This is a genomic window from Kurthia sp. Dielmo (assembly GCF_000307285.2).
Taxonomy (GTDB): domain Bacteria; phylum Bacillota; class Bacilli; order Bacillales_A; family Planococcaceae; genus Kurthia; species Kurthia populi.
Genome location: NZ_HE578957.1, coordinates 184,307 through 226,962 on the forward strand (window position 1 = coordinate 184,307; position 42,656 = coordinate 226,962).

The following is a 42,656-nucleotide window of genomic DNA, read 5'->3' on the forward strand; positions in this document are numbered from 1 at the left end:
TAAATGTATCATCTTCTTGTGAACGGTAGCGCATCATTAATGATAATGCTGTAACCGGAACGGCTGTCCCTAGCTCTAGAGCTGTCTCAACTGTCCATTTACCTTCACCTGAAGAATGCATAACTCCTTTAATTGTTTCTAGTTTAGGGTCTTTTGAGAATGCATTTTCTGTTAATTCCATTAACCATGAACGGATAACAGAACCGTTATTGAAGACATGCGCTACTTTTTCGTAATCATAATCATAATTTGATTTTTCAAGTACTTCAAAGCCTTCTGCGATTGCTGCCATCATCCCATATTCAATCCCATTATGAATCATTTTTAAAAAGTGGCCAGAACCCGCTTCACCTGTGTATAGGTAACCGCCTTCTACGCAAATGTCAGCGATGAAAGGTTCGATTGTAGCAAATGCCTCTGCATTGCCACCAATCATCATACAAGCACCATTACGCGCGCCTGATGTACCACCTGATGTACCAACATCCATGAAGTGAATGCCTTGTTGTTTTAAATCATCCGCAAATGCAATTGCTTCTTTGTAGTGTGAGTTCCCACCATCAATTAAAATATCGCCTTCTGATAATAAACCTTTTAATGTTTCGATTGTTTGTACCGTAATATCACCTGCTGGTACCATTAACCAAACGATGCGTGGTGTTTCTAATGCGTCAACCATATCTTCTAAAGATGCTTTATATGTGCCACCTACTGCTGTAAATTTTTCGCCTGATTCTTGATTCACATCAAAAGCTGTTACCGTGTGTTTGTGATCCATTAAGTTTTCTGCTAAATTGAAGCCCATTTTTCCAAGGCCAACTAAACCAATATTCATAAGGCATTCTCCTTTTTTTCTCGTTATTTTCTTTTATTATACCGAATTTTTTTTCATTTTAAAACTATTAATAAGAAATATTTTTTCTAAAGTTGATTATGCTATAATAAATTTACTTTCATATAAAGGAGTTTTCGTATGACGCAAAACACATTACGCAAAATTCAATCCATGTATCCTCGCTTAAGCGATAAAGAGAAAAAGATTGCTGACTTCGTGTTAGAAAACCCAGATCATATTATCCAAAATACAATCAATGGCGTTGCAGAGCAGCTTCATGTGGCAGATGCGACAGTTTTCCGCTTCTGTAAACGCCTTGGCTTTAAAGGCTATCAAGCAATGAAAATTGCCTTAGCCCAAGAAGCCATCGCCCCTTTAAAGCAAATTCATGAAGAAATTCAAGAGGGCGATTCGGAAGAAACAATTACATCAAAAATTTTCAAATCGAATATTCAAACGCTTGAAAATACCGAAAATATTTTAGAAGCACAATCACTAGAGTCAGCAGTAGACCTGTTACATACCGCTTCTGAAGTTTATTTCTTCGGTACAGGTGGCTCGATGATCATTGCGATGGATGCTTACCATAAATTTGTACGTACAGGTGTAAAATGTTATTCATTTATTGATTCGCATTTCCAACTGATGGCGGCTAGTCAAATGAAACCTACCGATGTAGCGGTTATTGTTTCCCACTCTGGGAAAAATCGTGACACACTGAATATTGCACGCGTCGTACATGAATCGGGCGCTAAAATCGTGGCGATTACAGGCTTCCCAAAATCAAACTTGGCACAAATTGCCGAAGTATCCCTTTTCACAAGCTCCGAGGAGACGGAATACCGCTCTGAAGCACTTTCTAGCCGTATTGCACAGCTCAGCTTAATCGATGCGCTGTACGTCAATATTATGGTGCTGCGTAAGGATACGTCGACAGATGCAATGAAAAAGGTACGTCACGCTATTTTAAATACCCGTATTTAAAAAAAGAATGTAAGCGTTTTACTGGAGAGGTTGAAAAAAAGGTCGGAACAATACTTAATTGTTCCGGCCTTTTTTATTAAATAAATGCGTTAACGATAAGTGCAAGAATAAACGCTGAGAATGATAATATAGTTTCAAGCGCTGTCCACGTTTTAAATGTTTCTTTAATTGTTAGACCTAAGTATTCTTTTACCATCCAGAAGCCGGCATCATTAACATGTGAGAACATTAATGAACCTGCACCTGTTACGATAACAAGTAATTCTTTGTTGACACCCGTCATATGCTCAATAATTGGCGCTACGATTCCTGCTGCTGTTGTTAAAGCAACTGTTGCTGAACCTGTCGCAATACGGATAAGCCCTGCAATAACGAAAGCTAATACAAGTGGTGATAACTCAAAGTTTTGTGCAAGGTTACCGATTGTCGCACCAACACCAGAGTCGATTAAAATTTGTTTAAAACCGCCACCAGCACCAATGATAAGTGCGATAGAGCCGACTGGCATAATACAGTCTTCTGTAAATTCTTTCATTTGTTTCTTCGTAATACCTAAACGATGTCCTAAGAAATAATACGCAGCAAATACTGAAATTAATAAGGCGATTAACGGACTACCAATAAAAGCAAATACATGTTCTGTGCCTTTACCCGCGCCAATTAATTTTGTTAAATAACCAGCCATTGTACCAAATACCATTAAAATAACGGGTAATAAGATGATGAAGAATGACATACCAGTTGATGGCATTTGTGAGTCATCTTTATCTTCTATAATGATTGTTTTTGGTTCGCCTTCTGGTTTCACACGTTTGCTAATGAATTTGGCGAATAATGGACCGCCTAAAATACCTGCTGGAATGGCGATAATTAATGAGTACAATAATACTTTGCCCATATCAGCACCATAAATACCAATAGCAGCGACAGCCCCTGGGTGTGGAGGAACTAAACCATGAACGATTGATAAACCAGCGATTGCAGGTAAACCAATTAGTAACAAGTTTTTCTTAGAAGCTTTCGCAATGGAAATAATTAGTGGAAGAAGGATTAAAATTCCGACTTCAAAGAATACGGGAATTCCGATAATAAAACCTGATAAAAACATTGCCCATGGCAAACGTTTTTCTCCGAATACTTTAATAAAGAAATTTGCGATTCGCAGTCCGGCACCTGATTCGGCAAGCATCTTACCTAAAATCGTACCTAACGCGATAATACCAATCAAGTGACCTAATGTACCGCCAACACCTGTTTCGTAAGCGGTAACAATTTTATCAAAGGACATGCCTGAGAAAATCGCCAAGAATAAACTAGCAACAACTAAACTAATGAACGCGTGCCATTTGAAGACTGAAACGCCGACAATGACGATGACGATGGCTAATAATGTAATGAGTAATAAATAAGCGTCCAATTACTTCATCTCCTTTGGAATTGTAATTTTTAAAAATGTAAGCATTTTCATTAACGTTATTATACGAAAAAAATTTTCTTTTTTCAATATAAATAATCAAAAAAAATTCATTGCACTATTGTGCTTCAAGAAAAAAATCTGTTTCTTGTGTACGATTTTTATATTCCCCTATTTATTTCTACTATTCATGAACTATTTTTTCATATTGTCAAATAACAAAATTTTACTCATTTCTAAAAAAACGGTATGATAAGAGTAATCGAATAAGGAGTGATAACTATGACATCATTAGCACAACATTCAGAATCATTCGAACAGGTAGGTAATCATGTAGGAATTTTAGTATTGCACGGCTTTGCGTGTACAACACAATCTGTACAACCGTGGGCAGAGGCTTTTGCCAAACGCGGTTACACGGTAAAAATGCCTATTTTAGCGGGGCATGGTACAACACCCGAGGATTTATACAATACGACGATTGAACAGCTTGTCCATAGCGCAACGGCCGCTTTAGAATGGCTACAAGAACGCACAGAGCACCAAGTTATTTGCGGGTTCGATTTTGGTGGTACAATCGCGCAGCATCTTGCACAACAATATCATGTAGATGGCTTACTGCTATTAAATGCAGCCTATCAATTACCTGCCAAAATGCTTGATAACGTTGAGGCGGTCATTCAATCAAGCGACACATACGGTCCTATCGGGACAGCTGACATCAAAAATCCACGCGCAACCGTTTATCGCTATGATAAATACCCTGTTGCATTAGCTCGTGAAATGATTATATTTACAAAAGATGTAGCCGCGCAATCAAATCGTATTCAAGCACCGCTCCTTGTTATGCATTCAACAGATGACCATGTGCTTCCACCTCAAACGGTTGATCACTTAATCGCAACCGCTTCTTCAAAAGAAAAACATTTAATTATGTTACAAGATAGCTATCACTATGCGTTAGTTGACTACGATGCACCACGTATCGTCGAGCAATCTCTCTATTTCGTTAAAGGGATTGATCCAGATCGTTACGCGCAGCCAATTGAAGAAAAACAAAAAAGAAAACGTCGTCGTTAATTTTCCACGTAAAAAAGCCGGAAACAATTGTTTCCGGCTTTTTTTGTGTATTTATTGTTGTTTGATTAATGCGATATGCGTGATTTCTCCATCAGCATCGCAATCAATTACAAATTGACCATTTGAATAACGCTCTGCATGACGATATTTCGATACCGCTAACGTTTCCGGCTGACCTTTTTCCGTTTCAATTACGACTAAATCATCTTTTTCTACACGACGCACATCAACAATACGATGTGGTTTTGATTTTAAGTCTCGTAAAATCGTTAAACCGCGTTTTGCACGACCTGTTAATTCAAAATCAGCAATACGCATACGTTTAACTGCCCCGCGATGTGTCACGATAAATACATCGCCCTGATCATCTGCATCGACAATAACAACCGATGCAATATAATCTTCATCTTTTAAGTTTGCTGCTTTAATACCTGCTGTTCGCGTGCTTGTTGGTGCTACATCTTCCATTGGGAAGCGAAGTTCGTAGCCGTCATGGGTTACTAAAATAACATCTTTCGCGCTATCATCAACAATTTGTGCAAAAATTAACTCATCGCCTTTTTTCACATTCATTGCTTTATACGTTTTATTAAAACGTGTAATTAAATATTCTTCTAGTGCTGTTCGTTTAATTTGACCATTTCTTGTAACTGTCACAACGGAGCGTTTTGCCTTGAAATCCGTTACACCTTCAACCGAAATCAGCTGCTCGTCTGCATCAAGCGGTACAATACTTGAAATGTGTTGTCCAAGATCTTTCCAACGAATGTCTGGAAGATCGTGAACGAGTTGTAAAATATAACGACCTTTATTCGTAAAGAGCATGACATGCTGCTGCGTATTAATGAAAGCTTGATAACATACGTGATCCGATTCTTTCATCGCTAATTCTTTTCCGTTAGATGATTTATATGAGCGTGGACTCGTACGTTTAATATAGCCATCTTCTGTTACAGATACGACTACTTCTTCATTTGGAATTAAAACATCCATATCGACTTTAATTTCTTGCACTTCTGCTTCGATAACGGAATGACGTGTTGTTTTAAAATCTTTTTTAATCGCTGTCAATTCTTTGCGTAATACGGCAATTAATTTTTTATTATCACCTAAAATTTCTTCAAGTTCGCTAACTCGTTTTGTTAATTGTAGATGCTCTTCTTCAAGCTCTGTAATATCAGTATTGGTTAAACGATACAGTTGTAATGACACGATTGCTTCCGCTTGTGTCTCAGAAAACGCAAATTGTTCTATTAAATTATGTTTGGCATCTTTTTTATCTTTTGATGCGCGGATTGCTTTAATGACTTTATCCAAAATAGATAAAGCTTTCATTAGCCCTTCTACAATATGTAGACGTGCTTTGGCTTTTTTTAAGTCAAATTGCGCGCGACGTGTAATAACATCTTTTTGGTGATTTACATACGCTTCTAACATTAATGGCAATGTCATCATTGTTGGTCGACGGTTATGAATCGCAATCATATTAAAGTTATAGGTTACTTGTAAATCCGTATTTTTAAATAAGAATGGTAAAATCGGTGCTGCTGGTGCATCTTTTTTCATTTCAATAACGATACGAAGACCTTGGCGATCTGATTCATCACGCACTTCCGAAATATTATCTAGACGTTTATCTAAACGTAAGTCATCCATTTTTTTCACAAGATGCGCTTTGTTCACGTCAAATGGAATTTCTGTAATGACAATTTGCTCTTTTGACCCTTTTAATTGTTCAATGTCTGTTTTCGCACGTACGATAATTTTACCGCGTCCTGTTTCATATGCCTTTTTAATGCCCTCTGCACCTTGAATAATACCACCTGTTGGGAAATCTGGACCCGGTAATACCTTCATTAATTCATCAACTGTCACAGTTGGTTTTTTCAAATATAATAATGCAGCGTCAATGACTTCATGAAGTGCATGTGGTGGAATATCCGTTGCATAACCCGCAGAAATCCCGGTTGCACCATTCACTAATAAATTTGGGAAGCGCGCAGGTAATACAGTGGGCTCTAAATCCTGGTCATCAAAGTTTGGAATGAAATCAACCGTTTCTTTTTGTAAATCACGTAATAACTCAATTGAAATTTTCGATAAACGCGCCTCTGTATAACGCATCGCGGCAGGTGGGTCACCATCAAGTGAACCGTTATTACCGTGCATTTCAATTAGTGGCATGCTTGATTTCCAGTCTTGACTCATACGAACCATTGCCTCGTACACACTTGTATCACCATGTGGGTGGTAGTTACCAATTACGTTACCGACTGTTTTCGCCGATTTACGGAATGGTTTATCCGCTAAATTCCCTTCATTGAACATCGCATATAAAATACGACGTTGTACGGGTTTTAATCCATCGCGTGCATCTGGTAGTGCACGGTCCTGAATAATATATTTACTATAACGACCAAAACGGTCTCCAATGACATCTTCTAAAGGAAGATTTTGATAGCTCTCAGCCATTACTAAACCTCTCCCTCTGCAATAAACTCATTTTCTAAAATATTACTGTCTTCTTCCATACTGAAGTCAACATTGGATTCAATCCATTTACGACGGGGCTCTACTTTATCACCCATCAATGTCGAAACACCGCGTTCAGCGCGCTCTAAATCATTAATTGTTACACGAATTAATGTACGTGTTTCAGGATTCATTGTTGTATCCCATAATTGGTCAGCGTTCATCTCACCTAACCCTTTATAGCGTTGTAGAATGTAGCCTTTCCCAACTTTTGCAATGGCACCATCTAAATCCTCATCTGTCCAAGCATATTCAATAACTTCTTTACGGCCACTACCTTTAGATATTTTATACAAAGGTGGCAGTGCAATATACACTTTTCCTGCTTCAATAAGCGGGCGCATATAACGGAAGAAGAATGTTAATAATAGCACCTGAATATGCGCACCATCTGTATCAGCATCGGTCATAATGATTACTTTATCGTAAGCAGAATCCTCTACTTTAAAGTCCGTACCAATCCCTGCTCCAATTGCATGAATAATCGTCGCAATCTCTTCATTTTTTAAAATGTCTTGCATTTTTGCTTTTTCAGTATTCACAACTTTCCCACGTAATGGCAAAATCGCTTGGAATGTACGGTCACGCCCCTGTTTCGCAGAACCACCCGCAGAATCCCCTTCGACTAAATACAATTCATTTTTCGATGCATTTTTTGATTGTGCAGGCGTTAATTTACCTGATAGGATATTTGCTTGTTTTTTGTTTTTCTTGCCGTTACGCGCATCCTCACGTGCCTTACGCGCCGCTTCACGCACTTGTTGTGCACGAATTGCTTTACGAACAAGTGATGCAGATAGATCTGCGTTTTCTTCTAAAATGTACATGAGTTTTTGTTGAATCACACCATCAACTGCACCGCGTGCTTCACTTGTACCTAATTTACCTTTTGTTTGGCCTTCAAATTGTAAAAGATTTTCAGGAATTCGCACCGAAATAATCGCTGCTAAGCCTTCTCGAATATCTGAACCATCTAAGTTTTTATCTTTTTCTTTTAACAAACCAATTTTGCGAGCATAGTCATTAAAGACGCGTGTCATCGCTGTTTTTGCACCGGTCTCATGTGTACCGCCATCGCGTGTACGAACGTTGTTGACAAATGACAGAATCGTTTCTGAATAGCCATCGTTAAATTGGAATGCAAACTCGACCTCAATTTCATCTTGAGTTCCTTCAATATAGTGAACGGGGTGTAATACGTCTTTATCTTCATTTAAATAAGATACGAAAGCTTCGATCCCATTATCATAGTGATATACTTCATGTTTTTCTGTTGCTTCTTCAATTAGTTCAATTTTTAAACCTTTTAGTAAAAAGGCAGACTCACGCAAACGCTCTGCTAAAATGTCGAAATTGAATTTTGTAACAGAGAAAATTTCTGGGTCTGGTTTGAAATGCACCATTGTCCCAGAATCTTTTGTTGAACCGATATGTTCTAATGTTGTAGCTGGCTTCCCGCCATTTTCAAAGCGCATATAATATTTTTCACCGTTACGATGAATTTCTAATTCCAATAAACTTGATAAGGCATTTACAACAGATGAACCTACACCATGTAAACCACCACTTGTTTTATAGCCACCTTGACCAAATTTACCGCCGGCATGTAGCACCGTAAAAATAACTTCTGGTGTTGGTTTGCCAGTTTTGTGCATCCCTGTAGGTAAGCCACGTCCATGGTCAATGACCGTAATCGATTGATCTTCATGAATTTTTACGATGATATGATTACCATATCCTGCTAATGCTTCATCGACTGCGTTATCGACAATTTCGTAAACAAGGTGATGTAGACCACGTCCATCCGTAGAACCAATATACATCCCTGGTCGTTTTCGAACCGCTTCTAATCCTTCTAATACTTGAATCGCATCTTCATTATAAGATGTCATTGTTTGTTTTGTTGTCAAAAAAATTCCCCCTAGAGCAAACACCCGTTCGTATTTCCTTAGTTTAACACTCATTATATCACTGTCAACTGCTCACGTCACGAATTGACTCACGCATTATTGTACTACAAACGTTGAATTGAAAGCAAAATAAGAATAGAATATGAAAGACAAATGTTCAATTGTAACCTGTTTATCATATATGCTAAAATAATTAGCATATATTATTAGCACCTACTACTAAAATTTAAAAGGAGCTCTTTGCATGAACTTATTTCTTGTCCTTATCTTAGCTTATTTATTGGGTTCTATTCCAACGGGCTTATGGATTGGCCGTGCATTTTTTAAAACAGACATCCGCGAACACGGCAGCGGTAACTTAGGCGCCACGAATACATTTCGTGTACTCGGAAAACCAGCTGGCTCTATTACGATGGTCATCGATATTTTAAAAGGAACAGCAGCTACGCTATTACCTACATTAAGTGTTTTTGCTGGTAGTGGTGTACCACCGCTAGTTGCCGGCCTTGTAGCTGTTGTTGGACATGTATTCCCGATTTTCGCAAAATTCCGCGGAGGTAAAGCGGTTGCTACATCAGCTGGCGTTCTTTTAGGCTATCACTGGCCCGTTTTCCTTTTAATTGTCCTTGCTTTCTTGGTATGCTTAAAAGTGTTCAAAATGGTTAGCCTTGCTTCGATGTTTGGTGGCGTTGTTGCCTTTGTTTATGCCGTTGTACATTTTTTCATGACAGACGATTGGCTATTATTATTAATCATTACGTTATTAGCTGGTTTTGTTATTTATCGTCATCGTTCAAATATTCAACGCATTAAAGCTGGCACCGAACCAAAAGTCACTTGGCTATAACAAGGGAGTGTTTTACATCATGAAAATTGTTATTTCAAACGCTGCATTAAATTGGTTCAAAGAAGAAATGGATGCAGAGCCTTCAAGCTCAATTAAGTTTTTTGCCCGTTACGGCGGATCGAATCCATTTCATGAAGGCTATTCAATCGGTGTCACATTTGATGACCCGATTGAAGAAGCTGTCACAAATGATGTAGATGGTATTCATTTCTTTATCGAAAACGATGATTTATGGTTTTTTAATGACCACGATTTACATGTTGATGTAAACACTGAATTAGAAGAGTTAACGTATGACTATGTAAACCCATAGCATCTTCTCTACGTAAAAAGAGACTTTGATATACGTGTAAAAATAACCACTTCTATAAGTATAAGAAAAACCGGAACCGCGCTACCGCGTGATTCCGGTTTTTTGTTGTGAACGCTAAAAAAGAACATGACGTGTTTTGTCCCGGCCCCTTTTTTATTATGTAAGCATTTAAGCTTGTTGTTCCGCAATTTCAATATATTTATTGTACCATTCTTCATTTATTTTTTTAAATGATACAGGACGGAAGTTTTCTTTTTTCACAATAATATGCTCTGTTGTCGCTGTCGCAGCTACGGTACCATCTTCATGTAGTACTTCGTAAGCGTAGACTGTTCGCAATTTATCTTGTGATTTTACCCATGTTTTAACAAAAGCCGGCTCCCCATAGCGAAGGGATGCTTTATAGTTAATATTAACGTTCATAACTGGTGATACATAGCCTTTTTCTTCTACTTCAATAAAAGAATATCCAAGATCCGTAATGAGTTGTGAACGTCCTAATTCAAGCCACACGACGTAATTGGCATGATAAACGACACCCATTTGGTCTGTTTCTGCATAGCGAATTTCGATTTCCTTTGTACTTGTAAACATAATTGGTCACCTCAGCACCCATTATGACGCAGTTACCAGCAAAAGAAAAGACTTGAATTAACGCGCTGCGGCTTCTTTGGCAACAAGTAAGCCAACGTATTTATTTTTCTTCCATATACTTAACCACTGACTGTTAGGAACTGGCTGATTGCCGGCATATGGCGCAATTTCAATCGTAATACCGGGTTTTCCGGTCGTCGCCACAAACCAATCCTGTCCAGCGCCAGAACCATTTACAACGCCTGTAGTGTTGTCTGGGCGATATCCTGTCATTTGTTGAATCTGCGTCACGAGTGGTTGATGCTGTGCTAATTGCGTCGTATTTTGTTTGTATTTCCAGTACAATATTTCCCCTGATGAATGATAGGCAATATAGGTTTTAAAATTATGCGCTTTCACAAACTTCACCATGGCTTTTGTTTCAGGCTCTGACACAGCATTCGGGCCTTTATAAAACTGGTAAGAGCGTGCTCTAGGTATTGTAGACGTTTGCTTCCATGCGACATTGTAATTACGATTCAAATCTACACCACGAATATTCGCTTTATAGCGCGCAAAGTTTTTACTATTGCCATTATAGGCTAATACTTTTGCGCGTTTTTCAGCTGATACCCTGCTTAATTGTTTTTATAGGCTATTTTTTATTTTATATAGACTAGCGAGTTATTATTTTTTATAAAAATTATATAAAAAAAGAAGATAAGGTGCAAACCTTATCTTCTTACAAGCATACGCTTCAAATTATTTGTTTTCAGCTAATTTGTTACGTAATACCATTTGTAGGATACCGCCGTTACGGTAGTAATCTACTTCCACTTCTGAGTCAAAACGAGCTAATACGTCGAATTTAACTTCAGAACCGTCAGCTTTAGTAGCTGTTACAGTTAAGATATCGCGAGGTTTAACGCCTTCAGCGATGTTTACTGCGAATGTTTCGTCACCTTTTAAGCCTAGTGATTCAGCGTTGTCACCATTTAAGAATTGTAATGGAAGAACACCCATGAATACTAAGTTAGAACGGTGAATACGTTCGTATGATTCAGCGATAACTGTTTTAACGCCTAGTAAGTTAGTACCTTTGGCAGCCCAGTCACGAGATGAACCCATACCGTAGTCTTTACCAGCTAATACTACTAAACCAGTGTTTGTTTCAGCATATTTCATTGCAGCATCGTAAATGTACTCAACATCACCTGTTGGCCAGTAAGTAGTGAAACCACCTTCTGTACCTGGAGCGATTTGGTTACGGATACGGATGTTTGCGAATGTACCACGCATCATAACTTCGTGGTTACCACGACGAGAACCGTAAGAGTTGAAGTTACGGATTTCAACACCGTTTTCAATCAGGTATTTACCTGCTGGTGTTTCTTTACCAATTGCACCTGCTGGTGAAATGTGGTCAGTTGTGATAGAGTCACCAAACTTAGCTAATACGCGTAAACCAGAAAGTGTTTCGATATCTTCTGGAGTAGCAGATAAGTTTTGGAAGAATGGTGGGTTTTGGATATAAGTTGATTTAGTATCGAACTCATATAAAGTGTCAGTTGAAGTTTCGATTGCGTTCCAAGCTTCGTTAGCAGTGAATACAGTTTCATATTCTTTTTGGAATAGGTCACGAGTTACAACTTGGTTTAATACAGCGTTGATTTCATCAGTTGTAGGCCAGATATCATCGAAGAATACATCGTTGCCATCTTTGTCTTTACCGAATGAATCTTCACGTAGGTCGATATCAACTGTACCAGCTAATGCGTAAGCTACAACTAATGGAGGAGCAGCTAAGTAGTTAGCTTTTACAAGTGGGTGAACACGGCCTTCGAAGTTACGGTTACCAGAAAGTACTGAAGTTACGAATAAATCATTTGATTTGATTGCATCTTCGATTTCTGGAAGTAATGGACCTGAGTTACCGATACATGTAGTACAGCCGTAACCTACAGTGTTGAAACCTAATTGATCTAGGTATTCAGTTAAACCAGAATCATTTAGGTAACCAGTTACAACTTTTGAACCTGGTGCTAATGAAGTTTTAACCCATTTAGGAACAGTTAAGCCTTTTTCAACCGCTTTTTTAGCTACAAGACCAGCAGCGATTAAAACGTATGGGTTAGAAGTATTTGTACAAGAAGTGATTGCAGCGATTGCTACAGCACCTGCAGGGATTTCAACATCGCCTTCAGCGAATTTAGCTGTAGAAGATTTAGTGAATTCTTCTTCAGTTAAGCCGAAACCTTGTACGCCTGATGGAGCTACAACTACTTCGTGGTAGCGTTTTTTCATGTTTGATAATGGAATTAAATCTTGTGGACGTTTAGGACCAGAAAGATTTGGTTCGATAGCATTTAAATCGATTTCTACTACTGAAGTGTAGTTAGGTTCTAAAGTTGGATCGAAGAACATGTTGTTCGCTTTTAAGTAAGCTTCTACAACAGCGATGTGTTCTTCGTCACGACCTGTTAAACGCATGTAGTTTAATGATTCTTCATCGATTGCGAAGAAACCACAAGTAGCACCGTATTCAGGAGCCATGTTTGAAATTGTAGCACGGTCAGCTAATGGAAGACCTACAACGCCAGGACCGAAGAACTCAACAAATTTGTTAACTACGCCTTTTTTACGTAATTCTTGAGTTACTTTAAGTGCTAAGTCAGTTGCAGTTGTGCCTGAAGGTAATTTACCTGATAATTTTACACCGATTACTTCTGGAACTGGGAAGTAAGAAGGTTGTCCTAACATACCAGCTTCAGCTTCGATACCACCAACGCCCCATCCAAGAACGCCGATACCATTGATCATTGTTGTATGAGAGTCAGTACCTACTACTGAGTCAGGGAATGTTTCGAATGTACCGTCAGCGTTTTCGTTAACGTGTACTACTGGAGCTAAATACTCTAAGTTTACTTGGTGAACGATACCAGTTGCTGGTGGTACTGCACGGAAGTTGTTGTAAGCAGTTTGAGCCCATTTTAAGAAGTTATAACGTTCAGCGTTACGTTCGAATTCAAGGTCCATGTTTGCTTTAAGTGCAGCAGCGTTACCGTATTTATCAACTTGTACAGAGTGGTCAATTACTAAATCAACTGGAATTGCAGGGTTGATTTCGTCTGGGTTACCACCCATGTCTTTCATTGCTGTACGTAGAGAAGTTAAATCTACTACTACTGGTACACCAGTGAAATCTTGTAATACTACGCGAGATGGTTTAAATGGTACTTCACCAGTTGTGTCTGCTTCTTTTGTACCCCATTTTGCTAAGTTATCTACGTGCTCTTCTTTGATTACGTAGTTGTCATATTGACGTAATACTGATTCAAGTAATACTTTGATTGAGTAAGGTAAGTTAGATACTTTTGCTACGCCTGCTTCTTCAATCGCGTTAAGGTTATAATAGTTGTACGTTTTACCATTAACTTCGAAAGATGCGCGGCTGTTGTGTAAGTTTGCCATTATTGATGGTCCCCCTCTAATATGTTCATAATGAAAAGGTTACAAATTTTGTACTACTTTTCTCCAAAACCAATGATACCGAACGACAGCACATAAGTAAATAAAATTATTTTTATGCGTTGTGATAAGTTTTATTTATGACCTTGTTAGTGGATGAAGCGTTTCCGTTCATTTTCTGATGGGATTTTGCATGTTTTACTAACTTTCGATAAGGAATATCTATTTTTCGCAACAATATCATACAGCTGGTTACTGAATGCTTTAGGGATGTATTTTCCAAAATGCATAAAATGATATGGCTTTTTCAAATAACGCGCAACGAAAAAGATTGCCTGTGACTTTGTATAAATGGCATTTTGATGTTTGACAACGACTGTATTTAAATCCTTTACGAGCACTCCCGGTAATTCCTGTGCCGCTAATTCGCCTTGTAGCGGTGCAAATAGAAAACTTTCACTAGTTTCATGGTCTAAAATAAACTGAACAGCGGAAGAACAAAATCCACAGTCACCATCATAAAATAAAATTGGTCTACTCATTCATACTGCCTTCCTTCAATATTATGGCCTCTAAAACACTCGTTTGACTGATTTTTACTACATAAGTAGTGAATTTTCAAAATTTACGAGCATTTTATCCACTTTCATTATACGAAATTATACAAAAAAAATCCACCTTCCTTCTATTATAATAGAAGGGAAGATGGAAAACGTTAACAATCTGTTAACACAATATAGGTCGCTTCTACTGGTCCATGAACCCCAACGACTAGTTTCATTTCAATATCCGCTGAATTACTAGGACCTGAAACATAATCGATAGCATGTGGTAATAGCTCACCACGATCTACACGTTGCTGAATTGCTTGTGATGCCTGCGTCATACGAGGTAGTAACGAGCTTTGTGGAATAATAGCGACAAATGCATGTGGTAATAAGCCAACCGCTTTCCCGGCCCCGTCTGCTGAATACAACACAACCGTTCCCGATTCCGCTAACGCATATTCACTAAATACGAGGCCAATACGCGCAGCATTTGCTTCTGCAAAATTTTCTTCACGCGTTTTTTGATTACTCCATGTATACACCGCCGTATTTTGCGCTGGCAATATTGTAGTGAATAACGACGTTAAGCCATACTCTGCAAAGCGTGGATCATCCCATACAGACAACGGACCACCGTATTTGTTGACAACTTGCGCCACCGCTTCGGATAAATTTTCGCGTGTTGTTTCCACAACATCTGTATGAATGCGTGTGCACTGCTCTTTAAATGCCACAAGTAATTCCGCATTATTCATTGGCGTATAATGTTGCTCCTGTGGTCGATGTTGCCATTTACGCGCTGGTTTTTTTGTCGTATTGACATCACGCTGTAGTCGAGAGGCAAGTGTTGCTAAAAATTGTGTTTTTTCCATTATGCTTTCCCACCTTTATCACGTTTATCAAACCAATCACGTAAACTTTCCCTTTTAGGCGCTGGAAAGTCCCGTATATCCGTCCAAGCTTTTAATGGTCCCGGTCCTTTTGAAATCATATCATCTTTTGCAAATGGGCGAATGGCCGTTGCCGCAACTTTTGTGCCGAGACGATATAGTGGCGAACGCGAGGCACCAAATTCAAATAATTTCATCATCGCACCTTCCGCTACTGGCGCACGTCCTTCTTCTTCGACAATAACTTGGCGATGCTTTAATAATAATTCATGTAACGGAATTTTCACCGGACATACATCGGTACATGCACCACATAGGCTAGAGGCATAAGGTAATTCTTTATAATCATCATAGCCTGCTAATAATGGTGTCAGTACCGCACCAATCGGCCCTGAATAAATCGAATTGTACGAATGCCCGCCGATATGACGATACACCGGACAAGTATTAACACATGCACCACAGCGAATACATTGCAGCACCTCTTCAAAGTCTCCACCTAAAATCGATGAACGACCATTATCCAATACAACGAGGTGGAATTCCTCAGGACCATCTACTTCATCGCGATGCTTTGGCCCTGTGACAATATTGACATAGCTCGATAATTTTTGCCCAACTGCACTACGTGTTAGCATACTTACTAATACATCGAGCTCCTCCATCGACGGCACAAGACGCTCCATCCCCATGACTGCAATATGCGTTTTTGGAATCGTTGTGACAAGGCCGCCATTGCCTTCATTCGTAACTAAACAAATCGAGCCGCTATCTGCAACAGCAAAATTACAGCCCGTCACCCCTAAATCTGCCGTTAAAAATTCATCCCGTAAAATACCGCGCACATAGCGTGCTAGTTCGCCCGCTTCGGATGTATTTTGTGGGTCATAGCCCAACTTTTCAACGAATACCTCTTTAATTTGGTCTTTATTTTTATGCAATGACGGTGCAACAATATGTGATGGCTTATCGCCTTCTAATTGAAGAATATACTCTCCTAAATCCGTTTCAAGCACTTGGCAACCCTCTGCCTCTAAGGCTTCATTTAAGCTAATTTCTTCGGTGACCATTGATTTTGATTTCACAATTTTTTTGGCGTTTTTTTGACGTACGACCTCACGAATATACGCATTGGCGTCTTCTGCATCGCGAGCAAAATGTACATGACCACCTGCTTTTTCGACATTGCTTGCAAGCTCGTGTAAATAGTAATCTAAGTTTTCTAGCACATGCTGGCGAATTTCCTGCGCATGGTTTCGCCACTCTTCCCAGTCACCTAATTCCTCCACAGCATCTAGGCGCTTTGTATACAAATGATTTTGTGCAGATGCAACAGCACCTCGCATAAAATCATTTTGTAAATTTTCTTCTACATTATCATTAAATTTATGTTGGTTAAATTGAATCGCCATTCGCTACACCCCCTCATGCTGCGTTAAAACTTCCGCAATATGCATCGTTGTCATTTTTTCACCACGACGATGCATACGCCCATTAATATTCATCATGCATCCTCCATCTGAGGCAATTAAATAGTCTGCATCGGTTTGCAGTGCACAATCTACTTTTTCATCGACCATTTGCTCTGAAATGTCGCCCATTTTCACAGAGAATGTGCCACCAAAACCACAGCAATTATGCGCATTCGGCAGTTCTACAAGCTCTAGCCCTTTGACATGCTGTAATAAAATACGTGGCTCATCTTTGACGCCGAGTAAACGCGTCATATGACAAGATGAATGATACGTCACGCGATGGGGAAAACTAGCTCCTACATCGGTTACGCCCAATACGTTGACTAAAAATTCTGTTAATTCATGCGTTTTATCAGCTACAAGCTGTGCTTTCTTTGCATAAATAGGATCATCCGCAAAAATATGCGGGTATTCCTTAAACATTGTTGCGCATGAGCCAGATGGTGTCACAATACATTCTTCATGTAAAAATGTATCAATCATATGGCGCATCGGTTCCTTAGCATCTTTTACATATCCAGAATTATATGCTGGCTGCCCACAGCAAACCTGCCCTTTTGGAAAGGTCACCTCACACCCAAGTGACTCGAGTAATTGTACCGTTGCTTTCCCTACATTTGTTTGAAATACATCGACTAAACATGTCGCAAATAATGCCACTTTCATCAAACATTCCCCCTCAAAAATGGATAATTGGCTATATGACTAAGTATAACGCTGTCAATCATTGGAATACTTACTATTCCAAAAAAGAATAGTTCTTATCGTTATGCCTACTTTTCGGAATACAAAAAGCAGGAAACGCTTTTTACGTTTCCTGCTTCATTTATACATAAGCTGTGCCTCATAAGCGCGGTGTAATTGCTGTTGTAGATTCAGTGTTAGCAATATGAATGGCTGATGCTGATACACGCGCCTCACAAGCTGATTCAGCCGTTCTGGCGCTGTAACGGCTAAAAAGCATCTTGTTTGCTGGCTATCTACCGTTACTAAAAGAAGCTGGTCAATATCCGCTAAATCGCTTAATGCGCGCTCCGCCTGTAGCATAAAATCATAGCCTGGATACTGCTGTTCAAATCTCTCGATAATCGGCGCAATATACTTTTTTAAATTCGCCCATGTTTGCGGTTCATCGAGCCAGGTCATCGTATAGGCAATCGCCCATTTCAGTTCATAATGGGCTGGTTTATCCATTAACAACCTTGCATCCTCTGCCTCATACCACTGCTCAAAGTAGCAAAGCGCATCAATCATTACCATATGCTGTGGTAGTTGCTGCGTATGCAATGCCTGACGCAATGCATCAATTTTAGTGCACATTTCTGAGTTTGCTGTCGGCTCATATAATGCAAGATGCACATGCGCACAGTCTGCCAAAATTTGTCGCACAATACTCACTTGCTGAAAACGCGGCAATTGCAATACCGTTTTAGCTTCATTCATATTTTGCCGTTCAAAATCGTCTCGAAGCTGGAGTGATAGCTGCTGCTCTAGCATAAGTAGTTGTTCGATATGGTGTCGCATATGCGCCACCTCCCTTTTAACTGCTATTCCCGCTTTCATTTTCTTAAAAACGCGCTAGTTTTTCTTTTGCTTGTGTATCACCTTGTAATGCCGCACGTTGATACCAATATTTCGCCTTTTGTAAATTTTGCATCGTCCCAATGCCTTCTTCATAGCAAAAGCCCACATTGTATTCTCCTTCGACATCTTGCCCTGTTGCTGCTTGTAAATACCAGATGAACGCCTCATCAAATGCCGCACGTTGCATTGCTTTATGCCCTAAATAATTTGCCGCATATAAATCGCCATTATTTGCTGCCTGTTCAAACCAATAAAGAGAAGTCTCCTCATCTAATTCAACGCCGACACCTTTTTCAAACATATACCCAAGCGTAAACATCGACTCAGATACACCAAGCATTGCCGCTTTTGAAAACCAATGATATGCGATTTCATCGTTTTGCGGCACTGTTTCGCCGCGGAAATACATATCTGCGTAATTATTCATCGCATCTGCAAGCCCAGCCTTCGCCGCATACTCATAATACGAAAAGGCTTTTTCAATATTTTCATCAACACCAATGCCTTCATAATAAAAGTTTCCTAACCAGTACATTGCCGCTAAATAGCCGTTGTCTGCCGCAAGCTCAAAGCAACTCACACTAAGCGCCATCATACCAATACCACGATATAAGTGTCCCAACTCATATTGCGCTTCTTTTTGATTCGCTACACTTTGCTGTAACAAGTTCACTGCCTCTGCTACTAGTACATCATCAATAAAGACAGGCTCGCTTTGATCACCGCTTGGATTTTGCAATTCTTGCTGCATTTTTTTAATTAACACATGGGTATCACTATGTATAGCCGCGAGTTGTTGTTGTAGTAATTGCTCGCGTGTTTGTTTATTAAATTCCATACGTCCGCTCACTCCTCAATAAGTTGAGTATAGCACTTTATTCGCACTAAAAAAAGAACCGCCCGAAGCGATTCCTTTTTATGTGTTCTATTGTAAAACCCTTTGTTTGAACGCTGAACATATCGTATCTGCCCTTTTAAACACTATGTATAGGCTAAGATAACCCCTTATCTTAACGTACGATACGACATTTCAGTATTTCTTCCGTTGACAGAATGCTTACACCCCTTTTGTAAAAGCTCTGTCAAGCTGTTATGATACAGATTATTCAGAAGAAATATTCCATATCGGCATCAATAACGCTCGATCTCTCCCATAAAATCGATTGTTTATAAAAATGTAATAAATATTCTTAATAGATGATGCCATATGTTTTAACATTTTCTATTTTACCATCGGAATAGTTTATTTGTACAGTATTTTTTATAATTTTTTAATTAATCTGTTATAAGACAATAATAAAAAGGCCACCTCATCATCCCCTAGATTTGACAGCCCTTTATCCCTTATTTGATTGTAATAATATTAAAATAATTTAGCAAAATCTCCTGCTTTTGAAGAAATGACTTGCTCGAATTGATGCATCTCAATGCGATCTGCATTATCGACTAATCGTTTTTCAACAATACCGCGCTCATTAATCATTGCTTCGATTGGCTTTAATTGATTACGATGTAGTTTCATCATTAAGTGACCGTCCATCTCATATCGAATCCCTTTTGATGTTTTATCTCGTTGAATACTTGCTGCTTGTAACGATTGAATTGCTTCTACAAAGTTGTTCATGCTGTACACTCCTTTTATTCATAAGATAGTCTACTATTGCCGTTTTCTTTTTTCGTAAAACACAGTGTTTTTCCTTTTTTAGGAATATCATGCATATAGTAGTGAATCTATTCCATTTCAATGCAAAAATACACATAAAAACCGTCTTCTCTTGTTTACAATCCTACAAAAAAAGCAGGAAACCGTTGTATCCGTTTCCTGCTTGCTTTATGCGTTATTACACAAATGCCTTATGAGATTGTTCGTATTTCTTAATATACTCATCATATTGAATTGTTAACGAAATTTCATCCCAACCATTTAATAATGTCTCTTTATAATAGCCATCAATGTCGAAATGATACACTTTGTCACCTACCGTTACCGTTTGCTGCGCTAAATTAACAATAGCTTCCGTTGGATTTGCTTCTGCTGTCGCTAAAATCTCTTCCACTTCTGGAATCGATAATTCAATCGGTAAAATACCATTTTTAAAGCAGTTGTTATGGAAAATATCCGCATAACTCGGTGCAATAATCACATTAAAACCATAGTCTAAGATGGCCCATGGTGCATGTTCACGAGAAGAGCCACAGCCAAAGTTATCATGTGCGACTAAAATGCTTGACCCTTTGTATTGCGGCTGATTTAAGACGAAATCTTCAATTGGATTTCCTTGTGCATCGAAACGCCAGTGATAAAAAACATATTGACCAAAGCCTGTGCGCTCAATACGTTTTAAAAATTCTTTTGAAATGATTTGATCGGTATCTACGTTTTTACGATTTAATGGCGTTAATACACTGTTTACTTGATTGATTGGTTTCATTCGGCTCTCCTCCTATACAGATGCTTTCATAATTTCTCGAACGTCAACGAAATGACCAGCGATTGCGGCTGCTGCGGCCATTGGAGGCGATACTAAATGCGTACGTGAGCCCGCACCTTGACGACCTTCAAAGTTACGATTAGATGTTGACGCACAGCGTTCACCAGCAGGTACCACGTCCTCATTCATCGCTAAGCACATCGAACAACCAGATTCGCGCCATTCAAAGCCTGCATTTAAGAATACTTGATCTAGCCCTTCTGCTTCTGCTTGCTGTTTGACAGAATAAGAACCTGGTACAACGATTGCACGTACACCATCATGCACTTTCTGTCCTTGGATAACTGCTGCAGCTGCACGTAAATCATGTAAACGAGAGTTTGTACACGAACCGATAAAGACATGTTGAATGGCGATGTCCGTAATTGGGGTGCCTGCTTCTAAATCCATATATGTTAATGCTTTTTCAAGTGCTTGTTTATCTGATTCTTCTGCGAAGTCAGCTGCTGTTGGCACCGTTTGTGAGACGCCAACCCCCATAGATGGGTTTGTGCCCCATGTCACGATTGGCTCGATTTCAGATGCTTGAATAATGCGAACTTCATCGTATGTGGCATCTGCATCAGACGCTAGTGATAACCAATGTGTCGCAGCTTCTTCAAATTGCTGTTGTGGCGCGAATTTACGCCCTTTAAGATAATCAACGGTAATTTGGTCTGGTGAAATTAGTCCCGCTTTTGCACCCGCTTCAATCGACATATTACAAATCGTCATACGTTCTTCCATTGATAGCTTATGGATGGCATCACCAGTAAATTCAACGATATGTCCCGTACCCATATCAATACCGAATTTCGCAATAATGGCTAAAATAATATCTTTTGCCGCAACACCAAAGCCTAATTCACCTTCAACGCGTACTTCCATCGTTTTCGGTTTATTTTGCCATAAAGTTTGCGTGCTGAGTACATGTTCTACTTCAGATGTTCCAATTCCAAAAGCAATGGCACCAAAAGCACCATGTGTCGATGTATGCGAGTCGCCACAAACAATTGTTTTACCCGGCTGTGTTAAGCCCAGTTGTGGCCCAATAACATGGACAATCCCTTGGTCTGGGTGGCCCATATCTGCTAGCTCTATACCAAATTCCTTACAATTATCAGCAAGTGTCATAATTTGCTTTTTAGCAATCGGGTCATTGATGACTGGTAAATTTTGCGTTGGTACGTTGTGATCCATCGTTGCAAATGTTAAATCTGGACGACGCACTTGGCGATTGTTTAAGCGTAAGCCTTCAAATGCTTGTGGACTCGTTACTTCATGGACTAAATGTAGGTCGATGAATAATAAATCCGGTTTACCAGGCTCCTCATAAACGATGTGATTATCCCAAACTTTTTCAATAATATTTTTTCCCATATGTCGTCATCCTTTCTTATAGTAGATTTGCTAATGTATCAGGTACATACGATGGATTAATTTCTGCAATAACTTTTTCTGTCCATTCATCTGTTGATAATGCGGCTGTTCCTTTTGCCGCCATATCGCCTGTGAAGAACCCTTGCTCAAATACGCGCGCAACAGCTTGCTCAATTTCTTTTGCTTCATCTGATAATTCAAACGTATATTGCAAAAGCATCGCCGCAGATAAAATCGTTGCAGCAGGATTCGCAATGCCTTGACCTGCAATATCTGGTGCTGAGCCATGGACTGGTTCGTATAAACCAAAGTTATCGCCACGCATAGATGCAGAAGGTAGCACCCCTAGTGAACCTGTAATAACAGAGGCTTCATCTGATAAAATATCACCAAACATATTTTCCGTTACGATGACATCATAGGAAGCGGGGTTCGTAATTAATTTCATTGCTGTTGAGTCAACTAAGCTATGTTCTACTTCCACATCTGGGTAATCCGCTTTTTTCTCCTCAACAATTTGGCGCCATAAGCGAGATGTATCGAGTACATTCGCCTTATCTACCGATGTTAAACGTTTGTTGCGTAGGCGAGCTAACTGGAAGGCATTGTCGACAATGCGCTCGATTTCTTTACGGCTATATGTGAGTGTGTCGTACGCATTTTCCTCATCGCGGTTACGTTCACCAAAGTAGAGACCTCCTGTTAATTCACGCACGATTAGTAAATCTACGTCCTTCACGTTTTCTTCTTTTAAAGGAGACGAGTGTAACATCGATGGAATCGCTTGAACCGGACGTAGGTTAGAGAATAAATCAAAGTGCTTACGAATGCGTAACAAGCCTTTTTCTGGGCGTAAATCTGATGGGTTATTGTCCCATTTTGGCCCTCCAACTGCACCTAATAAAATCGCATCGCTCGCCTCACATAAATCAATTGTTTCTTGAGGTAGCGGATCATTGAATTGATCAATTGCCGCACCACCAATAGCACCTACTGCGATGTGGAATGTATGATTGTATTTTTGTGCGATAGCTTGTAGTACTTGTACAGCACTTGACACGATCTCTGGACCGATGCCGTCACCTGGTAAAGCCGTAATTTTCTTTTCCATAAGAATGTCTCCCTTCAAAGTTAAACAGTATGTAATAGATGAGACTGCCCCGTTTGAGGCAGTCTCAAGTAGTTATGCTAATTCTTTTACTCGTAATTGCGCTTGAATAATTTCACGATTAATCGCATCAAGATACGCTTCAGCAGAAGCTTTCAAAACATCTTGTGCAGCGTCACGCCCACGATATTTACCATCTTTGTAAGCAATATTAATCACTGCTTCACCTAATGCATCGCGGCCTGAGCCAACAGATGATACGCGATAATCTAAAATTTTCACCGGTTCCTCGACTAATTTTTCAAGTGTATTGAAGATGGCTTCAACAGAACCTGAGCCAGTAGAAGCAACCGTTACTTCTTCACCCGAAGGTTTCGTTGCGCGTACCGTTGCAGTCGGAATATTTTCCGTACCATATTGTACTTGCACAGATTGTAAAACGTATTTCGGAATATCAGCTACTTCTAGCGTCTCATCCGTTAATAACGTCAATAAATCTTCTTCGGTAATTTCTTTTTTCTTATCTGCTAACTCTTTGAATGCAACAAATGCGTTTTGTAGACGATCATCTGCTAAATCAAAGCCCATCTCGATTGCCCGCTCTTTGAACGCATGACGACCTGAGTGTTTCCCTAGCACAAGTGGCACTTTATTTTCACCGACAAGCTCCGGTGTAATGATCTCATACGTCTCTGGATTTTTCAGTACACCGTCTTGGTGAATGCCTGACTCATGAGCGAAAGCATTTTTCCCAACGATAGCTTTGTTTGGCTGAACAGGAGAACCTGTCAATTTGCTAACAAGGCGAGATGTACGTGTAATTTCCGAAAGATTAAGACCTGTTTCCGTCTGATAAATATCGTTACGAATGTGTAGGGCGACACCGATTTCTTCTAGTGAGGCATTCCCTGCACGTTCGCCGATACCATTGATTGTACATTCTACTTGACGTGCACCATTTTCAATTGCTGCGATCGAATTCGCTACAGCCATTCCTAAATCATCATGACAATGAGATGAGAATTTCACTAAGTCACTGTTTGGAATTTCTTCAATCAAGTATTTGAATAATGCACCGTACTCAGCAGGACTTGCGTAGCCTACTGTATCTGGTACGTTAATCGTTGTAGCACCTGCTTTGATTACTTCATCGATGATGCGTACTAAAAATTCCTTATCCGAACGGAAGGCATCTTCAGCAGACCACTGAACAAGCGGGAAAAATTGCTTTGCATACTTTACAGCAGCAACACTCGCTTCAATCACTTCTTCAGGTGTTTTATTTAACTTATATTTCATGTGAATTGGACTCGTCGCAAGAAACACATGGATATGAGGGTTTTCAGCATGTTTAAGTGCTTCCCATGTCACATCAATATCTTTTTGCATCGCACGAGCTAATCCAGTCACAGTCGAATTTTTCACTGTTGTTGCGATACGTGATACAGCTTCGAAATCGCCAGGTGATGAAGCCGGGAATCCTGCTTCAATAATGGTGACACCTAGACGTTCTAGCTGCTTCGCAATTTCAAGTTTTTCTCCAGTATTTAAATTAATACCAGCTGACTGTTCTCCATCACGAAGGGTTGTATCAAAGATATCAATCTTCGTCATCTTATTTACCTACTACTTCAGCAGAAGCTTTTTGACCTACGAATGGCATCATTTCACGTAATTTAGCGCCAACTTGTTCGATTTGGTGATCTTTAACTGCTTGTTTTTTCGCAGTGTATTGTGGACGATTTGTTTCGTTTTCTTGAATCCATTCGCGAGCAAATGTACCGTTTTGGATGTCTGTTAATACGTCTTTCATTGCTGCTTTTGATTCAGCTGTTACAACGCGTGGACCTGAAACGTATTCGCCCCACTCAGCTGTATCAGATACTGAATAGTTCATGTTTTCGATACCGCCTTCGTACATTAGGTCAACGATTAATTTTAATTCGTGGAAACATTCGAAGTAAGCGATTTCTGGTTGGTAACCTGCTTCTACTAATGTTTCAAAGCCCGCTTTTACTAGCTCAACTGCGCCACCGCAAAGTACCGCTTGTTCACCGAATAAATCTGTTTCTGTTTCTTCTTTGAACGTTGTTTCAAGAACGCCTGCACGAGCTGCGCCAATTCCTTTAGAGTAAGCAAGGGCTAAATCTTTTGCTTGGCCAGTGGCATCTTGATAGACAGCGATTAATCCTGGTACACCAGCGCCTGCTTGGTATGTACGACGAACTAAATGTCCTGGTCCTTTTGGTGCGATGAGGAATACGTCCACATCAGCAGGTGCTACGATTTGTTCGAAGTGGATGTTGAAACCGTGAGCGAATACTAAAGCGTTACCAGCTACTAAACCTGGTGCGATTTCCGCTTCGTATACTGCTTTTTGTGTTTCGTCTGGAAGAAGAACCATGATTACATCTGCTTCTTGTGCAGCTTCTGCTACTGATTTTACGTCTAAGCCATCATTTTTCGCGCGATCTGCAGAGTTCCCTGGACGGATACCGATGCGTACATCAAAACCAGATTCTTTTAGGTTAAGTGCGTGTGCATGACCTTGTGAACCGTAACCGATTACTGCGATTTTTTTCCCTTCTAATACTTTCTCGTTGATGTCCTGATTGTAATACATTTGTGCCATAATGCTTTTCCCCCTAATGAATGTCATTTTTTTAGTATGTTAGTTTATTGTAAAAGCGATAGTTGTGTCTTCTGCTGAAGTTGCGAATCACGAACGAACGCTGTAACACCAGTACGTGTTAATTCTTTAATGCCATATGGCTTCACAAGCTCGATGAACGCATCGATTTTCTCTGGTGAGCCGACTACTTGATACGTTACGACATTTTTACCAATATCGATTACTTGCCCACGGAATGGGTCAACGATGGAGTTAATTTCACCGCGTAAATTCGGTGGCGCTACGACTTTGATTAACGCTAACTCGCGAATAACCGTTGATTTATCTGTGATGTCATTTACTTTAATCACATCGATTTGTTTCGATAATTGTTTAACGAGTTGTTCAATTTTGCCTTCATCTTCTACATTAACGATGAATGTCATTTTTGAAATTCCCGGCTGTTCAGTGTGGCCTACTGTGATGCTCTCAATATTAAATTGACGCTTCATCAATAGCCCGGTTACGCGGTTAAGTACCCCACTTTGATTAATTACTGTTACCGTAATGATACGTTTCATTCTTTTTCCACTCCAATCATCTCAGCTAGCCCTGCACCTGGTGCAACCATTGGTGTTACAAGCTCTAGTTGTTTTACGCGGCAGTCAACTAATACTGGACCGTCGTAATCTAAGGCCTCTTGTAGTTGCGCTTTCGCTGTTGCTGGATCATCGATGATAAAGCCCTTTACATCATATGCCTCTGCTAGCTTTAAGAAGTCTGGTTGTACCGGCATTAATGACGATGAGTAACGTTCATCGTAGAATGATTGTTGCCACTGTCTTACCATACCTAGACAGGCATTGTTTAGCATGATGACTTTTACTGGTAAATTAAATTCCTGTAATAACCCTAGCTCTTGTAGCGTCATTTGGAACCCTGCGTCGCCAACAACTGCGATAACTTGCTCATCAGGGAAGGCGAATTGCGCTCCGATGGCAGCTGGGAAACCGAATCCCATCGTACCAAGTCCACCGGATGTTACCCAGCGATGATCTTTTTTGAATGAGAAATACTGTGCGGCGAACATTTGATGTTGCCCAACATCCGTTGTCACAATTGCTTCCCCATTCGTTAACTCATTGACTGCTGCTAGTACTTGCTGTGGTAACAGTACGCCTTGTTCATCTTCCTCGTACCAATACGGATATTGTGTACGCCAGTCATTTAGTTGCGTTGTCCATTCAGAGAAATCTGCTGTATCAAAATCTTGTTTTAATAACGCTTTTAATGCTTCTTTCGCGTCGGATACGATTGGCACATCTGTCGGTACATTTTTGCCGATTTCTGCTGGGTCCACGTCGATGTGAATCACAGTAGCATTTGGTGCGAATTTTGATAAATTCCCTGTTAGACGGTCATCGAAGCGGGCACCGATATTTAGTAGAACATCGGCTTCTGAAATCCCCATATTCGATGCGTACGTACCATGCATCCCTGCCATACCGTAGAAGTTTGCATGATCATTATCGATTGTCCCCAAGCCTAATAATGTATTTACGACTGGGAAGTTATGACGCTCGATAAATTCATTGAATTCTTGTTTAGCATCGGCTGCGAGTACGCCAGCACCTGCAAGAATAATTGGTTTTTTTGCGGTTTTTAATAGCTCTACCGCTTTTTTGATTTGCAAGTAATTGGGACGTAATGTTGGTTGATAGCCTGGTAAGTTGATTGGCTCATCGACATACGCCTCGCTATCAAAGATGGCATTGGCAATATTTTTTGGGAAGTCAACGACAACTGGCCCTTTACGACCTGTATTGGCAATATGGAATGCCTCTTTAATAATGCGTGGTACATCTTGTACATCTTTAATTTGATAATTATGCTTTGTAATTGGCTGTGTGATTCCTACGATATCTGCTTCTTGGAATGCATCCGTTCCAACGACCGTTGTGGCTACTTGACCAGTGAATACTACTAATGGAAGGGAATCCATCATCGCATCCGTAATACCTGTAACTAGGTTTGTCGCTCCTGGCCCTGATGTAGCAATGACGACACCCGGTCTCCCTGTCACACGTGCATAGCCCTCCGCTGCATGGATTGCGCCTTGCTCGTGGCGTGCTAAAATGTGTTTGATTGGGTTGCGGTATAATGCGTCATATAATGGTAAGACTGCACCACCTGGGTAACCGAAAATAATATCAACATCTTGATCTTTCAGTGCTTCAATAAATACTTCTGCACCTGTTTTCGGTTTTGTCTTCGTTTCTTGCTCTTGTGCCTGTGTTGGATGATTTGCTAGTTCAAGTTCTGCGCTCATTCGTATGGCTCCTCCCTATTCAGTTAATTATTCACGAAAAAAAGTTTTCTCATGCCACGCAAAAATACATTGCTCCTCTTTGCGTAGGGATGAAAAAACTTTCATGGTACCACCCTGCTTCGCTATAAAGTCACCTTTATAGCCTTATGAATAGACGAATCTATTCTTTTAATAACGAGTGCGAGCACCCGGAACGACCTAGTAGCATGAGGCGTTTAGTCATTCACTCCGAGGGGATGTCAGAAATAGCTGGCTACTGATTCACACCGGCCATCAGCTCTCTGGAAAGTCCATATCTATTTCCTTTTACCTCTTCAACGCTTTAAATATTGAATTTTTAGAATTTTTTAATTAAAACTTCATCGTACCGCCAGTTGATGCAGATGTTACTAAACTTGAGTAACGTGCTAACCAACCTTTTTTGATTTTTGGCTCAAATACTGGTAATGTTTCTGCGCGTTTTGCTAATTCCTCTTCCGCGACTTCAACATTAATCGTACGCGCTGGTAAATCAATTGTAATGATATCACCGTCATTGATTAGAGCGATTGGACCGCCCTCTGCAGCTTCTGGTGAAATATGACCAATTGAAATCCCGCGAGATGCGCCACTGAAGCGACCATCTGTAATTAATGCGACTTCCTTGCCTAGCCCACGCCCTTGAATAGCAGACGTTGGTGCAAGCATCTCTGGCATACCAGGGCCACCTTTAGGACCTTCATAGCGAATGACAACAACATGTCCTGCTTGCACAGTACCATTATCAATCGCTTCTTGTGCCGCATCTTGTGAGTCAAAGCAAATCGCTTCACCGCGGAATGTTTGAATCGATGGATCAACTGCTCCGACTTTAATAACGCCGCCGTTTGGTGCGATATTACCGAATAAAATCGATAAGCCGCCAACCTTACTATATGGGTTATCCTTCGTACGAATCACATCTGTATTTGTAATTTCATTGTTCGCGACATTTTCACGAATTGTTTTACCTGTAACGGTAATACGATCGGGATGAATCGCGCCTGGAATTTTTGTTAATTCATTAATGATTGCTGAGATACCACCTGACAAGTGAATATCATGCATCGAGTAATTCGATGCTGGCATGATTTTCGCTAAATACGGTACGCGCTCTGCTACTGTATTTATGTCATTGATGTCGTAATCAATTTCTGCCTCATGTGCGAGTGCTAATGTATGAAGCACTGTATTTGTTGAGCCACCCATTGCCATATCTAAGGCGAAGGCATCATCAATCGCTTCTTTCGTCACGATATCGCGCGGCTTCACATCATTTTTAATCATATCAACTAAGTTACGTGCTGCTTGCTTAATCAACTCATGACGCTTATCGGATGTTGCAACAATTGTCGCATTCCCCGGTACGGTTAAACCGACCATTTCCATTAAGGAGTTCATTGAGTTCGCTGTGAACATCCCTGAGCAAGAACCACATGTTGGACAGGCATTTTGCTCGATATCAAGTAATTCTGATTCACTCATGCGGCCACTTTTATAAGCACCGACACCTTCGAATACCGAAGTAAGGGATAATGGTTCGCCTTTTGATGAAACACCAGGCTCCATTGGGCCCCCTGTTACAAAGATAGACGGAACATTTGTACGAACAGCCGCCATCAACATCCCTGGTGTGATTTTGTCACAGTTTGGAATGTAGAACACACCGTCAAACCAGTGTGCGTTAATGACTGTTTCTGCACTATCGGCGATTAACTCACGTGATGGTAATGAGTAGCGCATACCAATATGCCCCATCGCAATCCCATCATCTACACCGATTGTATTGAACTCAAATGGAATCCCACCTGCATCAATAATAGCTTGTTTTACTACTTTACCGAACTCCTGTAAATGGACATGTCCGGGAATAATATCAATATACGAATTACAAATTCCGATAAACGGTTTGTCTAAATCTTTTGTTTTAACACCAGCCGCATAAAGTAAGCTTCGGTGAGGTGCACGATCGACACCCTTTTTAATCATATCACTACGCATTCACGACACCTCTTCTATATCTAAGTAAGAAGCGTATCAGTTGCATCAACGTTACTTGACGGCTGCTACTTCTTATAAAATCTATAAACGTTTGATTGTACCTCGTTTCAAATACGTTTATTAAATTGTTGTTATCATAGTATGTATACTCTATGAAGTCAACAGTCTATTTAGAATTATCAGACAATTAAAAAAATTATTCTGTACATTAAAGCGTTTACAAACGCATAATTACGCTTTTCTGCTCATTTTTGAATTTTTCGAAAAATTTTTAAAAATTTTTCATGCAATATATCGCGTAGGTCATTTTTAGCTAAATGAGAATTTTTCTCATATATTCAGTCATAAAAACGCTGTTAGGGTCGCATTGCTGTTGGTGTGTTAGAAATATATCAATATCGCTATACTGCTTTTTAAGCTCACATTGCGTGTAACGATTCATCTTCCCAAAATGCGCGCGTCCTCCGTATTTTTGTAAAAGATGGTCCATATAGCGAAAATAGCGCTTATACGGCATCCCTTTATACATATGGAACGCAAAAAAAGCACTATCTTGCTGCTGTGTGGGACTTAAAATGCCCGCTTCACCTTTTTGTGTGCGGCATTCAATCGGAAAATGCACATGAAAAAGCTCCCGCGACATCGTAAAATGAAGCTCTTCAAGAAATGCTTCGAAATAGTGTAATGGCATCGCATACTCACATTCTGCAAACTTCACTTGTCTTGGCGAGGCGAATATGCGATAGCTAATATCCTGTCTTGCCCCAATCGGTACGGCCTTCGCCGAAATCTTACTCACGAGGCTAGTTGTTTGTGGCATGCGCTTACAAAGGGACGACATACCTTGTAACACTTGATTTTCGATAAAATTGTCGAAAGGTTTTGTTGGCTGACGCTCTAACTGCTCATACGGAACTGCATTCATCACTTTTAATTGCATCTGCGACTGTCCTGGGAAGTAATACCATTCGGCGTGACGATTCGTTTCGATAATCGATTGAAACTGCGCTAGCGTATCCTGCACCGTTATACGCGACGACTCATAGGCTAAACCATATACAGGCACAACCTTTATCGTAATCTGTACGACAATGCCAAACAGACCGAGCCCAATATGTAGCGACTGTGCTAACGGATCTTCACGCGTCACTTCTCGGTAATTTCCTTCGCCATCCACAAGCCCCCAGCGTGTCACCTGACTCGATAAAGAGCCAAGCGTAATCCCTGTACCATGTGTCCCTGTACTTGTGGCTCCAGCGAGGGATTGCACATCAATATCGCCCATATTCGCAAGTCCATAGCCATACTCCTCTAAGAGCGGTCCGATTTCATATAAATGCGTGCCTGCCCAAAACGTCGCCTCCTGCTTCAGCTTATCTAGCTGAATAAGACCCCGCATACGTGTTAAGCTCACCCCTACGTCATCGGGTTTTGCGACACCGCTAAAGGAATGGCGAGCCCCCATTGCACGAATTGTTTGCTGCTTCTGTGTGACTTGCTTTATAAGTAAACTTACTTCTTCAATAGAAGCAGGCTCATAAATCATTGCCTTCGGTGTTGTAAATGTCCCTGCCCAGTTTGACCATCTTTCTTCTATAGAAAACATTGTCCTTCCCCCCTATAGGTTGTCATCGGCCCAATATACGTATTATGACGATAGCCATGTAATACTTGGAAACGCTCGCATAGCTCGCCTGCTTTCGCATGGCGTAGCACGATGGAATCCCCAATGGCATATTTATTTTTCGGCATTGCTAACGGTGTTTGCACTTCCCCCGCCCCTTCTGTTGCATAAAAAGCTAACTCGTCATCAGCGAGCACGGGCATTTTATCACTGCCTGTCGCGCCACTTGCGATATAGCCGCCCCCATGCGCCACAATCGTTGTTTGTGACGGCCTCCTTGTTGCACGTATCGCATAGCCCGCTGCGACTTCAAACGGCATATCGTCATAATAATCAAAGAGTCCTGGCCGGTATAAACCGGAACCAATTGTTACCTCGCTCACTTCGGGACAGGTTGCGGTATACGCCATACTCCCCGTTCCACCACCATTTACAAAGCGCAGCGGTCCTTGTTTTTTTCGATATAACGAACGACCTTTTGACGACGCTTTTGCACCTCTTTTTTAGCACGCTGCTGTAGGCGACGAATAACGGTGCCAGTCGCTTTATTCGCTGGACGATCACCTACACCAGCAATTTGTGCATCATAGCCCATCAAGCCGACAACATAAATATATGGACTGGGCAAAATGGCGTCGATAAAGCGCGCCGTATCCTTCGCATTCGTTAGTGCTGACCGTCGCGTTCCAAAATAAAGTGATGGATATTGCTGGGACACATTTAAATCCATACAAAGCGCAGCGGCAACATCTTCTTCCTCTGCTAGGCGCTTTAAAAAATCCACCTGTTCGACTGCATCGACCATAAACGTAATATCTTTCCCCTGATGAATCCAGCGCATTAACTGGCGCACACTCTTTTCCTCAAGCGTCGGATAGCCTAATAAAAAGTGATCAAATCCTTGTTCGCATAAATAAGCGGTTTCGGCTGCTGTAAATGTCATCCACCCTGCAAAACGCTGGTCGACAGCACGCTCAATATAGCGTAGAACATCTGTTGAGCGAATCGATTTTGTAGCGATGCGAATGTCTTTGTCACCGCTTCCTGCAATCATCGTACGAATATTCGCATCTAGCGCATCTAAATCAAGCCACGCATAAGGATGCTCAAATGTTTGAAAAACTGCTGGCATTTTTTTCATTGTCTTCTCCTCCATAAAAAAATCCTCTCACTAATCAAAGCATAAAGATGCTCTTAGGAGAGGATGACTATTTGGTTGCACCACCTATTACACATTAACACCCGGAATCAGCGTTAAGTCTAATGCCAAATTTAACATGACGAATAAATGCAAGCCTGCTACTACAAATCCAATTGTGTTATATTTTTTATTTGACATTTCGTACATACGATTCTCCACCTTTCTCTTCATAACAATCATTTTTTGCTGTTTTATGATTATTATTTGTAAATATCATATACCTTGAAAATAAAAAACGCAAACATTTTTTGTCGAAATTGTGACATTTTTTCAAGTAGACATTTTTCGATAACTTGCGTACAGTAAAGACAGGAGGCGATACAGATGAATAAAGCATTAGTCATCATTGATTACACAAATGATTTCGTTGCAACGGACGGCGCATTAACATGTGGCGCGCCCGGGCAAGCGCTCGAATCTTATATTACAAAATTAACGACACAATTTATTAACGACGAGCAATATGTCGTGTTTGCATGTGATTTACATGAAAAAAATGACCCGTATCATCCAGAAACTGCATTGTTCCCACCACATAATATTCGAGATACGGACGGACGAAAACTTTACGGTGATTTGCAAGCGGTTTATGAAACCTATGCGAACCGCAGTTATGTGAAATGGATGGATAAAACTCGTTATTCTTCATTCGCTGGTACTGATTTATTATTACGACTACGCGAGCGTGGTATTAATGAGTTACATTTAGTCGGTGTTTGTACCGATATTTGTGTACTACACACCGCTGTTGATGCGTATAACTTAGGTTTTACAATTATTATTCATGAACAAGGTGTCGCAAGCTTTAATCAAGCCGGCCATGACTGGGCACTGGCACACTTCACAGGCTCTTTAGGAGCTACGGTTATTTAAAAAAGACAGGAATCGCGCTTCTTACACGATTCCTGTCTTTTTACTGTGTGACAGCTTCTTTTTTAATTGTTAGCGCAAGTAATAAGGCGATAACCGCAAACACAAGCGTACCGACATAGACTGCCTGAATGCCAGTTGCGAACATATTAGCAGATGTAGCCGCAACCGTTGTAACGGTCACTACATTGAAAATGACGCCATAAATCGCCGCACCAAGTGATTGGCTAAACGTATTCGTAAATGAATTTAATCCTGTCGCTAAGCCAACATGCTCTTTTGAAACGGTTTTTTGAAGCGTAATAATTAGTAATGGCGCAATACAACCCATGCCTAAGCCCGTTAGTGCCGTTGCGCCAATAATAAAGATGGCAGATGTATGTGCCGTTAGTTGCGCCATCATTAGCGTACCGATAATTAAAAATACCGTACCACTGACAATAAAATATTTATTGGCTATTTTGCCAATAAAAACACCGATGCCCATCGCACCGAGTGTCCACATAATGGATAATGGTGTTAGCATCAAGCCTGCTACTGTCGCATTCTTACCTAGAACATTTTGCGCATAAAGTGGTACATATGCCGACATGCCGATGACGATGGCCATGGTGCAAAATGACAGTGCATTAATCGTCATTAGGCGACGATTTTTAAAGAGTTGTAACGGAATTAGCGGTTCACTTACACGCAGCTCTACTGCAATAAAAGCAGCTAGACAGATGAATACGATGCTATAGCAAACAATTTGCGTCGTCGTCCACCATTCCCCACTATTACTCCCCGTAATAATCGCGTACATTAAGCATAAAATGGCTACCGCGAATAAGACAGCACCCATATAATCAATTTTATGCTTCGTCACAACAAGCTGTTCCTCATAATAACGCGCAATAAAATAAATAGAACCAATTGCAAACGGTACATTTAATAAGAAAATATAATGCCATGATAAGCTATCAATTAAAAAGCCACCAATTAATGGACCAACAACACCTGCAACGCCCCATACCATACTAATATAGCTTTGGCCTCGTGCACGGGCTTTTTCTGTTTCAAATAATTCACTGACCATTGTCAGCGTAATCGGCAAAATTGAACCAGCGCCAACCCCTTGAATGGCACGGCATATAATGAGCATCACCATACTTTGTGATACCCCACATAACAAGGATCCTACCGCAAATAAGGTAATCCCAATTATAATCATTTTTTTACGACCGAATAAATCGGCCAATTTCCCAAATAAAATCGCTGCAATCGCCGATGTTAATAAATAAGCAGAATAAATCCAGCTAATTAATTCGACACCATTTAGGTCAGCGGTGATGCTTGGAATTGCCGTTGCTACAATGGTCCCTTCAATTGCAGCAAGTGCAGTTGCCAATAAAATGGCAAGAAAAACATAGTTCAAACTCGACACCTCCTTCGTTATGGTACATTAATTTTGTATCTTTTTCCTTATTTTAACCAATTTATTATAAAAATATTTGTCATAGACCCATTTTTTAGGTATCATACAATTTGTTAACTCATATAATTATTTCGTTATAAAGGAGGTGTACTCAAGTATGTGGAAAGAATTTAAAGAGTTCGCGTTAAAAGGTAATGTATTAGACCTTGCAGTCGGTGTTATCATCGGGGCAGCATTCGGTAAAATCGTTACTTCTTTAGTAGAAAACATCATCATGCCAATCGTTACTTTATTAATTGGTAAAGTGGACGTTTCAGACTTAGCTTACAAAAGCATTAAATACGGTGCGTTTATCCAAAGTGTCATTGACTTCGTGATTATTGCATTTTCTATCTTCTTATTTATTAAAATTGTTATGTCGCTTGGAAATAAAATGCGTCGTCAAAATGAAGTTGTTGAAGAAGCAGCAGCTGAAACACAAGAAGATGTACTTAAAGATATTCGTGAATTATTACGTCAACAAAACGAACATAAATAAGTTTGTAAGCATAAGAAAAACCGGAATCGCGCTGTGGTGCGGCTCCGGTTTTTCGTTATGAACGCGAAAAAGGAAAATGACGTAATTTGTCCCAGTTTCTTTTTTATTTTGGCTGTATATGTGCTAAATCATTAAGGATTTCACTGACAGGTACTTGACCATAACCATCATAGGATTTTCGAACAAAGCCCTGTTGGTCAACTAAATAAAAATTTGTCGCATGCATCATCTGTGAGCTCCCTCCCTCAGGCTTCACAATCGTTTTAAAGGATGTCGCTGCTAAAGTAGTAATAGCTGCCTCATCATAGCCCGTTAAAAGATGCCATTTTGATTTATCCGCTACCGGAAACTGATTTATGTATTGTGTGATTACAGCTGGCGTATCACGCGTAGGATCGACGCTAAAGCCAACAAGCGCATAATCCTCCATGCCAGCTGCCTTTAATTCCTTTTGAAGCTTGACCATATTCATCGTCATCGGCGGACATACGGTCGTACAATTTGTAAAAAAGAAGTACGCAATAAATGGTGTGCCTTGAAGTGATGCTAAGCTCGTGTTTGTTTGATGCTGATTCGTATAGTTGAAATCTGCCACCTTCCAGTGCATATCCCCTCGAAACGAACTGCACCCCGCTAGTACGAGCAGACACGCGACTAATCCCCATTTTCTCATATCATTCCCCCTTTAGTTAAGTATATAAAAAATACCTCCATAGCGCATTCGCACTTGGAGGTATAGAAGCGATTATTCTTTTGATACGTCATCCGGAATTGATTTTGTTGCCAATACTTTTTGGGTATCGTTATCGACGAAATCAACTTTACTCTTTGGCTCGTCCCAGCCTTCTAAAATTTGATACGTTGCAATTGAAATAGCGATAGCACCAAAGACAGTCGGATCTTTTTGCTTATCAAATTTATCCCCGTCAACAAAAATTTTCACATGTTCATACATATCATCGGTATCGACACCTTTAACCGATTCCATTGTTTTGCCTTCTGCTAATGCTGTTAGCGCACCGATAATGCCACTATTAATTTTTTCGCTTTGTTCTGCCATATTTTTTTCGCTCATTGTAAATTTCGTTTGTTCATCGCTAACATCTGTATGTTCTACAGAAGCTGGATCAATTTCACTCGATAATCCTTCACGATTCAAGTAAACATTCGGAATGACAAAAACTTTATTCATTGTAGCATCTGATGATGTTTTTGACGTTGTTTCTGCTGCTGATTGTTCGGTTGTCTCTGCTTGTTTCGCTGCATCTTTTTCTTCTGTTGTCCCCGTCATATTGCTACTACACGCTGCTAATGACAGCGACAATACACCCGTTGCTACAAGTAAAAGCCCTTTTTTCATAATGTAATCACTCTTCCTTACTGTTTCTATAGTCTCACCTATTCTAGCATACTTACTGAAAAAAATAGCGTATTCTGACGAAACGAAAAAAACCTGTCACAAGTTGTGACAGGTTTCTCCACATTTACACTTCTTTTAATTGTTTTTCAAGTTTTTTAAATTGCACGAGCATCGCTAAACGCCACGGTAATAACATTGAAAAGGCCAATAAAAAGAAAATGCCGCCAAGCTCGCCTAAATGGAATGTACCGCCTAAATAAATCTTCGCTACGGTACGGAAAATTAAAAGGCCTACTAACACGAAAATAAATGCTTTCGATGGTTTTAAATAAATATCTTGGGCGACTATTTCAAATTTTGATGTTTTAATTAAAATCAATGAGCATAATACACCGATAATCACTGTGATGGCTAAATGCTCCCAAGATAATCTGAAATACGGGAAAATATACATTAACGCCCCTGTTGACATCGCAACAGGGGGAATCATTATTTTTTTAGCACTTGCTGGCTTTTTTGCTGATTTTGCACGCATCAGCATTGCACTCACACCCATAAAGACGACAAAAACGGTCGAGGCAATAACCCAAAATTGTGTTGGGAGTTCTTTTATAAAGTCTAACACATTAATCTCTTCTTTCCATTTATACTTCTACGAGTCGTTTTAATGTTTCTACTAGGCGCTCCTGTGTAAAAGGCTTTGTCATAAAATCTTTGGCACCATTTTCAAGTGCGGTAATCACATTTTTCTGTTGGCCAACAGCTGTTACCATTAAGATTTTCGCCTCCGGAAACGCATCGCAAATTTCTTTTGTTGCTTCTAAGCCATTTTTTAGCGGCATCGTAATATCCATCGTCACGATGTCTGGTTGAAGCTCGCGATAAAGGTTCACCGCATCTTCCCCGTTATCTGCCTCACCTACGACGGTAAAATCTTCACCATCAATCATACGCTTAATCGTTTCTCGAATAAAAAATGTATCATCCACTATTAAAATACGTGTCATCATATCACCTCTACTTTATAAATTAAAATCCTGTAAAGTCGCCAAAAATCGGCGTGAATAATTGATTTAATTTACTCAATTGATCAAAGAAAATGAGTATACCAACTACAATCATAACATAGCCGCCTAATGTGACAACACGCTGCATATGATGTTTTAACAATTGAATTTTTGGCAAGAAAAATGCCATGACTAAAAATGGCACTGAAAAGCCTAGCACATACAGCAACATATAGCTAACTGCGCTTGTTGGATTCGTGCTACCAAGCAGAAAAATACTCGCTAAAATCGGACCTGTACACGGTGTCCATCCTGCCGCAAAAACAAGACCGATTAATGCGGAGCCAGCATAGCCTGTAGGACGATTTTTTAGTTGAAAGCGATGTTCCTTCATTAAAAGGGTTGGCTTAAAAACACCTGCTACAATAAGGCCAAAAATGACAATTAAAATGCCGCCAAGCTGCCGAATTAATTCGTCATATTGAATAAATAACACGCGAATAAACGATGTACTAAAACCTAAGACGATAAAAATAAGTGAAAACCCAACAAGGAAGGCAATCGTATGTAGAAGTGCTTGCTTTCGTCGAAGGCCATCTGCGGTAAGTTGTGCAGTTGAAACACCTGTTATATAGGATAAAAAGGCGGGATAAAGCGGCAACGTACAAGGTGATATAAAGCTGAGAAGTCCCGCGGCAAACGCAAAGAAATACGTTAAATCTGTCACATCAAAGCCTCCAATCTTTCTTTTAGTATAGCGCAAAATTATGTGCGAACTATGAAGTCTATTTGAACGACTCAAGGCTACTTATTATGTTACGTGAAAGACAAAAAAAATACCATAAAAAAAAGCGAACACCCCTCTGGATGTTCGCTTTTTCGGAGCATATGTATGTTCCGTTTATCGGATTGGCATCCCCTCTGTGATACGTTCTCCAATGTTCACTACTTGCGTAATGCTTTTGCTTTATCTAATTGAATTTTCACTTGATCAAAGCCTGTACCACCAAGAGAATGACGACGTTTTACCGCAGCTTCTGGTGCTAATACTTCGTAGACATCTTCTTCGATTAAGTCACTGCCTTCTTTCATATCCGCAAGTGTTAAGTCTAATAAGTAGATGCCGCGTTTAATACATGTGAAAACAAGTTTCCCTGTCACTTCATGTGCTTCACGGAATGGCATGCCTTTTGCAGCTAAGTAGTCTGCAAGTTCTGTCGCATTTGAGAAGTCATTATGAACGGCTGTATGTAGCACGTTTTTGTTGACGGTCATCGTACGAACCATACCTTCGAAGATTTTTAGCGCGCCGACAATTGTGTGTAATGTGTCGAACATGCCTTCTTTATCTTCTTGCATATCTTTGTTGTACGCTAGTGGAATGCCTTTTAGGACTGTTAGTAAGCCCATTAGATTGCCGTACGTACGACCTGCTTTACCACGAATTAATTCCGCCATATCCGGGTTTTTCTTCTGTGGCATAATGCTTGAGCCGGTTGAGAAGGAATCATCTAAGTCGATAAATTTGAATTCATCTGTTGACCAAAGAATGATTTCTTCTGCAAAGCGTGATAAATGCGCCATCATTAACGCGCCATTTGATAGGAATTCAACGATGAAATCACGATCGCTTACCGCGTCAATTGAGTTTTGGTATACCGTTGAGAAGCCTAATAATTTCGCACTTAATTCACGGTCGATTGGGAAAGTTGTCCCAGCTAATGCCCCTGCACCAAGTGGTGAGATGTCGATACGTTTCACAGATTCTGTAAAGCGTTGTTTGTCACGCTCTAACATCCAGAAGTAGGTCATTAAGTGATGTGCGAACGAAATAGGCTGCGCACGTTGTAAATGTGTATAGCCAGGCGCTAATGTTTCCACATTATCTTCTGCTTGCGCGATAATTGCATCTTGCAAGCTTTCGATTAATGCAATGACTTCCACAACACGTTTTTTAAGGAATAAGTGCATATCCGTTGCGACTTGGTCATTACGGCTACGTCCTGTGTGTAGTTTACCGCCAACAGGTCCTACTAAATCGGTTAACATTTTTTCAAGGTTTAAGTGGATATCTTCATTTTCCACTTGAAACTCTAATTCGTTATTGTCTGCTTTAATTTTTAATTGTTCTAGGCCGCCTTTGATTGCCTCTACTTCATCGGCTTTTAAAATACCACATTCACCAAGCATCGTTACGTGCGCAATACTGCCCTCAATATCTTCTGTAACGAGTTGCTGATCAAAGCCAATTGAAGCGCCAAATTCATCTACCCAAGCTTCGGCAGATTTTTGGAAGCGACCGCCCCATGCTTTTCCGCTCATTAGTTTGTACCTACTTTTTTACCGTTCACGATAGCATTTACTTTCGTTGGAAGGCCCCATAATTCAATGAAACCTACAGCTGAGTTGTGGTTGAACTCATCATCTTTTGTATATGTTGCTAATTTTTCATCATATAAAGAGTTTGGAGATTTACGTCCTTCAACGATTGCATGACCTTTGAATAGGCGTACACGTACCGTACCGTTTACATATTGTTGTGTGTTTTTGATGAATGCTTGGATTGATTCACGTAATGGAGAGAACCATAAGCCGTTATAAATAAGCTCTGTTAATTGTTTTTCAACAACTGGTTTGAAGTGAGCTAATTCTTTTACTAATGTTAAATCTTCTAATTCTTTGTGTGCGATTAATAATGTGTGTGCACCTGGAATTTCGTATACTTCACGAGATTTAATCCCTACAAGACGGTTTTCAATGTGGTCGATACGGCCCACACCATGTTTACCAGCAAGTTCATTTAATTTTAAGATCATGTCAGATAGTTTGTACTCAACGCCATCTAATTTTGTTGGTACACCAGCTACGAATTCGATTTCGATAACATCTGCTTCGTCTGGCGCATCTTCGATTTCAACTGTTAAGTCGTACGCATCTTTCGGTGGTTTTGCCCAAGGATCTTCTAAAATACCACATTCGTTTGCACGGCCCCATAAGTTTTGGTCGATTGAGAATGGAGAGTCTAAGTTGATTGGAATCGGAATATTACGTTCTTTCGCATATTCGATTTCTTCTTCACGGCTCCAGCCCCATTCACGAACAGGTGCTAATACTTCTAAATCTGGGTTTAATGCGTTGAAAGCAACTTCGAAACGAACTTGGTCATTCCCTTTACCTGTGCAACCATGTGCAACAGCAGTAGCACCAGTTTGTTCAGCGATTTCAACTAGTTTTTTAGCGATTAACGGACGAGATAATGCCGATACTAGCGGATATTTTTGTTCATACCATGTGTGACCTTGTAGAGACATTAATGCGAAATCATCTGCGAATTCGTCTTTTGCGTCGATTACGAATGATTCAACAGCGCCAACTTTTAATGCTTTCTCTTTTACGTGTGTAAGGTCTTTCCCTTCACCAACGTCTAAGCAACAAGCAACTACTTCGTATCCTTGTTCTTGTAACCATGTGATGGCTACGGATGTATCTAAACCGCCTGAATAGGCAAGTACTACTTTTTTGTTTGTGTTTGTCATAATGTATTCCTCCAAAGCTGTAATGTTTATTTGTATGTTTATGCGTTTGCGTTTAATATTTATGCACTAATAATAGCATGCTATTTTTATAAGTGCAAGTGTATTTTTATAAATTTTTTCGAAAAACATCATTTTATGTAAAAAGTTCTTAAATAGTAAGTAAATCAATGATTTAAGCGAGAATTTTTGTTCATTTCTTTTTAGCATTTTTATTTTTATACAGATAAAATGCATAAAAGTGATTTTTTATACAATTTTAATGCATAAAAAATCACTTTTAATCATTTCCTATTAAATAGTGGTTTGCCGATTTTTTCAACAAGCCCTGGTGATAACGCGTATAATTTGCTTGAGATCCCCATATACCATGGTAAATTCACTTCACGTTTTCGTGTTTTTATTGTATGAATTGTCGCCTTCGCAACCGCTTCTGGCGCTAATAATACATTTTTCATCACTTTTCGATATGCGTTTGTTGCATCTGCATGGTCTAAAAATGGTGTATCAATCGGTCCCGGATGGATAACTGATACTGCAATTTTTTGTGCTGCCAGCTCCATGCGAAGCGCATTCGTATAACCGATTAATGCATGTTTTGTCGCTGCATACATACTCGCTTTCGGCGTCGCGACCTTCCCTGCTTGCGAGCCCATAAAAATAAATTGGCCTCCTCGCGTCATATGCGGTAATAATTCGCGCACAAGAATCGCCGGTGTCGCGACATTTTAATTGAAT

The 42,656-nt window shown here is 40.1% G+C and carries 38 protein-coding genes, 2 pseudogenes and 1 other annotated feature; of the genes and pseudogenes, 6 read left to right on the forward strand and 34 right to left on the reverse strand.

Translation table 11 applies throughout. From position 1 onward, the window contains the following. On the reverse strand, window positions 1–835 hold an 835-nt coding region (gene gnd / locus KTHG_RS05835), incomplete at its 3' end, for a phosphogluconate dehydrogenase (NAD(+)-dependent, decarboxylating) (RefSeq protein WP_139992740.1). A gap of 138 nt (window positions 836–973) precedes the next feature. On the opposite strand from gnd, the gene KTHG_RS05840 reads away from it, so the two are divergent. After that, window positions 974–1,819: a MurR/RpiR family transcriptional regulator gene (locus KTHG_RS05840; RefSeq protein WP_126990104.1), complete on the forward strand. Its 846-nt coding sequence runs from the start codon at window positions 974–976 to the stop codon at window positions 1,817–1,819. 76 nt (window positions 1,820–1,895) lie between these two features. Here KTHG_RS05840 and KTHG_RS05845 read toward each other — a convergent pair whose 3' ends face one another. Next, complete coding sequence (locus KTHG_RS05845; protein ID WP_139992149.1) at window positions 1,896–3,236, reverse strand: GntT/GntP/DsdX family permease; 1,341 nt, start codon at window positions 3,234–3,236, stop codon at window positions 1,896–1,898. A 279-nt stretch (window positions 3,237–3,515) separates the two neighbouring features. Between KTHG_RS05845 and KTHG_RS05850 the strand changes: the two genes are divergently transcribed. Then, window positions 3,516–4,313, forward strand: coding sequence for an alpha/beta hydrolase (locus tag KTHG_RS05850; RefSeq protein ID WP_139992151.1), 798 nt, complete (start codon window positions 3,516–3,518; stop codon window positions 4,311–4,313). Window positions 4,314–4,364: 51 nt separating this feature from the next. On the opposite strand, the gene parC is transcribed toward KTHG_RS05850, so the two are convergent. Both parC and parE read right to left on the reverse strand, forming a co-directional pair. After that, complete coding sequence (gene parC / locus KTHG_RS05855; RefSeq protein ID WP_139992153.1) at window positions 4,365–6,785, reverse strand: DNA topoisomerase IV subunit A; 2,421 nt, start codon at window positions 6,783–6,785, stop codon at window positions 4,365–4,367. A gap of 2 nt (window positions 6,786–6,787) precedes the next feature. Then, the gene (gene parE, locus KTHG_RS05860) at window positions 6,788–8,737 is read right to left on the reverse strand and encodes a DNA topoisomerase IV subunit B (RefSeq protein ID WP_222424337.1); all 1,950 of its coding nucleotides are present in this window, start codon (window positions 8,735–8,737) and stop codon (window positions 6,788–6,790) included. A 262-nt stretch (window positions 8,738–8,999) separates the two neighbouring features. On the opposite strand from parE, the gene plsY reads away from it, so the two are divergent. Together plsY and KTHG_RS05870 are read left to right on the forward strand one after the other, a co-directional pair. After that, on the forward strand, window positions 9,000–9,602 hold the full coding sequence (gene plsY, locus KTHG_RS05865) for a glycerol-3-phosphate 1-O-acyltransferase PlsY (RefSeq protein WP_126990109.1): 603 nt from the start codon (window positions 9,000–9,002) through the stop codon (window positions 9,600–9,602). A gap of 19 nt (window positions 9,603–9,621) precedes the next feature. Next, complete coding sequence (locus tag KTHG_RS05870) at window positions 9,622–9,915, forward strand: HesB/YadR/YfhF family protein (RefSeq protein ID WP_139992156.1); 294 nt, start codon at window positions 9,622–9,624, stop codon at window positions 9,913–9,915. A 168-nt stretch (window positions 9,916–10,083) separates the two neighbouring features. Here the strand turns inward: KTHG_RS05870 and KTHG_RS05875 are convergent, their stop codons facing one another. The 21 genes and pseudogenes from KTHG_RS05875 to KTHG_RS21775 form a co-directional block, all read right to left on the reverse strand. Next, a complete protein-coding gene (locus KTHG_RS05875; protein ID WP_139992158.1) occupies window positions 10,084–10,509 on the reverse strand; it encodes an acyl-CoA thioesterase in 426 nt (141 codons plus the stop codon). 57 nt (window positions 10,510–10,566) lie between these two features. Then, window positions 10,567–11,049 (reverse strand): annotated as a pseudogene (locus KTHG_RS05880) (M14 family zinc carboxypeptidase); the annotation flags it as partial. A gap of 201 nt (window positions 11,050–11,250) precedes the next feature. Further along, on the reverse strand, window positions 11,251–13,959 hold the full coding sequence (acnA, locus tag KTHG_RS05885; protein WP_139992162.1) for an aconitate hydratase AcnA: 2,709 nt from the start codon (window positions 13,957–13,959) through the stop codon (window positions 11,251–11,253). A 146-nt stretch (window positions 13,960–14,105) separates the two neighbouring features. Further along, window positions 14,106–14,498, reverse strand: coding sequence for a thiol-disulfide oxidoreductase DCC family protein (locus tag KTHG_RS05890; protein WP_139992164.1), 393 nt, complete (start codon window positions 14,496–14,498; stop codon window positions 14,106–14,108). A 173-nt stretch (window positions 14,499–14,671) separates the two neighbouring features. Then, window positions 14,672–15,376: a LutC/YkgG family protein gene (locus KTHG_RS05895; protein WP_139992166.1), complete on the reverse strand. Its 705-nt coding sequence runs from the start codon at window positions 15,374–15,376 to the stop codon at window positions 14,672–14,674. Further along, window positions 15,376–16,806 carry a LutB/LldF family L-lactate oxidation iron-sulfur protein gene (locus tag KTHG_RS05900; RefSeq protein ID WP_139992168.1) on the reverse strand — a complete coding sequence of 477 codons (1,431 nt, stop codon included), beginning with the start codon at window positions 16,804–16,806 and terminating at the stop codon, window positions 15,376–15,378. Before KTHG_RS05900 ends, KTHG_RS05895 begins: the two co-directional genes overlap by 1 nt. A gap of 3 nt (window positions 16,807–16,809) precedes the next feature. Continuing rightward, window positions 16,810–17,535: a (Fe-S)-binding protein gene (locus tag KTHG_RS05905; protein WP_126990118.1), complete on the reverse strand. Its 726-nt coding sequence runs from the start codon at window positions 17,533–17,535 to the stop codon at window positions 16,810–16,812. Window positions 17,536–17,691: 156 nt separating this feature from the next. After that, a complete protein-coding gene (locus KTHG_RS05910) occupies window positions 17,692–18,393 on the reverse strand; it encodes a hypothetical protein (protein ID WP_139992170.1) in 702 nt (233 codons plus the stop codon). A 43-nt stretch (window positions 18,394–18,436) separates the two neighbouring features. Next, the gene (locus KTHG_RS05915; protein WP_139992172.1) at window positions 18,437–19,291 is read right to left on the reverse strand and encodes a tetratricopeptide repeat protein; all 855 of its coding nucleotides are present in this window, start codon (window positions 19,289–19,291) and stop codon (window positions 18,437–18,439) included. Between the two features lie 525 nt (window positions 19,292–19,816). Then, the gene (locus tag KTHG_RS05920) at window positions 19,817–20,077 is read right to left on the reverse strand and encodes a hypothetical protein (RefSeq protein WP_139992173.1); all 261 of its coding nucleotides are present in this window, start codon (window positions 20,075–20,077) and stop codon (window positions 19,817–19,819) included. Between the two features lie 217 nt (window positions 20,078–20,294). Further along, window positions 20,295–20,885, reverse strand: a complete 591-nt coding sequence (gene leuD / locus KTHG_RS05925) for a 3-isopropylmalate dehydratase small subunit (protein WP_126990122.1) — start codon at window positions 20,883–20,885, stop codon at window positions 20,295–20,297. A gap of 12 nt (window positions 20,886–20,897) precedes the next feature. Beyond that, window positions 20,898–22,304 carry a 3-isopropylmalate dehydratase large subunit gene (leuC, locus tag KTHG_RS05930; RefSeq protein ID WP_139992175.1) on the reverse strand — a complete coding sequence of 469 codons (1,407 nt, stop codon included), beginning with the start codon at window positions 22,302–22,304 and terminating at the stop codon, window positions 20,898–20,900. Window positions 22,305–22,320: 16 nt separating this feature from the next. Beyond that, a complete protein-coding gene (gene leuB, locus KTHG_RS05935; RefSeq protein ID WP_126990124.1) occupies window positions 22,321–23,415 on the reverse strand; it encodes a 3-isopropylmalate dehydrogenase in 1,095 nt (364 codons plus the stop codon). Between the two features lie 72 nt (window positions 23,416–23,487). Then, window positions 23,488–25,026: a 2-isopropylmalate synthase gene (locus KTHG_RS05940; protein ID WP_126990125.1), complete on the reverse strand. Its 1,539-nt coding sequence runs from the start codon at window positions 25,024–25,026 to the stop codon at window positions 23,488–23,490. Window position 25,027: 1 nt separating this feature from the next. Further along, window positions 25,028–26,044 (reverse strand): ketol-acid reductoisomerase, encoded by a 1,017-nt coding sequence (gene ilvC, locus KTHG_RS05945; protein ID WP_126990126.1) that lies wholly within the window; start codon window positions 26,042–26,044, stop codon window positions 25,028–25,030. A gap of 44 nt (window positions 26,045–26,088) precedes the next feature. Further along, on the reverse strand, window positions 26,089–26,604 hold the full coding sequence (ilvN, locus tag KTHG_RS05950) for an acetolactate synthase small subunit (protein ID WP_126990127.1): 516 nt from the start codon (window positions 26,602–26,604) through the stop codon (window positions 26,089–26,091). Next, window positions 26,601–28,352, reverse strand: a complete 1,752-nt coding sequence (gene ilvB, locus KTHG_RS05955; protein ID WP_126990128.1) for a biosynthetic-type acetolactate synthase large subunit — start codon at window positions 28,350–28,352, stop codon at window positions 26,601–26,603. The genes ilvN and ilvB overlap by 4 nt, the downstream gene beginning before the upstream one ends. A gap of 82 nt (window positions 28,353–28,434) precedes the next feature. After that, window positions 28,435–28,679 (reverse strand) — a binding site (T-box leader). Window positions 28,680–28,703: 24 nt separating this feature from the next. Continuing rightward, window positions 28,704–30,371, reverse strand: a complete 1,668-nt coding sequence (gene ilvD, locus KTHG_RS05960) for a dihydroxy-acid dehydratase (protein WP_139992177.1) — start codon at window positions 30,369–30,371, stop codon at window positions 28,704–28,706. Between the two features lie 313 nt (window positions 30,372–30,684). Then, the gene (locus KTHG_RS05965; RefSeq protein ID WP_139992179.1) at window positions 30,685–31,977 is read right to left on the reverse strand and encodes a D-arabinono-1,4-lactone oxidase; all 1,293 of its coding nucleotides are present in this window, start codon (window positions 31,975–31,977) and stop codon (window positions 30,685–30,687) included. Beyond that, the gene (locus tag KTHG_RS21770) at window positions 31,965–32,405 is read right to left on the reverse strand and encodes a type III PLP-dependent enzyme domain-containing protein (protein WP_255512394.1); all 441 of its coding nucleotides are present in this window, start codon (window positions 32,403–32,405) and stop codon (window positions 31,965–31,967) included. The genes KTHG_RS05965 and KTHG_RS21770 overlap by 13 nt, the downstream gene beginning before the upstream one ends. 20 nt (window positions 32,406–32,425) lie before the next feature. Next, on the reverse strand, window positions 32,426–33,136 hold the full coding sequence (locus tag KTHG_RS21775; RefSeq protein WP_255512395.1) for an alanine racemase: 711 nt from the start codon (window positions 33,134–33,136) through the stop codon (window positions 32,426–32,428). A 384-nt stretch (window positions 33,137–33,520) separates the two neighbouring features. Here KTHG_RS21775 and KTHG_RS05975 point away from each other — a divergent pair, with 384 nt between their 5' ends. Beyond that, window positions 33,521–34,069, forward strand: coding sequence for a cysteine hydrolase family protein (locus KTHG_RS05975; RefSeq protein WP_139992181.1), 549 nt, complete (start codon window positions 33,521–33,523; stop codon window positions 34,067–34,069). A 40-nt stretch (window positions 34,070–34,109) separates the two neighbouring features. Here KTHG_RS05975 and KTHG_RS05980 read toward each other — a convergent pair whose 3' ends face one another. Then, window positions 34,110–35,489: an MDR family MFS transporter gene (locus KTHG_RS05980; RefSeq protein WP_370362747.1), complete on the reverse strand. Its 1,380-nt coding sequence runs from the start codon at window positions 35,487–35,489 to the stop codon at window positions 34,110–34,112. 148 nt (window positions 35,490–35,637) lie between these two features. Here KTHG_RS05980 and mscL point away from each other — a divergent pair, with 148 nt between their 5' ends. Further along, a complete protein-coding gene (mscL, locus tag KTHG_RS05985) occupies window positions 35,638–36,018 on the forward strand; it encodes a large conductance mechanosensitive channel protein MscL (protein WP_139992185.1) in 381 nt (126 codons plus the stop codon). A 103-nt stretch (window positions 36,019–36,121) separates the two neighbouring features. Here mscL and KTHG_RS05990 read toward each other — a convergent pair whose 3' ends face one another. From KTHG_RS05990 to KTHG_RS06025, 8 genes and pseudogenes are all read right to left on the reverse strand, one after another. Next, window positions 36,122–36,691, reverse strand: a complete 570-nt coding sequence (locus KTHG_RS05990) for an SCO family protein (RefSeq protein ID WP_139992187.1) — start codon at window positions 36,689–36,691, stop codon at window positions 36,122–36,124. Between the two features lie 72 nt (window positions 36,692–36,763). Beyond that, complete coding sequence (locus KTHG_RS05995) at window positions 36,764–37,378, reverse strand: hypothetical protein (protein ID WP_126990136.1); 615 nt, start codon at window positions 37,376–37,378, stop codon at window positions 36,764–36,766. A gap of 124 nt (window positions 37,379–37,502) precedes the next feature. Continuing rightward, window positions 37,503–38,003, reverse strand: coding sequence for a CcdC family protein (locus tag KTHG_RS06000; protein WP_139992189.1), 501 nt, complete (start codon window positions 38,001–38,003; stop codon window positions 37,503–37,505). 19 nt (window positions 38,004–38,022) lie between these two features. Continuing rightward, window positions 38,023–38,388, reverse strand: a complete 366-nt coding sequence (locus KTHG_RS06005; RefSeq protein WP_370362748.1) for a response regulator — start codon at window positions 38,386–38,388, stop codon at window positions 38,023–38,025. A gap of 19 nt (window positions 38,389–38,407) precedes the next feature. Continuing rightward, window positions 38,408–39,112 (reverse strand): cytochrome c biogenesis CcdA family protein, encoded by a 705-nt coding sequence (locus KTHG_RS06010; protein WP_139992193.1) that lies wholly within the window; start codon window positions 39,110–39,112, stop codon window positions 38,408–38,410. A gap of 218 nt (window positions 39,113–39,330) precedes the next feature. Further along, entirely contained in the window at window positions 39,331–40,707 is a 1,377-nt protein-coding gene (gene argH / locus KTHG_RS06015; protein ID WP_126990140.1) for an argininosuccinate lyase, read from the reverse strand. Beyond that, entirely contained in the window at window positions 40,707–41,921 is a 1,215-nt protein-coding gene (locus tag KTHG_RS06020) for an argininosuccinate synthase (RefSeq protein WP_139992195.1), read from the reverse strand. The genes argH and KTHG_RS06020 overlap by 1 nt, the downstream gene beginning before the upstream one ends. 281 nt (window positions 41,922–42,202) lie before the next feature. Beyond that, a pseudogene (locus KTHG_RS06025) lies at window positions 42,203–42,634 on the reverse strand (SDR family NAD(P)-dependent oxidoreductase); the annotation flags it as partial. Window positions 42,635–42,656 lie beyond the last annotated feature (22 nt).

What these genes read in the sequence shown, in the direction of transcription:
- KTHG_RS05850 (WP_139992151.1), top strand. Translation starts at nt 3,516, where the DNA reads ATGACATCATTAGCACAACATTCAGAATCATTCGAACAGGTAGGTAAT.
- KTHG_RS05975 (WP_139992181.1), top strand. Translation starts at nt 33,521, where the DNA reads ATGAATAAAGCATTAGTCATCATTGATTACACAAATGATTTCGTTGCA.
- KTHG_RS05840 (WP_126990104.1), top strand. Translation starts at nt 974, where the DNA reads ATGACGCAAAACACATTACGCAAAATTCAATCCATGTATCCTCGCTTA.
- KTHG_RS05895 (WP_139992166.1), bottom strand. Translation starts at nt 15,376, where the DNA reads ATGGAAAAAACACAATTTTTAGCAACACTTGCCTCTCGACTACAGCGT.
- ilvN (WP_126990127.1), bottom strand. Translation starts at nt 26,604, where the DNA reads ATGAAACGTATCATTACGGTAACAGTAATTAATCAAAGTGGGGTACTT.
- KTHG_RS05890 (WP_139992164.1), bottom strand. Translation starts at nt 14,498, where the DNA reads ATGAGTAGACCAATTTTATTTTATGATGGTGACTGTGGATTTTGTTCT.
- ilvC (WP_126990126.1), bottom strand. Translation starts at nt 26,044, where the DNA reads ATGGCACAAATGTATTACAATCAGGACATCAACGAGAAAGTATTAGAA.
- KTHG_RS05965 (WP_139992179.1), bottom strand. Translation starts at nt 31,977, where the DNA reads ATGTTTTCTATAGAAGAAAGATGGTCAAACTGGGCAGGGACATTTACA.
- parE (WP_222424337.1), bottom strand. Translation starts at nt 8,737, where the DNA reads ATGACATCTTATAATGAAGATGCGATTCAAGTATTAGAAGGATTAGAA.
- parC (WP_139992153.1), bottom strand. Translation starts at nt 6,785, where the DNA reads ATGGCTGAGAGCTATCAAAATCTTCCTTTAGAAGATGTCATTGGAGAC.
- KTHG_RS05920 (WP_139992173.1), bottom strand. Translation starts at nt 20,077, where the DNA reads ATGAACAACTTTGTAGAAGCAATTCAATCGTTACAAGCAGCAAGTATT.
- leuB (WP_126990124.1), bottom strand. Translation starts at nt 23,415, where the DNA reads ATGGAAAAGAAAATTACGGCTTTACCAGGTGACGGCATCGGTCCAGAG.
- KTHG_RS05875 (WP_139992158.1), bottom strand. Translation starts at nt 10,509, where the DNA reads ATGTTTACAAGTACAAAGGAAATCGAAATTCGCTATGCAGAAACAGAC.
- KTHG_RS06020 (WP_139992195.1), bottom strand. Translation starts at nt 41,921, where the DNA reads ATGACAAACACAAACAAAAAAGTAGTACTTGCCTATTCAGGCGGTTTA.
- ilvB (WP_126990128.1), bottom strand. Translation starts at nt 28,352, where the DNA reads ATGAGCGCAGAACTTGAACTAGCAAATCATCCAACACAGGCACAAGAG.
- KTHG_RS06005 (WP_370362748.1), bottom strand. Translation starts at nt 38,388, where the DNA reads ATGATGACACGTATTTTAATAGTGGATGATACATTTTTTATTCGAGAA.
- mscL (WP_139992185.1), top strand. Translation starts at nt 35,638, where the DNA reads ATGTGGAAAGAATTTAAAGAGTTCGCGTTAAAAGGTAATGTATTAGAC.
- KTHG_RS21770 (WP_255512394.1), bottom strand. Translation starts at nt 32,405, where the DNA reads ATGGCGTATACCGCAACCTGTCCCGAAGTGAGCGAGGTAACAATTGGT.
- KTHG_RS05900 (WP_139992168.1), bottom strand. Translation starts at nt 16,806, where the DNA reads ATGGCGATTCAATTTAACCAACATAAATTTAATGATAATGTAGAAGAA.
- KTHG_RS05940 (WP_126990125.1), bottom strand. Translation starts at nt 25,026, where the DNA reads ATGACGAAGATTGATATCTTTGATACAACCCTTCGTGATGGAGAACAG.
- KTHG_RS05995 (WP_126990136.1), bottom strand. Translation starts at nt 37,378, where the DNA reads ATGAAAAAAGGGCTTTTACTTGTAGCAACGGGTGTATTGTCGCTGTCA.
- acnA (WP_139992162.1), bottom strand. Translation starts at nt 13,959, where the DNA reads ATGGCAAACTTACACAACAGCCGCGCATCTTTCGAAGTTAATGGTAAA.
- KTHG_RS05915 (WP_139992172.1), bottom strand. Translation starts at nt 19,291, where the DNA reads ATGGAATTTAATAAACAAACACGCGAGCAATTACTACAACAACAACTC.
- argH (WP_126990140.1), bottom strand. Translation starts at nt 40,707, where the DNA reads ATGAGCGGAAAAGCATGGGGCGGTCGCTTCCAAAAATCTGCCGAAGCT.
- leuC (WP_139992175.1), bottom strand. Translation starts at nt 22,304, where the DNA reads ATGGGAAAAAATATTATTGAAAAAGTTTGGGATAATCACATCGTTTAT.
- KTHG_RS05990 (WP_139992187.1), bottom strand. Translation starts at nt 36,691, where the DNA reads ATGAGAAAATGGGGATTAGTCGCGTGTCTGCTCGTACTAGCGGGGTGC.
- KTHG_RS05870 (WP_139992156.1), top strand. Translation starts at nt 9,622, where the DNA reads ATGAAAATTGTTATTTCAAACGCTGCATTAAATTGGTTCAAAGAAGAA.
- KTHG_RS05905 (WP_126990118.1), bottom strand. Translation starts at nt 17,535, where the DNA reads ATGAAAGTGGCATTATTTGCGACATGTTTAGTCGATGTATTTCAAACA.
- plsY (WP_126990109.1), top strand. Translation starts at nt 9,000, where the DNA reads ATGAACTTATTTCTTGTCCTTATCTTAGCTTATTTATTGGGTTCTATT.
- leuD (WP_126990122.1), bottom strand. Translation starts at nt 20,885, where the DNA reads ATGAAACCAATCAATCAAGTAAACAGTGTATTAACGCCATTAAATCGT.
- KTHG_RS05910 (WP_139992170.1), bottom strand. Translation starts at nt 18,393, where the DNA reads ATGCGACACCATATCGAACAACTACTTATGCTAGAGCAGCAGCTATCA.
- ilvD (WP_139992177.1), bottom strand. Translation starts at nt 30,371, where the DNA reads ATGCGTAGTGATATGATTAAAAAGGGTGTCGATCGTGCACCTCACCGA.
- KTHG_RS21775 (WP_255512395.1), bottom strand. Translation starts at nt 33,136, where the DNA reads ATGAAAAAAATGCCAGCAGTTTTTCAAACATTTGAGCATCCTTATGCG.